This is a genomic window from Paenibacillus chondroitinus NBRC 15376, assembly GCF_004000765.1.
Lineage (GTDB): Bacteria > Bacillota > Bacilli > Paenibacillales > NBRC-103111 > Paenibacillus_E > Paenibacillus_E chondroitinus.
Map to the genome: position 1 here is coordinate 1 of NZ_BILW01000005.1, position 57671 is coordinate 57671.

The 57671-nt window shown below is 45.6% G+C and carries 60 protein-coding genes, 1 other RNA gene and 1 pseudogene (1 of these 62 running past the window's edge); 54 read left to right on the forward strand and 8 right to left on the reverse strand.

Translation table 11 applies throughout. The annotated features are described in order from the left end of the window. From PCH02S_RS08045 to PCH02S_RS08055, 3 genes are all read left to right on the forward strand, one after another. Nucleotides 1-501: SbcC/MukB-like Walker B domain-containing protein (locus tag PCH02S_RS08045; RefSeq protein WP_281282257.1), on the forward strand; the 501-nt coding region annotated here is incomplete at its 5' end. A 123-nt stretch (nucleotides 502-624) separates the two neighbouring features. Continuing rightward, on the forward strand, nucleotides 625-1722 hold the full coding sequence (locus PCH02S_RS08050) for a chymotrypsin family serine protease (protein ID WP_127451843.1): 1098 nt from the start codon (nucleotides 625-627) through the stop codon (nucleotides 1720-1722). A gap of 129 nt (nucleotides 1723-1851) precedes the next feature. Continuing rightward, entirely contained in the window at nucleotides 1852-3798 is a 1947-nt protein-coding gene (locus tag PCH02S_RS08055) for a stalk domain-containing protein (protein WP_164819478.1), read from the forward strand. 61 nt (nucleotides 3799-3859) lie between these two features. On the opposite strand, the gene PCH02S_RS08060 is transcribed toward PCH02S_RS08055, so the two are convergent. Beyond that, on the reverse strand, nucleotides 3860-5782 hold the full coding sequence (locus PCH02S_RS08060) for an FAD-dependent oxidoreductase (protein ID WP_127451847.1): 1923 nt from the start codon (nucleotides 5780-5782) through the stop codon (nucleotides 3860-3862). A 191-nt stretch (nucleotides 5783-5973) separates the two neighbouring features. Here PCH02S_RS08060 and rsgA point away from each other — a divergent pair, with 191 nt between their 5' ends. The 26 genes and pseudogenes from rsgA (at nucleotide 5974) to rnpB (ending at nucleotide 27462) form a co-directional block, all read left to right on the forward strand. Further along, nucleotides 5974-7035 carry a ribosome small subunit-dependent GTPase A gene (gene rsgA / locus PCH02S_RS08065; protein WP_246068993.1) on the forward strand — a complete coding sequence of 354 codons (1062 nt, stop codon included), beginning with the start codon at nucleotides 5974-5976 and terminating at the stop codon, nucleotides 7033-7035. An 85-nt stretch (nucleotides 7036-7120) separates the two neighbouring features. Next, a complete protein-coding gene (locus PCH02S_RS08070; protein WP_127451849.1) occupies nucleotides 7121-7432 on the forward strand; it encodes a hypothetical protein in 312 nt (103 codons plus the stop codon). A gap of 162 nt (nucleotides 7433-7594) precedes the next feature. Beyond that, nucleotides 7595-7945 carry a histidine triad nucleotide-binding protein gene (locus tag PCH02S_RS08075; protein ID WP_127451851.1) on the forward strand — a complete coding sequence of 117 codons (351 nt, stop codon included), beginning with the start codon at nucleotides 7595-7597 and terminating at the stop codon, nucleotides 7943-7945. Between the two features lie 114 nt (nucleotides 7946-8059). Next, the gene (gene rpsU, locus PCH02S_RS08080; protein WP_029195880.1) at nucleotides 8060-8233 is read left to right on the forward strand and encodes a 30S ribosomal protein S21; all 174 of its coding nucleotides are present in this window, start codon (nucleotides 8060-8062) and stop codon (nucleotides 8231-8233) included. Between the two features lie 8 nt (nucleotides 8234-8241). Further along, complete coding sequence (locus PCH02S_RS08085; RefSeq protein ID WP_127451853.1) at nucleotides 8242-8685, forward strand: GatB/YqeY domain-containing protein; 444 nt, start codon at nucleotides 8242-8244, stop codon at nucleotides 8683-8685. A 138-nt stretch (nucleotides 8686-8823) separates the two neighbouring features. Further along, nucleotides 8824-9498, forward strand: coding sequence for an NfeD family protein (locus tag PCH02S_RS08090; RefSeq protein WP_127451855.1), 675 nt, complete (start codon nucleotides 8824-8826; stop codon nucleotides 9496-9498). 12 nt (nucleotides 9499-9510) lie between these two features. Next, on the forward strand, nucleotides 9511-10503 hold the full coding sequence (floA, locus tag PCH02S_RS08095) for a flotillin-like protein FloA (protein WP_127451857.1): 993 nt from the start codon (nucleotides 9511-9513) through the stop codon (nucleotides 10501-10503). Between the two features lie 15 nt (nucleotides 10504-10518). Then, nucleotides 10519-10977 carry a hypothetical protein gene (locus PCH02S_RS08100; protein ID WP_127451859.1) on the forward strand — a complete coding sequence of 153 codons (459 nt, stop codon included), beginning with the start codon at nucleotides 10519-10521 and terminating at the stop codon, nucleotides 10975-10977. Between the two features lie 159 nt (nucleotides 10978-11136). Further along, complete coding sequence (gene yqfC, locus PCH02S_RS08105) at nucleotides 11137-11415, forward strand: sporulation protein YqfC (protein ID WP_127451861.1); 279 nt, start codon at nucleotides 11137-11139, stop codon at nucleotides 11413-11415. Nucleotides 11416-11443: 28 nt separating this feature from the next. Continuing rightward, a complete protein-coding gene (yqfD, locus tag PCH02S_RS08110; RefSeq protein ID WP_127451863.1) occupies nucleotides 11444-12637 on the forward strand; it encodes a sporulation protein YqfD in 1194 nt (397 codons plus the stop codon). Between the two features lie 6 nt (nucleotides 12638-12643). Further along, entirely contained in the window at nucleotides 12644-13609 is a 966-nt protein-coding gene (locus PCH02S_RS08115; protein ID WP_127451865.1) for a PhoH family protein, read from the forward strand. Nucleotides 13610-13649: 40 nt separating this feature from the next. Beyond that, on the forward strand, nucleotides 13650-15878 hold the full coding sequence (locus PCH02S_RS08120; RefSeq protein ID WP_127452388.1) for an HD family phosphohydrolase: 2229 nt from the start codon (nucleotides 13650-13652) through the stop codon (nucleotides 15876-15878). A gap of 33 nt (nucleotides 15879-15911) precedes the next feature. Further along, the gene (gene ybeY, locus PCH02S_RS08125; protein WP_127452390.1) at nucleotides 15912-16439 is read left to right on the forward strand and encodes an rRNA maturation RNase YbeY; all 528 of its coding nucleotides are present in this window, start codon (nucleotides 15912-15914) and stop codon (nucleotides 16437-16439) included. Beyond that, nucleotides 16439-17143 (forward strand): diacylglycerol kinase family protein, encoded by a 705-nt coding sequence (locus PCH02S_RS08130; RefSeq protein ID WP_127451867.1) that lies wholly within the window; start codon nucleotides 16439-16441, stop codon nucleotides 17141-17143. The genes ybeY and PCH02S_RS08130 overlap by 1 nt, the downstream gene beginning before the upstream one ends. Nucleotides 17144-17159: 16 nt before the next feature. Continuing rightward, nucleotides 17160-17588: pseudogene (locus PCH02S_RS08135) on the forward strand (cytidine deaminase); the annotation flags it as partial. A 6-nt stretch (nucleotides 17589-17594) separates the two neighbouring features. Beyond that, nucleotides 17595-18494 (forward strand): GTPase Era, encoded by a 900-nt coding sequence (era, locus tag PCH02S_RS08140; RefSeq protein WP_127451871.1) that lies wholly within the window; start codon nucleotides 17595-17597, stop codon nucleotides 18492-18494. Between the two features lie 96 nt (nucleotides 18495-18590). Next, nucleotides 18591-18743, forward strand: a complete 153-nt coding sequence (locus tag PCH02S_RS08145) for a YqzL family protein (protein WP_127451872.1) — start codon at nucleotides 18591-18593, stop codon at nucleotides 18741-18743. 45 nt (nucleotides 18744-18788) lie between these two features. Then, nucleotides 18789-19538: a DNA repair protein RecO gene (recO, locus tag PCH02S_RS08150; protein ID WP_127451873.1), complete on the forward strand. Its 750-nt coding sequence runs from the start codon at nucleotides 18789-18791 to the stop codon at nucleotides 19536-19538. 183 nt (nucleotides 19539-19721) lie between these two features. Then, nucleotides 19722-20537, forward strand: coding sequence for a pyruvate, water dikinase regulatory protein (locus PCH02S_RS08155; protein ID WP_127451875.1), 816 nt, complete (start codon nucleotides 19722-19724; stop codon nucleotides 20535-20537). A 93-nt stretch (nucleotides 20538-20630) separates the two neighbouring features. Continuing rightward, nucleotides 20631-21095 carry a YaiI/YqxD family protein gene (locus PCH02S_RS08160; protein WP_127451877.1) on the forward strand — a complete coding sequence of 155 codons (465 nt, stop codon included), beginning with the start codon at nucleotides 20631-20633 and terminating at the stop codon, nucleotides 21093-21095. Nucleotides 21096-21144: 49 nt separating this feature from the next. Beyond that, a complete protein-coding gene (gene dnaG / locus PCH02S_RS08165) occupies nucleotides 21145-22992 on the forward strand; it encodes a DNA primase (RefSeq protein WP_127451879.1) in 1848 nt (615 codons plus the stop codon). A gap of 37 nt (nucleotides 22993-23029) precedes the next feature. Further along, entirely contained in the window at nucleotides 23030-24145 is a 1116-nt protein-coding gene (gene rpoD / locus PCH02S_RS08170; RefSeq protein ID WP_127451881.1) for an RNA polymerase sigma factor RpoD, read from the forward strand. Nucleotides 24146-24257: 112 nt separating this feature from the next. Beyond that, nucleotides 24258-25088: a hypothetical protein gene (locus tag PCH02S_RS08175; protein ID WP_127451883.1), complete on the forward strand. Its 831-nt coding sequence runs from the start codon at nucleotides 24258-24260 to the stop codon at nucleotides 25086-25088. Nucleotides 25089-25091: 3 nt separating this feature from the next. Then, complete coding sequence (locus tag PCH02S_RS08180) at nucleotides 25092-25856, forward strand: tRNA (adenine(22)-N(1))-methyltransferase (RefSeq protein ID WP_127451885.1); 765 nt, start codon at nucleotides 25092-25094, stop codon at nucleotides 25854-25856. Further along, complete coding sequence (locus PCH02S_RS08185) at nucleotides 25832-26941, forward strand: Nif3-like dinuclear metal center hexameric protein (protein WP_127451887.1); 1110 nt, start codon at nucleotides 25832-25834, stop codon at nucleotides 26939-26941. Before PCH02S_RS08180 ends, PCH02S_RS08185 begins: the two co-directional genes overlap by 25 nt. 103 nt (nucleotides 26942-27044) lie before the next feature. Continuing rightward, an RNA gene (gene rnpB, locus PCH02S_RS08190) (RNase P RNA component class A) lies at nucleotides 27045-27462 on the forward strand. Between the two features lie 109 nt (nucleotides 27463-27571). Here rnpB and PCH02S_RS08195 read toward each other — a convergent pair. After that, a complete protein-coding gene (locus PCH02S_RS08195) occupies nucleotides 27572-29512 on the reverse strand; it encodes a S8 family peptidase (protein WP_127451889.1) in 1941 nt (646 codons plus the stop codon). A 173-nt stretch (nucleotides 29513-29685) separates the two neighbouring features. On the opposite strand from PCH02S_RS08195, the gene PCH02S_RS08200 reads away from it, so the two are divergent. From PCH02S_RS08200 to PCH02S_RS08240, 9 genes are all read left to right on the forward strand, one after another. Beyond that, nucleotides 29686-30186 (forward strand): YpuI family protein, encoded by a 501-nt coding sequence (locus PCH02S_RS08200; protein WP_127451891.1) that lies wholly within the window; start codon nucleotides 29686-29688, stop codon nucleotides 30184-30186. Between the two features lie 78 nt (nucleotides 30187-30264). Continuing rightward, nucleotides 30265-31359: a glycoside hydrolase family 15 protein gene (locus PCH02S_RS08205; protein ID WP_127451893.1), complete on the forward strand. Its 1095-nt coding sequence runs from the start codon at nucleotides 30265-30267 to the stop codon at nucleotides 31357-31359. Between the two features lie 47 nt (nucleotides 31360-31406). Next, complete coding sequence (locus PCH02S_RS08210) at nucleotides 31407-31622, forward strand: DUF1540 domain-containing protein (RefSeq protein ID WP_127451895.1); 216 nt, start codon at nucleotides 31407-31409, stop codon at nucleotides 31620-31622. Nucleotides 31623-31624: 2 nt separating this feature from the next. After that, nucleotides 31625-32050, forward strand: coding sequence for a hypothetical protein (locus PCH02S_RS08215; protein ID WP_127451897.1), 426 nt, complete (start codon nucleotides 31625-31627; stop codon nucleotides 32048-32050). Between the two features lie 350 nt (nucleotides 32051-32400). Beyond that, nucleotides 32401-33693, forward strand: a complete 1293-nt coding sequence (locus tag PCH02S_RS08220; RefSeq protein WP_127452391.1) for a hemolysin family protein — start codon at nucleotides 32401-32403, stop codon at nucleotides 33691-33693. A 143-nt stretch (nucleotides 33694-33836) separates the two neighbouring features. Next, complete coding sequence (locus tag PCH02S_RS36680; protein WP_127451899.1) at nucleotides 33837-34535, forward strand: lytic transglycosylase domain-containing protein; 699 nt, start codon at nucleotides 33837-33839, stop codon at nucleotides 34533-34535. Nucleotides 34536-34698: 163 nt separating this feature from the next. Next, entirely contained in the window at nucleotides 34699-35877 is a 1179-nt protein-coding gene (locus tag PCH02S_RS08230; RefSeq protein ID WP_127451901.1) for a cysteine desulfurase family protein, read from the forward strand. Then, nucleotides 35874-37082 (forward strand): tRNA uracil 4-sulfurtransferase ThiI, encoded by a 1209-nt coding sequence (thiI, locus tag PCH02S_RS08235; protein WP_127451903.1) that lies wholly within the window; start codon nucleotides 35874-35876, stop codon nucleotides 37080-37082. The genes PCH02S_RS08230 and thiI overlap by 4 nt, the downstream gene beginning before the upstream one ends. Nucleotides 37083-37164: 82 nt before the next feature. Then, nucleotides 37165-37845: a TerC family protein gene (locus tag PCH02S_RS08240; protein WP_127451904.1), complete on the forward strand. Its 681-nt coding sequence runs from the start codon at nucleotides 37165-37167 to the stop codon at nucleotides 37843-37845. A gap of 94 nt (nucleotides 37846-37939) precedes the next feature. Here the strand turns inward: PCH02S_RS08240 and PCH02S_RS08245 are convergent, their stop codons facing one another. After that, nucleotides 37940-39148 carry an MFS transporter gene (locus tag PCH02S_RS08245; RefSeq protein ID WP_127451906.1) on the reverse strand — a complete coding sequence of 403 codons (1209 nt, stop codon included), beginning with the start codon at nucleotides 39146-39148 and terminating at the stop codon, nucleotides 37940-37942. A gap of 219 nt (nucleotides 39149-39367) precedes the next feature. On the opposite strand from PCH02S_RS08245, the gene PCH02S_RS08250 reads away from it, so the two are divergent. The 6 genes from PCH02S_RS08250 to PCH02S_RS35625 all read left to right on the forward strand — a co-directional run bounded on the left by PCH02S_RS08250 (nucleotide 39368) and on the right by PCH02S_RS35625 (nucleotide 43301). Further along, nucleotides 39368-39850 (forward strand): LiaI-LiaF-like domain-containing protein, encoded by a 483-nt coding sequence (locus tag PCH02S_RS08250; protein WP_127451908.1) that lies wholly within the window; start codon nucleotides 39368-39370, stop codon nucleotides 39848-39850. Between the two features lie 164 nt (nucleotides 39851-40014). Continuing rightward, nucleotides 40015-41856, forward strand: coding sequence for a translational GTPase TypA (gene typA / locus PCH02S_RS08255; RefSeq protein ID WP_127451909.1), 1842 nt, complete (start codon nucleotides 40015-40017; stop codon nucleotides 41854-41856). Between the two features lie 135 nt (nucleotides 41857-41991). After that, nucleotides 41992-42270 carry a YlaH-like family protein gene (locus PCH02S_RS08260; protein WP_127452393.1) on the forward strand — a complete coding sequence of 93 codons (279 nt, stop codon included), beginning with the start codon at nucleotides 41992-41994 and terminating at the stop codon, nucleotides 42268-42270. Beyond that, entirely contained in the window at nucleotides 42267-42695 is a 429-nt protein-coding gene (locus PCH02S_RS08265) for a hypothetical protein (RefSeq protein ID WP_127451911.1), read from the forward strand. The genes PCH02S_RS08260 and PCH02S_RS08265 overlap by 4 nt, the downstream gene beginning before the upstream one ends. Nucleotide 42696: 1 nt before the next feature. Then, nucleotides 42697-42978 (forward strand): hypothetical protein, encoded by a 282-nt coding sequence (locus tag PCH02S_RS08270; protein WP_127451913.1) that lies wholly within the window; start codon nucleotides 42697-42699, stop codon nucleotides 42976-42978. Between the two features lie 179 nt (nucleotides 42979-43157). Further along, nucleotides 43158-43301, forward strand: a complete 144-nt coding sequence (locus PCH02S_RS35625) for a hypothetical protein (protein WP_157321620.1) — start codon at nucleotides 43158-43160, stop codon at nucleotides 43299-43301. 42 nt (nucleotides 43302-43343) lie between these two features. Here PCH02S_RS35625 and PCH02S_RS08275 read toward each other — a convergent pair whose 3' ends face one another. Next, nucleotides 43344-43889 (reverse strand): YhcN/YlaJ family sporulation lipoprotein, encoded by a 546-nt coding sequence (locus PCH02S_RS08275; protein WP_127451914.1) that lies wholly within the window; start codon nucleotides 43887-43889, stop codon nucleotides 43344-43346. Between the two features lie 110 nt (nucleotides 43890-43999). On the opposite strand from PCH02S_RS08275, the gene PCH02S_RS08280 reads away from it, so the two are divergent. Then, the gene (locus PCH02S_RS08280) at nucleotides 44000-45331 is read left to right on the forward strand and encodes a PhoH family protein (protein ID WP_127451916.1); all 1332 of its coding nucleotides are present in this window, start codon (nucleotides 44000-44002) and stop codon (nucleotides 45329-45331) included. Nucleotides 45332-45385: 54 nt separating this feature from the next. Here the strand turns inward: PCH02S_RS08280 and PCH02S_RS08285 are convergent, their stop codons facing one another. From PCH02S_RS08285 to PCH02S_RS08295, 3 genes are all read right to left on the reverse strand, one after another. Next, nucleotides 45386-45874 carry a hypothetical protein gene (locus tag PCH02S_RS08285; RefSeq protein ID WP_127451918.1) on the reverse strand — a complete coding sequence of 163 codons (489 nt, stop codon included), beginning with the start codon at nucleotides 45872-45874 and terminating at the stop codon, nucleotides 45386-45388. Between the two features lie 37 nt (nucleotides 45875-45911). Continuing rightward, nucleotides 45912-47006, reverse strand: coding sequence for a coiled-coil domain-containing protein (locus PCH02S_RS08290; protein ID WP_127451919.1), 1095 nt, complete (start codon nucleotides 47004-47006; stop codon nucleotides 45912-45914). Nucleotides 47007-47109: 103 nt separating this feature from the next. Next, on the reverse strand, nucleotides 47110-48075 hold the full coding sequence (locus tag PCH02S_RS08295) for a hypothetical protein (RefSeq protein WP_127451921.1): 966 nt from the start codon (nucleotides 48073-48075) through the stop codon (nucleotides 47110-47112). A 90-nt stretch (nucleotides 48076-48165) separates the two neighbouring features. Between PCH02S_RS08295 and PCH02S_RS08300 the strand changes: the two genes are divergently transcribed. Further along, a complete protein-coding gene (locus PCH02S_RS08300; RefSeq protein WP_127451923.1) occupies nucleotides 48166-49287 on the forward strand; it encodes a class I SAM-dependent methyltransferase in 1122 nt (373 codons plus the stop codon). 59 nt (nucleotides 49288-49346) lie between these two features. Here the strand turns inward: PCH02S_RS08300 and PCH02S_RS08305 are convergent, their stop codons facing one another. Next, the gene (locus PCH02S_RS08305) at nucleotides 49347-49577 is read right to left on the reverse strand and encodes a DUF2626 domain-containing protein (protein WP_028558057.1); all 231 of its coding nucleotides are present in this window, start codon (nucleotides 49575-49577) and stop codon (nucleotides 49347-49349) included. Between the two features lie 367 nt (nucleotides 49578-49944). On the opposite strand from PCH02S_RS08305, the gene PCH02S_RS08310 reads away from it, so the two are divergent. From PCH02S_RS08310 to PCH02S_RS08345, 8 genes are all read left to right on the forward strand, one after another. Beyond that, the gene (locus PCH02S_RS08310; RefSeq protein WP_127451926.1) at nucleotides 49945-50598 is read left to right on the forward strand and encodes an RsfA family transcriptional regulator; all 654 of its coding nucleotides are present in this window, start codon (nucleotides 49945-49947) and stop codon (nucleotides 50596-50598) included. Nucleotides 50599-50708: 110 nt separating this feature from the next. Then, entirely contained in the window at nucleotides 50709-51668 is a 960-nt protein-coding gene (locus PCH02S_RS08315) for a ketopantoate reductase family protein (RefSeq protein ID WP_127451928.1), read from the forward strand. Between the two features lie 15 nt (nucleotides 51669-51683). Further along, the gene (locus PCH02S_RS08320) at nucleotides 51684-52085 is read left to right on the forward strand and encodes a DUF3397 domain-containing protein (RefSeq protein ID WP_246068995.1); all 402 of its coding nucleotides are present in this window, start codon (nucleotides 51684-51686) and stop codon (nucleotides 52083-52085) included. Nucleotides 52086-52486: 401 nt separating this feature from the next. Continuing rightward, nucleotides 52487-54169 carry a peptide ABC transporter substrate-binding protein gene (locus tag PCH02S_RS08325; protein ID WP_127451933.1) on the forward strand — a complete coding sequence of 561 codons (1683 nt, stop codon included), beginning with the start codon at nucleotides 52487-52489 and terminating at the stop codon, nucleotides 54167-54169. 104 nt (nucleotides 54170-54273) lie between these two features. Next, on the forward strand, nucleotides 54274-55206 hold the full coding sequence (locus tag PCH02S_RS08330) for an ABC transporter permease (RefSeq protein ID WP_127451936.1): 933 nt from the start codon (nucleotides 54274-54276) through the stop codon (nucleotides 55204-55206). Between the two features lie 3 nt (nucleotides 55207-55209). Continuing rightward, complete coding sequence (locus tag PCH02S_RS08335; protein WP_127451938.1) at nucleotides 55210-56142, forward strand: ABC transporter permease; 933 nt, start codon at nucleotides 55210-55212, stop codon at nucleotides 56140-56142. A 13-nt stretch (nucleotides 56143-56155) separates the two neighbouring features. Further along, nucleotides 56156-57193, forward strand: a complete 1038-nt coding sequence (locus tag PCH02S_RS08340) for an ABC transporter ATP-binding protein (RefSeq protein WP_127451941.1) — start codon at nucleotides 56156-56158, stop codon at nucleotides 57191-57193. After that, a protein-coding gene (locus PCH02S_RS08345; RefSeq protein ID WP_127451944.1) for an ABC transporter ATP-binding protein crosses the window boundary here: on the forward strand, nucleotides 57186-57671 show its 5' portion. The gene runs 477 nt beyond the window's last position; the window shows 486 of its 963 coding nt (coding positions 1-486); it begins with the start codon at nucleotides 57186-57188; its stop codon lies beyond the right edge, outside the window. The genes PCH02S_RS08340 and PCH02S_RS08345 overlap by 8 nt, the downstream gene beginning before the upstream one ends.

Consider the following 57671-nt stretch of genomic DNA (forward strand, 5'->3'; position numbering starts at 1 on the left):
CTGGGCAAGCTGCAAGCTGTGCTGAAGGCGAACGCCTTTGTCGAGTATTTGGCCGAAGAGCAGCTGATGCAGGTCAGCCGTGCTGCTTCCGAGCGGCTGGGTGAATTGACACGGCGACGGTATGCGATTGAAGTCGACTCCGGCGGCGGGTTTGTCATCCGTGATGATGCCAATGGAGGCGTCAAGCGCCCGGTTAGCACACTATCAGGCGGCGAAACCTTCCTGACTTCGTTAGCTCTGGCGCTCGCGCTCTCCGCGCAAATCCAGCTCAAGGGCGAATATCCGTTGGAATTTTTCTTCCTTGACGAAGGCTTCGGCACTTTGGATCAGGAATTGCTCGATATGGTGATTGGCGCTTTGGAAAAGCTTCATATGGACAGCTTGGCGGTTGGCGTCATTTCGCACGTACCAGAGCTGCGAGCTCGTCTAGCCCGCAAATTAATCGTTCAACCGGCGGAGCCCTCAGGGCGTGGAAGCCGTATTGTGCTCGAAGAGCAATAACGCGCACGAGCCTTCACGATATGCCTATTTTAGCCTCCATTCTATGCGGTAGGTAAAATCATCAAGCCGATTCGTACAAGTTGGCATACACTGCAACATCATTTACGAAGAGGAGAATGGTGAATGGCTACTTTTCATGAGGCTTTGAAACATAAGAATAGAATTTCACCAGTTTTGTTGAAGCGTGCGGAAGTTGTTGCGGTTGGTGTAGGTTATGTGGACCCAAACAAACCTGCGCTAGGTTCAGGTGTCGTCGTGTACACCCAGAAGAAAATCGTTCCGTCTAGTATGAACAGCCTCAAAGGTGCGCTTGCCAAAGCGGGTTCGTCAGTACCCATTCGTTTTGTTTCTGCTGGGGAATTCAAGCGGCATGCTGCTGCTCCAAAACCGAAAGCAGCGAAAACGGGCGGCTTTCAAGGCAAACATCGTCCTGTTCCCGGAGGTGTAAGCTTGGGGAAAGTAGATCCGGAATCCACAGGGACAGGCGGTCTTATCGTAACGAAAAACAATCAGCTGTATATTTTGAGTAATAACCATGTACTGGTCAAAAATAACACATCAGCGTCAGTCACAACCGTACAACCAGGCCCCGCTGACGGCGGTCAAGCGCCAGAAGATACGCTTGGAAGGCTCTTTGAGTTCACCAAGTTAATCCCTAATGGAGTCAATTTTCAGGATTCTGCGCTTGCTAAGCCAACTTCGAACAGCTTGCTGAATCCGAGATATTTAATCAGTGCATCGGGTCGGCTGATTACGGTGCCAGGTCATGTGAAAACTTACCCTGTCGGGTTGCAGTTGATGAAGTCAGGACGTACAAGCGGATTTGTCAGAGGAACGATTGAAGCTAATCATGCTGACGTTCGAGTGACTTATGGAGGATCACTTGGCGAACTGACGTTCCGTAATCAATTGGTCATTCGCGGTACTAGAGGGCCAGTTTCCCTTCCGGGCGATTCCGGATCGGTATGGCTTCGTTCGAGTGATAACTTTGCTGCGGGGCTAAATTTCGCCGGGAGTGATAATGGCATGCTTTCGATCAGTAATCCGATCGATGTCGTCATGTCCCGCTATGGGGTGCGGACCGCTGTTCCTGCGGCCAGAGGCACATTCAAAGCAGGCGTAATTAGAGCGCATGCGGCGCGAGGAAGCCGTCCTCTCGTGAAGCCTCTCTCTGTAGGACAAGGCAAACGTATTCGCGCCGTGCGCGTTATTTCGAAGTAAGACAGAGCTGGAAAGGATACAAGTCCTTTCCGGTTCTTTTTTTTGCTAGATAGTGCTACTTTCCGCTCATATGTACGTATGAAGTATAGGCATAGCACATACCTGAAGGCTGAAGGGAGTCATTTCTTTTTGAAAAAAATATATAAAAAAATCAGCATCATGTCGCTCGCTGTCGGCCTATTGGCTGCCAGTTTGGCTAGCTCGCCTGCGCCTGTGCATGCAGATATCGTATGGGATCACTGGCAGAAAGCAGAAGCGCTGGTTGCCGGCGGCAATGAGGCGGAGGCTGTCTCGCACTGGCAGTTTCTTGCGGAACACTACGGGAGCTCCGGTGAATGGGAGAATGCAGCGCTTTTTTACGGGAAATTAGCTGCGTATTTCGATGCCACCCGAGATTATGAACAAGCCATCCAGTATTACGAATTGGAAAATGAGTGCTGGGTCAAAGCGGGCCGGGATTGGGGAGCCGTTAAGCTGCAGCGTGCGGATCAAATTCGGACAACTGTTGAGCTGTATAGACAGGAGCGCGATCAGTCCGCTATTCGGGAGCAAACCGTGCCTCCAAACGGCAAATTAGCCAAGTTTGAACCAGCCTACGGTACATATCTGGGGATGTATTCGGAACAGGATCCCAAAGTGGGCAACACCTTTTCAAAGACGGAATCTGTGTATGGTAAAAAGCACGCAATCTATTTGGCCTATGCGCATTGGGGTCAGAGCTTTCCGGCTATGTACGCGAAAAGAGCCAAGGATGCAGGTGGCGCGCTGCAGATCGCTTGGGAGCCGGATGATGGGTTGGACCCGGTAGCGGATGGCGCTTATTTGCGGAAATGGGCGCAGGATGCGAAAGCCGCGGGTATCCCGATCTTTTTGCGTTTTGCGGGCGAAATGAATGGTGCCTGGGTTAAATGGCACGGGAACCCCGCTCAATATATAGCGAAATTCCGCATGCTGCATGATGTGTTTGCGGCTGAGGCGCTGAATGTAGCGATGGTATGGAGTCCTGGGGACGTTCCTGCGAATGATATCGATCCGTATTATCCGGGTGACGGCTATGTCGACTGGGTTGGCGTCAGTTTATATATAGAGCCTTATGAAAACGGGGACCCGTCGCTGCCTTCCATGTTAGCTACAAGCAATGTAGAGAGACTTACAAGGCTCTATAGTACGTACTCCGATCGCAAGCCGTTAATGCTCAGCGAAACGGGTGTTCCGCACTACCAGTATGCGGCTGGAGAAGATTTTACGGAATGGGCGAAGCTCAATTTGCAGCGGCTTTATGAAATTATGCCCTACAAATATCCTAGGTTAAAAGCAATTACTTACTTTAATGTGAATCAAGGAATGAATAATGCCAAAAACGATTATTCCCTGTCCAGCTCATCAGATATCCAAAATTACTACTCCAAACTGATTGCCAATCCCTATTTGCTCTCGAAAGTGAGCGATTCCATTCAGCCAGCGGATGGGGTTGGGTATGTACCGGTCAATGCGGATCATCAGTTTTTTACGAAAAAAACCAAATTTGTACCTTTTATAAAAATACCCGAGGTTTACATTGGTAAAGTCGAGTACATCCTCAACGGACGAGTCATTGCTGCTCAGACTGAACTGCCCTATGGATTGGAATTGCGTGCTGGAGAAGTTCCTGAAGGTTCTGTTCTTCAAATCCGTGTATTGAACAAAGCAGGCAAGCAAGTCTCCCTGCGTACTTTTGGCATCTCGTCTCAGGTTTCTGTCGAGATTGATGGAAAAGATCAGGTTTTCGAGCAGGCGCCTGCCATCGTTAATGGATCTACACTCACACCGCTTCGCGCCATCTTTGAAGCCATGGGAGCGAAAGTGGAGTATGAAGCAGCGACAAGAACAGTGAACGCCAAAAAAGGGAACACAACTGTACGCTTAACGCTGGATCAGAAAACGGTCTATGTGAACGGTAAAGCCGTTCAACTGGAAGAACCCGCGCGGCTCGTAAACGGCTATACGCTTGCTCCAGCCAGATTCGTGGGAGAAACATTTGGCGGCAAAGTGGCATGGGATGGCGGCAGCCGGACCGTCACCATTTCAACAAAATAACGCCAGGTATATAAAAGGCTCCAGCCTTGACTTAACGTCAGTGCTGGAGCCTTTTTCAATCTTAAATGCTTTGCAGAGCTTGCTCTACTTCTTGAACAACCGCCAAGGCAGCCGTGCGTGCGCTTGAGAATGCGCGTTCTGCGAGTTCTCCTTTGCCCGTACAACCGTCTCCGCAGAAGTAGAACGGCACATTTTCCACGCGAATAGGGAGGAGATGGTTCGTTGAAATATTTTTCACGCTCGATACCATCGCTTTCTTGGACACCCTTTTCACTGCGGTGAAATCGCGCCAGCCCGGATAATGCTTATCGAACAAAGCTTCCATCTGCGTATTTTTATTCTCGAGATAGGATTTGCGTTGTTCGTCGCTTTCGAATTGATCGCTCAAGTAGGCGATACCTTGCAGCAGCTGTCCGCCTTCCGGCACTAACGTGTGATCCGTTGCGGAAACATCACTGATAAAGAGCTTGTTGTCCATGTCGCTAATATAGCTGAACGGTCTTGCAACTACCTTGCTAAGTCCTACGTCGTATACCATAACTTCAGTCGCCGTGTTGGACTCATATGGCGCCAAGAATGGTTCCCAAGCGGTGCCTTTCAACAATTTGACGACTTGCTGTACCGGCATGGCAAAAATCACTTTATCAAAGGCTTCTTCCCGGTTTTTTGTTTGAAGAACGAATTTGCGGTCTGCATAACGCAAGCTTTCCACGCCTTCTTGAATGGCGATTTCCCATCTGCCTGATGTTGTGAGTTTTTGCTTAAGTTGGTTGGTGATGACGGCCCAGCTTCCAAGAATATAGTTAACCGGTTTTGAAGAAAGAAACAGGTTATGGTAGTACTCGCTAATCACCGCACCGGATACATTACGCGCATCTTCAGGTGTGATGAAGAAGTTGGAACAAACGAGATGTTCCCACAGTTCTTTCACATCTTCATCGGCATTGGACTCAGCCAGGTAATCAGCCAAAGTAGCATAATTTTTCAAATTATGAATGTTTGCAATAATGGCGGCAATTTCCCCGACGAATCGAACTTTCTGCGCTGTGCTAAGCAAATCGGTTTTGAGAAGGTTGATGGCATCTAGCGGAGCGGTAGTCAGTTGATTGTGCTTCGCATAAACGACTTTCCGTTTATCTACTTGCTTGGAGGAGAAAGACAATCCCAGTTCCCGCTCCATGTTCGTAATGGTATGGCGATCTATTCCGTAAATGGCATGTGCACCATAGTTAAGTGTGAACCCTGCTTTCTCATAAGTGAATGCACGGCCGCCAAGCTGCGGACTGCGCTCAAAAAGGATACCTTCAACATGCGGATTCTCCGATAAATAAGCGGCCGCGGTTAATCCGGCTAAGCCGCCACCAATAATAGCTACTTTCATTTTGTGTTCCTCCTTGGGGACTGGTTCTAGCTGCAGCGGTGCATTAGGCTCGCTTACACGAATGCCTACCCACATCCAAGCTAAGTTGTTTTTCATCATATCGACTAAATCAGAATGCTCCTGGTTGCACCAAGTGCGAATCGTGCCGTTATACATGCACACCAGCAATTCTACTTTTTTCGGTTCAGGCAGCCAATGCAGCAAGCTCTCAGAGAGTACATTCAGCTGACGCTGTTCCTCCGTTTTTACGGTTTCATTTTGTAAGGATAAGGCTTGTAAACTGCGGATTAGAAGTGGTGAAACGCGAATATTAGACGCCAAGTCTAAAAATAAGCGGTTGATATGCCCTTCAAGCGACTGCACCTTGGAAGGAGTCATTTTCACCCATTCCTGAATCAGTTGGATTTGTTTGCTGTAAAGGTCAGCGATGATGGCGTCTTTACTTTTAAAATAATGGTAAAAAGTTCCTTTGGACGTTCCGGTTGCTGCAATGATGTCGTCAACAGAGACGTTCTCGTAGCCTTTTTCCATAAACATCGATAAGGCGACGTCCATCATGACATCACGCTTTTTGCGGGTGGTTGCCCTCATGAATTGGCTCATCCGCTCACTCCATTCCAACTATCGATTTATTCCTATTATATGCAAAATTAGACCGATAGTCTATAAGCGAATTGACCGATGTATAAATTGTTTATCAGGAAAAAATAATCTAAATGATTGTTTACCGTGTGATGGTGATATCCGTAGTCTATACTTCTTGTTAGAACCACATGAGAGGATGAATTTTACACTTGACCAAAGAAGAATTAGGCTGGAATTTATTTTTTGAAAAAGCATTTGAACCTTATCTGAAAGAAGGATACCAAGCTGGACGTGTATCCTTGGAACATAAACATATGTACCGCGTTCAAACGGAATCCGGTGAAGCACTCGCAGAGGTTTCAGGGAAGATGCGCCATCTTGCCGTTCGTCGCGAAGACTACCCTGCTGTAGGAGATTGGGTTGTTGTCTCTGTGCGTGAAGAGGAACAACGAGCAACGATCCATGCTGTTCTGCCGCGCAAGAGTAAGTTTTCCCGGAAAGTTGCCGGTCAAGTCACGGAAGAGCAAATTGTCGCTACTAACGTAGATACTGTATTTCTGGTTACTGCGTTAAATCTGGATTTCAATGTTCGGCGTATAGAGCGTTATTTAGTGCTCGCTTGGGAAAGCGGGGCAAATCCCGTTATTGTCCTTAGCAAAGCGGACTTATGCGAAGATCCGGAAGCACTTGCGGCGGAGGTAGCGGCAGTTGCGGTAGGCGTACCTATCCATATCATCAGCTCTGCTGAAAACAGAGGACTTGAAGAATTGGCTGCTTATGTAACACCGGGGCAAACAGTCGCGCTGCTCGGATCTTCAGGTGTGGGCAAATCTACCTTAGTGAACCGTATTTATGGCAAAGAAATTTTAGAAACCGGAGATATTCGTGAAGGCGATGACAAAGGGAAGCATACGACGACTCACCGCGAAATGATTGCGCTGCCTGGAGGAGGTATCCTCATTGACACACCTGGCATGCGCGAGCTGCAGCTTTGGGATGCGTCCGAGGGTTTGAGCACGTCCTTCCAGGACATCGAAGAGCTGGCAGAGATGTGCTATTTTCAAGATTGCAAACATGAAAATGAACCGAAATGTGCTGTAAAAGGCGCATTGGAGGAAGGCACACTTCCGCAAGAACGATTTTCTAACTATGTAAAACTGCAGAAGGAGCTCGCTTATTTGGCGCGCAAAGAAGATAAAGGGCTTCAAGCTGCCGAGAAAGCGAAATGGAAGAAGATCCATCAATCTTTGAAAAGCCAGATCAATCGTTAAACTGTTTTTGCAAATCATTCATGTGTGCAAAGTAGCCTTTTGCCTAGAGCTGAATATGCTGTAGAAAAAAAGGAGGAATGAGCCCATGAAACATCCTGAAATTCATGAGATTTGCAAAAAACATATGTACCGCTATGTCAGTGTAACGATGACGAACGGCGCTGTTTATGACGGCATTGTCGAAAATGTGGATGACGACAATCTATACTTAGCTGTGCCAATTGGCAGTATGGATCATGAACAAATGAGAGCGTTCCTGCCCTACGGCGGTTATCCGTTTCCGTTTTATGGCTACCCGTACCCAGGATACGGATATGGATTTGGACGCCGGAGATTTGCAAGGCAAGTACTGCCATTAGCCGGTTTACTAGCTTTATCATTACTTCCTTATTATTAATAGAAATTCAATTTTTATCGGGAAATCTCGCCTTGCAGCAGCGGGGTTTCTTTTTTTTGCTATTGTTCCTTGTATTAGGACGGAATGGGTTGGATTTTTTCACGCGTTTCCGATAAAATTAAATCTATAGATTTTTAAGAAAGTGGAGGGAATAGCCCATTTATGAGTGATTGTATTTTTTGCAAAATTGTTGCGGGGGAACTGCCCTCGAAAAAGGTGTTTGAGAATGAGGAAATTCTAGCATTTCATGACATTCAACCTGCCGCCCCGATCCATGTGCTCATTATTCCTAAGAAACACATTGCCTCACTGGCGGACGCGCAAGCAGAAGACTGGTCTACTATTGGGCAAATGCAAGCGGCTGCTGCGCAAGTTGCTAGAGAACTAGACGTTGAAGAGTCAGGTTATCGTGTCATCACAAATGTGGGTGCAAATGCGGGGCAGATTGTTCACCATATCCATTATCATTTGATGGGCGGCGCGCGTTTAGCTCCTTTAGGCGTACATAATTAGGGCCAACTTTAGGGAAACCTAACTATTCGATTGACACCCTAATTACTATCACCTATAATGAGATTTGATGAACCGTTTGATCCTAGATGGTCTGTTCGGAGGGAGGGAAATCTGTTGTCAGAAACTCGAGTTCGTAAGAACGAAACTATAGATGCTGCACTTCGTCGCTTTAAGCGTTCCATCGCTAAGGATGGCATTCTAGCAGAAGTTAAGAAACGTAAACATTATGACAAGCCTAGCGTTAAGCGTAAGCTTAAATCTGAGGCTGCTCGCAAGAGAAAGTTCTAGGAGGCAATATGAGCTTAAGCGATCGATTGAACGAAGATATGAAGCAAGCGATGAAGAGTCAGGACAAGTTCAAACTCTCTGTAATTCGAATGGTTAGATCAACAATTAAGAATTCTGAGATTGATCTGAAAAGATCCTTAGATGACAATGAAGTGCTTGACGTACTAACTCGTGAAATCAAGCAGCGTAAGGATTCCCTCCAAGAATTTACGAAGGCCGGCAGAGATGATTTGGCCGAGAACCTGCAGGCAGAACTTGTCATTCTAGCTGAGTACATGCCGCAACAGCTTTCTGAGGAAGAAGTGAAAGCCATTGTACAGCAGACCATCCAGCAAATTGGTGCTTCTTCCAAAGCGGATATGGGCAAAGTGATGACGGCATTGATGCCACAGGTTAAAGGACGCGCTGATGGTAAGCTTATAAATCAGTTGGTCCAACAATTATTGGGATAATACTTAATTATGTTTGAATGACAAGACCGAGCGGATACAATATCCTCTCGGTCTTTTTATTTTCCTGCAAAACGAAACAGTTTATTGGGTAAAGACGTACATATTAATGATAAGGAACAATCAGGAAAGGAGTGGAAGATGATGTTTGCAGAAAACTTATCGGCCTTTCTGACCCATCCCATTACCGCGACCGTGTTATTGATGGTCGGAATTATTGGAATCGCTTTAGAGCTTCTTTTTTTCAGCAGCGGTTTACTTGCGTTAGCAGGGGTAGCTGGTTTTGCGCTTTATTTTCTCGGGTTTTACTTGGCGGGGTTTGCCGGGTTCGGCGACTTGGCCGTGTTTGGGATTGGCTTAGTGCTTCTTATCTTGGAACTGGTCGTTCCCAGTTTCGGGATTCTGAGTGTGCTGGGTGCCATATGCCTTTTTGGCGGGGTGCTGCTCGCTTCTTCGAACCCTATGGATGCCGCGGTCATGCTGGGAATCGCGTTATTGGTAGCCATCGTTGTCATTGCCTTTGCCATTAAAACTTTTAAACACCGCGGAGTGTGGAATCGTTTTATTTTGAAGGAGCAGCTGACAACGGACAAGGGCTTTACGTCCAGCCCGGACAGAACGCATTTAATAGGGCTTACAGGGCAATCGGTAACGCCATTGCGGCCGGCTGGCACAGCGATCATTCAAGGAGAACGTGTAGATGTCGTGACGAACGGGAGCTTTATTGCGAATGCCAAGGAAATTATCGTTGTAGACGTTGAAGGGGCTCGTGTTGTTGTGCGAGAGATTGAAACTAATCATGCAAATCATCTTTAGGAGGTAAAATGAATGAACATTGAACCAGGATTATATTTGGTACTACTTGCGGCTATCATCATTATTGCGCTCTCGATACTGCTCAGTGTTGTTCCGGTTATGTTGTGGATTTCAGCCCTAGCATCAGGTGTGAGGATTAGCATTATTACTTTAATTGCCATGAGACTGCGCCGTGTTACACCAAGCAGAATCGTGAATCCGATGATTAAAGCGACCAAAGCCGGTCTTGATTTAAGCATTAATCAGTTGGAGAGCCACTTCCTTGCCGGCGGTAATGTCGACAGAGTCGTGAACGCCCTGATTGCCGCCCACAGGGCCAAAATCCATTTGGAATTTGAACGTGCGGCAGCAATCGATTTGGCGGGCCGCGATGTGCTGCAAGCCGTACAGATGAGTGTCAATCCGCGTGTCATTGAAACTCCGAACGTTTCAGCCGTTGCCAAGAATGGAATTGAAGTCAAGGTTATTGCCAGAGTGACGGTGCGCGCGAATATCGAGCGTTTAGTCGGCGGCGCCGGGGAAGAAACCATCATTGCCCGCGTCGGCGAGGGGATTGTTACCACGGTTGGTTCCAGCGATTCACATAAAGATGTTCTTGAGAATCCGGATCTGATTTCCCGCACGGTACTTGGCAAAGGATTGGATGCCGGTACGGCTTTTGAAATTCTGTCTATCGATATTGCAGACGTTGATGTCGGGAAAAACATCGGTGCACATCTACAAACGGAACAAGCGGAAGCTGACAAGCGTATCGCCCAAGCGAAAGCCGAGGAAAGACGGGCTATGGCGGTTGCGGCTGAACAGGAGATGAAAGCTAAGGTCGTAGAGATGCGCGCGAAAGTAGTTGAATCGGAATCCCAGGTGCCTCTTGCGATGTCAGAAGCACTGCGCACCGGCAAACTAGGTGTCATGGACTATATGAATCTCAAAAATATTGATGCAGACACCCAAATGCGCTCAACGCTCGGTAAAATCAACGACGGGAAGAGCGAGAAAGACTCCTAGGCATGAGGTGATTGCATGGAACAGCTCATTGTATTTTTATTTAAACATTGGTATTTGGTTATTATTGCGATTACTTTTTTGTATCAACTTCAGAACAAAGGGCGCCGAGCGAGTCAAAAGGGGCAGAGAATGGGCATGCCGACATTTGGGGAGTCCCCAGGCCAAGCTCAGCGGCGTCCTGAGGCCAGGGAATTGGAGCGGAGGGGCAATGCTCCATCCGAGCCCTCGGGAGCCTTACGAGACGAACTCCGTCGTCCTAGCGCGTCTCAAGATGCAACGTCTAATCCAAAGACGAAAGTTTCTCCTTTCAGTTCCCCTAAGCAGGCGGAAATAGGCGGCTCGTCCGTTTATGCCGGCGATCTTACAGCACCAGCTCCATTTCCAGAGTCACCTAATCAAGATCAGCTTCTGCAGGGTGTTGTGTGGTCTGAAATTCTGGGCCCTCCACGGTCGAAAAAGCCTTATCGCAGATAGCAGCCAAAGCAGCAGGCACCTCTCTCGAGCAATCGGGAAAGGTGCTTTTTGTTTTCCAGTTTTTTCACATAAATCCCGGGCAAACCGCATAATTTGGTAGAAAGCTATGCGACTTTTCTGTCGTTATGATCATCCAGTCAGAGGGGGTAGTGCCCAGCTATGCGTCGCTTGAGCCGCAAATGGAACCAGTTCACGGCCAAAATTCTGGATCTTCCCCAGGATGTGGTGCAGGACTTGCCGCGAATCACGATGATCGGCAACGTGCAGCTTTATGTGGAGAATCACCGGGGCGTACTCCATTTTTCCAGTGAAAGCTTAAAGCTTGAGTTAACGAAAGGGACGCTAGAAGTGTTCGGTAAAAACTTGGTCATTCGAGCGATTCTCTCGGAGGAAGTTTTTATTGAAGGCTTGATCGATGATGTCAGATATATACCATAGATGAAAGATTGGGAAGGGGAGCTGGGTTATGAAACAATCGATGTTCATTGCCCGTTTGCGCGGGTATGTGCGCATTCAAATTCGGGGAACTGGATGTGAAAAGTTGATTAATCCCATGATGGAGAAGGCGTTCTCCATTTGGGATATTCAAGCTGCCGAGGACGGCAAGCTCGAACTTAATATTCTGATTAAAGATTTCTTCAAGCTTAAGCCGCTGCTCAAACGGACAGGCTGCCGGGTGCATGTCCTAGAGCGGTACGGGCTTCCTTTTTTTATGGAGAGATTGGGGCGCAGGAAGGTCTTTCTTGGCGGGATAGCCGCCTTTATTATCGGGTTATACGTATTGACCTCCCTCGTCTGGCAAATAACCGTCGAGGGCAATGACCGGATCTCGGAAGCGGAAATTTTGCAAGCGGCCTCCAAACAAGGCATACATATGTATCAGTGGAAATTCCGGCTGAAAAAGTCGGAGGATTTATCGCGAGAGATACAAGGGATGCTGCCTGGAACGGCATGGGTTGGCGTCGAAATACGCGGCACCCATATCACGATTAAAGTCGTTGAAGCGACGATACCGGATAAACCGGATCTTAAGAATCCGCGAAATCTCGTTGCAGCTAAAAACGCGCTTGTGACAGAGATTTTATCTGAGAAGGGCAAACCGATGGTAAAGCCCAATACGTATGTGAAAAAAGGGGACGTGCTCATTTCAGGCACGATCGGAGATGAGCAAAATAGCCAGGTGGTCGTGGCTAGCGGCAAAGTAAGAGGTGTCGTTTGGTATACCTCCCGAATTGAATCTCCGCTTACGAAAACCTATAAAGCTTATACAGGAGAGGCGACTAATCGCAATTATCTTGTTTTCGGTACGAGAGCTTTACAAGTTAGCGGTTATGGTAAACTGGAATATGAGCATTCTGAAACGATTCCGGAACGTAAAACTTTGGCCTGGCGTTCCTTTACATTGCCTATCGGTTGGTTGCATGAAAAGGTCATGGAGGTTGAAGTCGTAGAAGAGCCCATTGATCCCGCGATCGCGAAAAAGACAGGCCTGGAGCAGGCTAGAGCGAAGTTGCTCGGTGCTTCAGGGCCTGATGCTAGACTCGTAGGTGAAAAAATTTTGCATGAAAAATCAGAGAATGGTAAAATTTATATAGACGTGCATTTTGAAGTCGAAGAGAATATCGCCGAAGAGCAACCAATTGTCATACGAGGAGAATGAGACCTGTTGGTAGAAAACGCACAATCCGTAAAACTAACATTGAAAAACCCGAACGAAGGGCTGGCATTGTTTGGTCCCCAGGACAAGTTTCTGCATGTGATTGAGAGAGAGATTAACGCGCAAATTTTTACGCGTGAAGCCGAAATAACGATTCAAGGTCCGGCTGCGGAAGTGAATTCGCTTCAGCAGCTTTTTGAGGTTCTTCTACAGCTCATCCGCAATAACTACACGTTGACAGAGCGGGATGTGCTGTATGCCGTTGAGCTCGCCAAGCAGATGAAAGCGGATCAATTGCTGGATTTGTTCAAAGGTGAGATTACGACAACGCACCGCGGTAAACCGATTCGCGTCAAAACGATTGGACAGCGGAAATACGTAGAGACGATCAAGAAGAAGGATATCGTATTTGGAATTGGACCTGCCGGTACAGGCAAAACCTATCTGGCTGTCGTACTCGCCGTCACGCGCCTGAAAGAAGGCGCTGTCAAAAGAATCATTTTAACGCGGCCAGCGGTTGAAGCAGGGGAAAGCCTGGGCTTTTTGCCAGGCGATCTACAGGAAAAAGTTGACCCCTATTTGCGCCCATTGTATGATGCTCTTAATGATGTCTTGGGTCCTGATCAGGTAGCGAAATCTTTAGAGCGCGGTCTGATCGAAATTGCTCCTCTGGCGTATATGCGCGGGAGAACCCTGGACGATTCATTTATTATTCTAGATGAAGCCCAAAATACGACACCTGAACAAATGAAAATGTTTCTGACACGGCTCGGTTTCGGATCCAAAATGGTCATTACCGGTGACGTGACGCAAATCGATTTGCCTCGCGGCAAGTCATCAGGACTTGTAGAAGCTGCTCGAATTCTTGATGGGATTGAGGAGCTTGGCTTTATTTACTTCGATGAGCAGGACGTTGTGAGACATTCACTCGTTCAGAAGATCATTGTGGCCTACAATGCTGAGAAGGAAAAGTAACTGTGCTGGTTTGTCAGGTAGAGAGGAATGACCTTCCGTGATGAAAAATGAAGTGCAAATGAAAGGTAAATTTCATTACCAGCTGAACGGATGGAAATACAGTACGGGTATTCGGATACTGTTGTTTCTCTTGCTGGCTTTAGTTTTCTATATATCTCTTTATGCAAAGCTCGTTCCTCAGGTTTATGACATTGAGCTGGGAACAACCAGTGAAACAACGATTTATGCGCCAAGGCAAATTGAGAACGCGATAGCGACGGAACAAGCGAAAGAAGATGCGGCGAAGCGGGTTCAGCCTGTTTATCGCATCGTAAATCTCAAAAATGATACGATGATTGACGCCATTTATGATAAGTTATTACAAATTAATGCCGACGAAGAAGTAAAATTCGATGACAAAGTAAGCATTTTCCGTCGTGTCATTCCTCAGTTGATCAGTGATTTGGAGAATCAGTCGATTAAATCGCTCAGCACAAGCGCTCAGTACAATGAAACGTTGATTGAGCAGATCCAACAAGGTTTGGCTGAGCAGCAGTATCCGCTTCCTGAGGAGTCTTACTTCAAGCTTCCTCGCTTGACCAAGGACGACTTGACGGCCATGCGCCCTGTAACCAAGGACATCGTTACGAAGCTGATGAACGATCAAATCCTTGATGCTCAGACAGCAAGGGCGAAAGTTGCTGAGATGGTGAATACGTCGAACCTGGCGAAAAATACGATGCGTGAAATGGTTACAGAGATTGCCCGGGCTGTTATCACGCCGAATAAGTTCTTTGATCAGAAGGGTACCGATGATGCCAAAGGACAAGCTAGAGAGAATGTGAAACCGGTGTACATCAACAAAAATGATGTGCTCGTGAAAGTCGGAGATGTTATCACCGAAGAGATTTATGCAAGATTGGACAAACTGGAATTGCTCAAAAGCAAAGCGAATCACTTGCCTCAAATTGGTTTAGCGATGCTGTCCGCTTTATTGTCTTTTGTTGTTTCTATGTTCGTCCGGCAGAGCCAGCTTGCTATTAAATACAATAACTCTCAGCTTCTGATGCTGATTTTGATTTTTTCAATCAATATCACGTGTATGAAAATCATCTCACTTGTCCAAAACTTGGACTATCCGTTTATCGGCTACCTGGCACCTACTGCATTAGGAAGTATTTTGATTGCCATTTTATTGGATTCTCCGTTGGCTTTTATTTCATCGGTCTTATTCTCTTTAATGGCAAGTATTATTTTTAATACGGAGCATACGCTCCTTTTTGACTTCCGTTACGGGCTAGTGTCCTTGGTGATTTGTTTCAGTGCGGTATTTACGATTCAACGAGCCAGCCAGCGGGCTACGATCTTGAAAGCGGGCCTGATGATTGCCTTTTTCGCCATGCTTACGATTACATCCATGCTGCTTATGGAAGACCACTTCCAGCAGCGGGAAGCGATCATGTCGCTTTCCTTCGCCGCTGCCGGTGGATTATTAACCGTTGTTTTCGTTATTGGCTTGCTGCCGTTCTTCGAGGTTGCCTTCGGCATTCTTTCACCGCTTAAGCTGGTGGAGCTTTCGAATCCGAATCATCCCTTGCTGCGAAAGCTGCTTACGGAGACTCCTGGAACGTACCATCACAGTGTCATGGTCGGCAATTTATCTGAGGCGGCTGCTGAATCCATCGGTGCAGACGGACTTCTCTGCAGAGTCGGCTCCTATTATCACGATATCGGCAAGACGAAGAGACCAAGTTATTTTATCGAAAATCAGACCAATATTGAGAACCCGCATGACCGCATTGATCCGAATTTAAGCAAATCGATCATTATCGCCCATCCTCGTGATGGCGTTGAGATGCTGAAGGATTACAAAATGCCCAAAGCGATCAGAGATATTGCGGAACAGCATCACGGCACAACGCTGCTGCATTTTTTCTATCACAAAGCGGTGAAACAAGCCGAAGAAGAAGGCAGCGAGAAGGAGATCCGCGAAGAGGATTTCCGTTATGCGGGGCCTAAAGCACAGTCTAAGGAAGCCGCGATTGTGGGAATTGCTGACAGTGTTGAGGCAGCCGTTCGTTCATTGCGCAATCCAACATTGGAGCAAATTGATTCCATGGTGCACAAAATCATCAAATCCAGATTAGATGATGGTCAGTTCAATGAATGTGACATCACGCTCAAGGAACTGGATAAAATCGCCAAAACGTTGAACGAGACCTTGCTGGGCATTTTCCATGCGAGGATCGAGTATCCGAACGAACTGTCGCCTAAGAAAACAGGGACATAATGAATTGACAGGAGGGTGTCGCATATGGCAAGTATGGATTTAACGCTAGAGTGGAGCAGCGAGCAGGAAGTGAAAGAGATCACACCGGCTTTTATAGAGAAAATTGAGGAATTGCTTCGTTTGGCTGGTGAGCTTGAAGGCGTTACAGCCGGTGAAGTTGCCCTCACATTCGTAGATGATGAAGCGATCCAAGAGCTAAATAAGCAGTATCGTGATCTGGATAAACCTACCGATGTGCTGTCTTTTGCCATGAGCGAGTTCGGCGAAGATGAGATTCAGATTAACTATGAAGATAATGAGCAGGATAGCGGAGAAGGATCCGAAGATGATGAGACAGTGTCCGAAGCGTTCATTGAACCGTTAGGAGATATTATTATTTCGGTTCCGCGTGCAATTGCTCAAGCGGAAGACTATGGACATTCCGTAGAACGCGAACTCGGCTTCTTGTTCGTACACGGTTTCTTGCATTTGATCGGCTACGATCACCAAAGTGAAGAGGAAGAAAAGATTATGTTTGGCAAGCAGGAGGACATTTTGCAGAAAGCAGGTTTAACCCGCTAATGTCAGACGGCTTCCGTAAATGGCGCAGAAGCTTCCGATATGCCTATGAAGGAATCAAATATGCCTTAGATACGCAGCGCAATATGAAGTTCCATTTTTGCGTTGCTTTTCTTGTTTTGTTGGCTGCTTTGTTTGCACGATTGCCCAAAACGGATATTCTGTTTATCTTACTAGCCGTAACCTTAATGATAGTAACAGAATTGATTAATACGGCTGTGGAAAAGACGGTGGATCTGGCGATGCCGGATCGCCATCCATTAGCCAAGATCGCAAAGGACGTCGCCGCGGCGTCCGTCTTGGTGTCCGCCGGTTTTGCTGTCATCGTTGGAATGATTGTGTTCTATGAACCGATTGATCAGCTTCTGCGTGCATCCAGGACGCATGATACGCAGATATCCGCAGGGACAATTTGGGTACTCATCGCCTTGGTCATTCTGACCGTCATTGTCATCGAAACGCGGTTTTCGGACAAAGGGAAATTAGTCCGCCCAAGTTTATTAACGGCAATAGCTTTCTCGATCTCCACGGTTATTGTCATATTCGTCTCACAGACGATTGTTGCGCTGCTGGCGTATACGCTCGCTGCACTTATATTTATTATGCTGTACGACAAAAAGACACGTCCATTTCCTGCGCTTTTTCTAGGTGCGCTTATTGGTACGGTTGTCACAATTCTAGCTTTATCTTGCCTAAACATGTTATAACGTTACTAATACAGAAAGAAGGATGATGGCCATGAATCACCAAGAACTCATTCAACACGCGAAAGAAGCGATGAAGAGAGCTTATACGCCATATTCTCATTTTAACGTAGGCGCGGCTCTTCTGGATGCGGATGGTCATGTTCATTATGGCTGTAATGTAGAGAATGCCGCATACGGTCCTACGAACTGCGCTGAGCGAACTGCGCTTTTCCGCGCAATTGCAGACGGTCACAAAGCAGGCTCCTTTCGGGCCATTGCTGTCATGGGCGACACCGAAGATCCGATTTCGCCTTGTGGCGTATGCCGACAGGTACTCGTTGAGTTATGCGGGCCGGATATGCCCGTTTATCTTGGTAATCTCAAAGGCGATTTTGCTGAAACAACCGTTTCCGCTTTATTGCCGGGTGCTTTTACAACGAAAGATTTGCATTCAAATGGAGGATAATTAGAAGTGGCTAAAAAAGAATTTAAATCAGGCTTTGTCGCAATCATCGGACGTCCGAACGTTGGGAAATCAACGTTGATGAATCAAATCATCGGACAAAAAATCGCCATCATGTCAGACAAGCCTCAAACAACAAGAAATAAGATCCATGGTGTATATACGTCAGGAAATGGGCAGATTGTCTTTTTGGATACTCCGGGTATTCATAAGCCGACTTCCAAATTAGGCGATTATATGAGTAAAGTTGCTCATGGCACCCTTGGCGAAGTAGATGCTGTTCTTTTCCTTGTAGATGTCGTTGACGGCATTGGCGGTGGAGACAGATATATTATTGAACAGTTAAAGCATGTTGAAACACCGGTTATTTTGGTCTTAAACAAAATTGATCTTGTGCAACCGGAAGCATTGCTTGCCATCATCACACAGTACAAAGATCTATATAACTTTGCAGAAATTGTTCCTGTTTCCGCACTCAAAGGTAATAATGTAACGACGCTTTTAGAGCAAATTATCAAATATTTGCCGGAAGGGCCGCAATACTATCCAGCTGATCAGATCACTGACCATCCGGAGCAGTTCGTGTGCGCAGAGCTTGTTCGCGAGAAAATACTGCATTTGACCCGCGAAGAAATCCCGCATTCCATTGCTGTGCAAATCGAGGACATGCGTGTTGAATCCAACGGTGTTGTGCATATTTCCGCAGTTATCTTTGTTGAACGCGACTCCCAGAAAGGTATTGTTATCGGGAAACAAGGCAGCTTGCTCAAAGAAATCGGTCGGCAGGCCCGTAGAGATATCGAAACGCTGCTTGGCTCCAAAACCTTCTTAGAGCTTTGGGTAAAAGTCAAGAAAGACTGGAGAAATCAAGACAGGGTGCTGAAGGATCTCGGTTTCCGCCACGACTAATTATCGATTACCTATGAGTTCCAGTTATTTGTCCGCATAGAGAAGCTTACTCTGCACATCCTATGAACATCACGTTCGATGGGGAGGATGCTGAACATGAAAGATTTTTCGTGGACGTATTTTTCAAAGACCGGTGATGTAGATGCCTATCTTTTGTACAAACAAGTTACCGGGCAACCCGGCATGGACACGGATGTACAGGAAGAGGATCAAAGTAATGAAGAGCCGCTCGAAGGTCTGAATTTGTAAGCGAACGATTCGTAAACTCAGAGCGGCACACATGGGGGAAATCATTTGCTGCGAAGTGTACAGGGGATCGTACTCCGTAGTATGGACTATGGAGAGGGGAACAAGATCATTAGTCTGTTCACCCCCGAGCTGGGTAAGGTTGGAGTCATGGCTCGGGGTGCGAAGAAAGTGAAAAGTAGACATGCCGCCGTTACGCAGCTTTTTACGTACGGCGATTTTGTTTTTTTTAAAACGCGCGGCCAAATGGGATCTTTGAATTCTGCGGAAATCATTGAAGCGCATCACGCTTTGCGAGAGGATTTGCACATGTCCGCACATGCTTCTTATTTGGCTGAAATGACGGACCGCATGCTTGGCGATGAAGAAGGCAGTACGTATCTGTTTGAGCAGCTGAAAGCGGGCTTAATGGCGATCGAAGAGGGCAAGGATATGCAAATCGTTGTTCACCTCTATGAAATGAAAATGTTTGAGTTGGCCGGTTATTTGCCTGTCACTGACGCTTGTGTTTCTTGCGGTGAAACCTCAGACATCACGCACTTCAGCCCTTCCATGGGCGGCACACTATGCAATAGATGCCGTTATAAAGATACGGTCGCAATTCGTGTTGGAGAAGGCGCGCTCAAGCTGCTTAAATTATTCCCGCGCATGGATATGCGCAGACTTGGCGCCGTGCAGGTCAAGGACGAAACGAAGGCACAACTTAAGACATGCATGAGGACTTATATGGATATACATATTGGTGTGAAATGGAAATCAAGAGACTTTATCGAACAAATGGAAAAATACAATATATAAACTTGGTCTTATTTGACATGTGTTGTTCGCTTTGATATGATGTGGTGGAAAACACCTCGCCTTTGTGCTGTCCGCATATCGGTGAGTTTTTTTATGCTTACGTTCTGTTCGAATCTACTTCACATACAAATGCTAATGTAGGGCCTGGTCCCTGCTGATATGGTTGAAAGGGGCTATAGGAAAATGGATCATCCATTACCTACTCGGGTTTATGTCGTTTCTGACTCTGTCGGGGAAACAGGGGAGTCTGTTGTACGCGCAGCTGCCATGCAATTCCATCCCGTTCCTGTGGAGATTGTTAGGGCGCCGTTTATTCATGATATCGAAGGCATCGATAAAGTCATTAATGCGATTCGCATTCATGGCGGTATCGTTGTTTTTACCTTGGTCATACCGGAACTTCGTGACGATCTGATTGCCAAAGCCAAAGAACACGGCATCCCGCATATCGATCTTCTTGGACCCGTGGTAAACACCTTGGGGCAGGCCTTGCGCCAAGAGCCGCGTAGACAGCCAGGCATGATTCACCCGCTCGATGAAGATTATTTTAAGAAGGTTGAAGCGGTTGAGTTTGCGGTTAAATATGATGATGGCCGAGATTTTAGCGGTATTCAAAAAGCAGATATCATCCTTCTCGGTGTGTCGCGCACGTCCAAAACGCCTTTATCCATGTATTTAGCACACAAAAGATTTAAAGTGGCTAATGTACCCTTAGTGCCTGAAATGCAGCCTCCTGCTGCTATCTATACGGTTTCAAAGGATAAAATTATCGGCCTTCGGATTGATCCGGATAAGCTGAATGTTATTCGCCAGGAGCGGCTTCGCACACTTGGACTTGCAGAAAATGCAACCTACGCGAATGTAGAACGTATTAAGATAGAACTGGCTTTTGCTGACAAAATTATGAGCAAAATCGGTTGTGTTATTTTTGATGTCTCGAATCGCGCCGTAGAAGAAACGGCAAGTCTGGTTATGGATCATATTGAACATGTCCAGTAAGGTTTTATGTTTCTACTTGCAGGATTTTTTAGAAGTTCATCGTATATAATAGTACGGTGAGATTTCGTCAAAAAAGGGCGTGGGCTGAACCGTATGGGTGCGAGAAGTATAATCGTTGATGCCGATGCTTGTCCCGTGAAGTCCGAAATAGAAGAAGCAGGCAGGCAGTTCGGTGTACAAGTTGTTCTAGTTGCTTCGTTTGATCATCGGATGAAGACGAACCCTGGTGTTAGGGTCGTACAAGTGGATCGCTCCGATCAATCCGTTGATTTGTACATCGCCAATCAAATTAAGTCTGGTGATATTTTGGTGACGCAGGATTTCGGTCTCGCAGCGCTTGGTTTAGCAAAAGGCTCGTATTGTTTGACGAATCGGGGTCAGGAATATACGGACAGCTCGATTGATTTCTTATTGGATCGTCGTCATACTTCAGCAAAAATGCGAAGAGCGGGCAAGCATTCAAAAGGGCCAAAACCCTTTACGGATGAGGATCGTAAATATTTTCTACATGGTTTGACAAAACTTTTAAAAAAATTGCAGGAAATCGAAAAAGAGTAGCGAATAGTACTTAGTCGGAAAAGCGACCTGAATTGTGGGTGGAAATAACATGAGGTACGGACGCATACCTGAAGAGGTCATTGAGGCTGTACTGAAGCGCCATGACATCGTTGATGTGATTGGCAGGCACGTACATTTGAGCAAACAAGGGCATTATATGAAAGGGCTATGTCCTTTCCATTCAGAAAAAAGCCCTTCCTTCACGGTCACGCCGGAAAAACAAATTTATCGTTGTTTCGGGTGCAATGTTGGCGGGAATTTAATTCGTTTCGTTATGGAAATAGAAGGCCTTAGTTTTTCAGAAGCCGTTACAAAGCTGGCGGAAGAAGCGGATATCCCTATTACATGGGAGGAAGCGTCCGAGGAGCAGACCGAGCAGCAGCAAGAGAAAGCAGCCCTGCTGAAAGCATATGATTTTGCTGCTAAACTTTATCATTATATTTTAGGCAACACAGAGCAAGGCAAAGTGGCAAAAGGGTACTTGGCTTCAAGAGGTATTTCGGATAAGCTGATCGATACGTTTCAAATCGGTTATGCCCCTGCAATGTGGGATACGTTAGTCCAGCAGCTAGTGAAGCGTGAGTTCGACCTCTCCCTGATGGAGAAGGGCGGATTAATTTCGGCCAAACACGAAGGAACTGGCTACGTGGATAAATTCAGGGAGCGCATTATGTTCCCCATTTGCGATGCTGCCGGTAAGGTCATTGCGTTTGGCGGAAGGTCAATGGGCGATGCTCAGCCCAAGTATCTAAATAGTCCTGAGTCTGCTCTTTTTAATAAAAGCAGGACCATGTATAATCTTCACTTGGCTAGACCCAATATGCGAAAACTGCAGCAAGCGGTCCTTTTTGAAGGCTATGTAGATGTCATTAAAGCTTGGGAAGCAGGCATTAGCAATGGTGTCGCCACGATGGGAACTGCACTGACGAAAGAACACGCGGCGCTGCTGAACCGTAACGCCGATCAAATCGTCGTATGTTACGACGGGGATAACGCAGGACAATCGGCTGCTTTCAAAAGCATTCCGATCCTGGAAGAGACGGGAAGCCGAGTCACCGTAGCGATGATTCCGGATGGCAAGGACCCCGATGATTATGTAAAACAATATGGTTTTGACCGATTCGTACGGGAGATTATTGAACCTGCCGTACCGTCGATGAAATATAAGCTTTTGTACATCCGCAAAAATTTTAAGTTGCATGAGGACGGTGACCGACTTCGTTATCTGCAATCCGCTGTGAAGTTAATTAGTGAACTCCATTCTCCGATGGAAAGAGAACATTATTTGAAGCAGTTGGCTTCTGAATTCCCGGATTCTTCGTATGAGGCGATGAAGTTAGACCTTCACGAAATCTTGCTGCAATCGGAAAAAAACCGACCGGATGGGGATAATAAACCAATTCTGTGGAATAATGTTATGAATAATGGGAGAACAGCGGAACGAACACGCAAGAAAACGCCTTCGCTTTTGCCAGCTTATCACAATGCTGAACGATTGATTTTGGCTGTTATGATGCATGATCGTGACGTTTGCGCGCATGTGGAAGAACAGTTGGGAGATCAATTCAACGTTGAAGCTCACGCAGTCTTAGCTGCTTATTTATATGCTTACTACGCTCAGAATGCTGAGCCGGATGCAAGCCGATACATTGCCATGCTGCAAGACGAACAGCTGGAGAGCTTGGCCAGCTCCATCGTAATGATGGGAGCGGGTCATGGAATGAACGAACAAGTGATTGACGACTATATTCGCCAAATTCGTAAAGTTCCAATGCAAGAAGAAATTGAACGAAAGAAAGAAGAACGTGTTCGCGCTGAGCGCGAGGGCGACCATCTTCGAGCAGCACAAATTGCAATTGAAATTATCGCCCTAGAAAAACGATTGAAGTCAACGTAGAACTACTGAATTGACTAGGGAGGAGGGAGTCCGTACTATGGCGAATGATCAGCGTACAGAACTAGAGACAGAGTTGACCTTGGACCAGGTGAAAGACCAGCTTATCGAGCAAGGGAAAAAGCGGTCCTCACTTACTTACAAGGATATTATGGAAAAATTAGCTCCCTTCGATCAGGATCCTGAGCAAATCGATGAGTTTTTTGAGCAGCTATCGGAGCAAGGTATCGATGTTGGGAATGAATCGGATGACGATTCCATGAATCCTGAAGAAAACGATCGCGATGAATTTAACTTCGATGATGATCTGGCTTTGCCGCCAGGGATTAAGATTAATGATCCAGTTCGGATGTATTTGAAAGAAATTGGTCGTGTACCGCTTCTTTCTGCGGAAGATGAAGTGGGTTTAGCCAAACGGATTGAGAACGGGGACGAAGAGGCGAAGCGACGCCTGGCAGAAGCGAACCTAAGACTCGTTGTAAGTATCGCCAAAAGATATGTAGGCCGCGGCATGTTGTTCTTGGACTTGATCCAAGAAGGGAATATGGGGCTTATTAAAGCGGTTGAGAAGTTTGACCACACGAAAGGTTACAAGTTCTCTACGTATGCAACTTGGTGGATTCGTCAAGCCATCACCCGCGCAATTGCAGACCAAGCGAGAACGATTCGTATTCCTGTACATATGGTCGAAACCATCAACAAATTGATTCGTGTTTCCCGTCAATTGCTGCAAGAGCTGGGGCGCGAACCTACTCCTGAGGAAATTGCAAAAGAGATGGACCTAAGTACGGATAAAGTACGTGAAATCATGAAAATTGCACAAGAGCCTGTATCTTTGGAAACACCAATTGGTGAAGAAGATGACTCGCATTTGGGAGATTTCATTGAAGACCAAGAAGCGCTGGCGCCGGCAGATGCTGCTGCTTATGAACTTCTGAAAGAACAACTAGAGGACGTATTGGATACGTTGACTGAGAGAGAAGAGAATGTGCTTCGCTTACGTTTCGGTCTGGATGATGGTCGTACACGCACATTAGAAGAAGTAGGTAAAGTATTCGGTGTTACACGTGAACGGATTCGTCAAATTGAAGCAAAAGCCTTGCGTAAATTGAGACATCCTAGTCGTAGCAAACGCTTGAAGGATTTCTTGGAATAAATCGCTGTGAGAGGGCCCTGCCAGTTTCGGCGGGGTCTTTTTTTATTACAAAAGTACTACTAAAAGCTAAGCATGAAATCACCGATAAAGTAGTAGGAAGGTGAGCGATGATATGGATACAGAGAAAAGAAAAGTAATAGTTAAAGAAATCGATCACTGGCGGAGGAGCAAACTGCTTCCCGAACACTACTGTGATTTTCTGTTGAATTTGTACATGGATGAAACAACTCCGAAACCTGCATCCATCATGGGGGTTTCAGCGTCTTCAATTGCAAACAGTTCTTGGAAAATATGGTTAGGCATCATGGCGGTTATAGCCGCTCTGGCCTTATCTGCTCTTAATTTTAACTCTTTTGGAATGCCAATGCAAATTGGAATTTCCGCACTTTTTGTCATCGTTTGCTATGCGTTTGCGTATCGTCAATTTCCTAAATCCCCCGTGATTTCTTATCTGCTTTGTGGTGTTTCTTCAATTGCTTTGCTATTGTTAGGGCTATATTTAATGGATATGTATCAAGTGAATTCTCCTTATACGTATATTGGTTATTTAGCGTTTTGCAGTGTAGTGTGGTTAATTAACGGCGTAATAGGAAAAATGGGGATTTTCCAATTTTGCGGTTGGTTAGGGCTGGTTGGAACTTATGGTTGGTTGCTTTTGCAAAAGCTGAGCAATCCAGGTTGGTTCTCTCTTGAAATTAGTTGGATTCCGGTTAGTATTGTACTTATATGGATTGCTTGGCTTGCGCATCATACCAATAAGCAAGCAGCGAGCGTGCTTTTAGTTATCGGCGTGTTGGTTTGGTTTATCCCTGAAGCGATGACGTTTCTTACAGATGTTGATATGAGTTCCCGCGTCATTCAATTATCGTTTACAGGGAAGTTAGTTTCGGCGGGCGCGGCGTTTTTCTTGCTGCGTAAAAAATGGGTAGAGTGGGTCGTTTAAGAGATGGTAAAATTATCGAAGAGATTGCAAATGATCGCAGATCGTGTGCCAACAGGTTCTAAGGTGGCGGACATTGGATCCGACCATGCTTTGCTGCCGACCTATTTAGCGCAACAAGGTATAATTGTGTACGCCGTAGCAGGTGAAGTCAATCCGGGTCCTTTCGAGGCGGCGACACGACAAGTGCTTGAGAGCGGTTTGTCTAAAAAAATAAGTGTTAGATCCGGTGACGGTCTGGCGGTCATTGAACCAGGTGAAGTGAATGTCATCACGATTGCCGGTATGGGCGGCAGTTTAATGGCGAGTATTTTAGAAGCAGGCAAGCAGAAGCTCGAGGGTGTTACGCATCTGATTTTACAGCCCAATGTCGGGGAAGATCAGGTCCGCAAGTGGCTGCTTGCAGAGGGCTGGAACCTGGACGCGGAAGCGATCCTTGAAGAAGACGGGAAGATTTATGAGATTTTGACGGCTACAGCGGGAAGTGCTCAGGACAAGAACTCGCAGGAAGCTCTTTATGCCGAACGTACATTATCTGGAGGAATCGTTGTGAGCAAGGAGCGGCTGCTCCAAATGGGACCTTATTTATTAGAAGAAGCTCCCGAGGTATGGTTCAGCAAGTGGGATAGCGAATTGAAGAAATTGGCGATGATTGAAGGCCAGTTGAAACTGTCAACAGCGGAAGCATCAGCCCTGAAAGCAGAGCAAATCGCGCAAGAGATCAAAGAAATAAAGGAGGTACTCGCTTGTTTGCAAAAGGTCAAACCGTAATTCAGCTGTTTGAACAGCTGGCGCCCAAGCACTATGCGATGCCTGAGGATAAAATTGGCTTACAGCTGGGTTCTTTGCAAAAGGAGATTAAGAAGGTACTCGTTGCGCTGGATGTTAATGATGAAGTGGTGGACGAAGCGATTCGACTAGGCGCTGATCTTATTATTGCTCATCATGCGATCATTTTCAGGCCGCTTGCCCATCTTCAGACGGATACATCGGCAGGCAGACTCTATGAAAAATTAATCAAAAATGACATCGCTGTCTATATCGCACATACGAATTTGGATGTAGCCGAAGGCGGCGTCAATGACATGATGGCGGATAAACTCGGCCTCAAAGAGCTCACGCATCTTGAGGATGTGCACACAGAGAAGCTGCAAAAGCTGGTCGTCTTCGTGCCGGAGACGCACCACCAGGCTGTGCTGGATGCCCTCTTCACCGCGGGAGCGGGGTGGATCGGGCAGTACAGCCACTGCAGCTTCAACATCCCCGGAACGGGGACGTTCCTTCCGCAGGAAGGGACTCACCCGTATATCGGGGAAGCAGGCAAGCTTGAACGCGTACAGGAAGTACGCGTTGAGACGATCGTAACCGCCAGCGTCCAGCGCAAGGCGGTACAGGCAATGCTGAAGGCCCACCCCTATGAGGAGGTGGCCTATGACCTCTACCCGATGGACCTCAAGGGTAGAGTGTTCGGTCTCGGGCGCGTGGGCAAGCTGCCCGCGCCGATGACGCTTCGCGAGCTGACGGAGCTCGCGAAGACGGCGTTCGACGTGCCGATGGTGCGCGTCGTAGGCGATCTATCACGGCCCATCCGCAAGGTGGCCGTGCTGGGTGGTTCCGGCGGCCGCTATATGCGGCACGCCATGTTTGCCGGCGCCGATGTGCTGGTCACCGGCGACATTGACTACCATACCGCGCACGATGCGCTCGCGGCAGGGCTTACTTTGATCGACGTGGGGCATAACGTCGAGAAGATCATGAAACGCGGCGTAGCGGACTATCTCGCCGCGCAGTTAACCAAAACGGATACGCAAGTGCTGGCATCCGAGGTGAACACTGAACCGTTCCAGTTTCTGTAGGATACTCCTGTAGGATACTCCTGTAGGATTGTCGATGGCAGGCGAGGAAACGAACAACAGTTGTATTTCGGAGACATTCCTAGTATACTAGCAAATGCGTCGGAAAGTTTGACAGACAATCGCTGGCTGTGGGTAAGCCACAGCGAGAGGAAAGTCCGGGCTCCATAAGGCAGGGTGCTGGATAACGTCCAGTCAGCGCGAGTTGAAGGATAGGGCCACAGAAATGGACCGCCGATGGCTCATCTTCGGATGAGATCAGGCAAGGGTGGAACCGTGGTGTAAGAGACCACGAGGTTCTATGGTGACATAGATCCTGGTAAACCCCACTTGGAGCAAGACCTAGAGGAACGCTAGCTGTCTCCGAGGCAGCAGTCTTCGCCTGAGACGCGTTCGGGTTGGTCGCTTGAGCTGTGCAGCAATGTATGGCCTAGATAGATGATTGTCGCTTCAATGGTGGCAGGGGACAGACGCCCGTTATGACCACCGGAAGTACAGAACCCGGCTTACGGCAAACTTTCCATACTGTCGGTTACCCGCAAGGCTTCGGCTTTGCGGGTATTTCATTTTATGCAAGCAAAAAAGGCCACCCTGGGTATCGAATCCATCGAAACCAAAGGGCAGCCTTTTTAATTATTTGTGCAGGGCAACTCCTGCATATTTCTTGGACACAAGGTTCATCTGCCGAAACCAGCGGGAAGGCCAGTCGAAGCCGATATTCGGTTGTTCTTCCGCTTTTTGCACGGCTTTGACAACGTCGATCAAGCCATACCCGAAGTATTTATCATGACCCGGAGTGCCAATATCTTGCGCAGTGTCTCTCATGATTTGATAAACTTCCGTGTTTTTCAAATTAGGATTTGTTGAACGGATTAATGCTGCTAATGCAGTCACATGCGGGCTAGCCATGGATGTGCCCGACAATGCGGCATATTGATTATTTGGATACGTGCTGGCAATACTTACGCCTGGCGCCGTTACATCGATATAATCTCCGTAATTGGAAAAAGGTGCTTTGTTGTTCTCTGAATCGCTGGCTGCGACAGCGAACACCTCCGGATAAGCGGCAGGGTAGCCTGGCCGTTCCGTATTATCATTTCCGCTCGCCGCGATCAAGGCCACGTCTTTATCGTAAGCATATTTAATAGCATCATGCAGAAATCCGGAATCCGCATAGTTGCCTAGGCTTAAATTCATTACTTTGGCGCCATGATCAGCAGCCCAGATAATGCCTTGAGCCACGGAATAGGTGCTGCCTGCCCCGGTTTGATCCAAGACTTTAACCGGCAGTACTTTGTTATACCAGCTGATTCCAGCTACGCCTAAATTATTGTTAACGAGTGCTGCGATAACTCCGGTTACGTGAGTTCCGTGTCCAACATCATCCTGCGGTTGATCCCCCCCGCTGATCACATTATAGCCAGGCAGAAGCTTGTCTTTTAAATCCGGATGCTGCAAGTCCACGCCTGTATCTACAACAGCCACAACGACATCTTTGGTGCCTCGGTTCAACTGCCAACCTTGCTCGGTTTCAATCAGCGGCAGATTCCATTGATACCGGCTGTACAGATTGTCATTAGGCTTGAAGTTCGGAGCAATGCTCGTTGTTTCATCAGGACTAGTTGTGCTGTCAGTGCTATCGGCATAGTCGGTTGAATCTTTTTCATCGGCAGCTTCTTGATCATCGTAATAATCATTGGTCAAATACAAGAAATGAGGCTCCACATAAGCAACATCCCATTTTTTAAAATAGGCCATTAACGCTTTAGCTTCCATACCTTCCGTGCGGAAAACATAAGTGTAACCCAGCTTCTGCATCGAATTGGTTTTGATTTCTGACTTTATTTGAGACAATTGAGCTTCGGTAGGGTCGTTCTTGAACTTAACAACAACTTCGTTTTGATGATAGTGGCTTGTGCCTTGATTATCCTCTGGATGATCCACCACTTTGTCTTTTAAAGTATCGGTATCTACCGACTCGACTTTCCAGCGATTTTCGTTTGGATAAGGCTCTAGACGTAAATTTTTCATCTGATGGTCAGTCACATGGTGAAGAATGTCTTGATGAATAACGCCTATGAGGGAAGAATTACCATCTGTAGATGGCGTCCCCTGTACAAAAAACACCTGCTGCGCGGCCCCAAATTTCGGCGACTGATAATGCTTGCCTGATTCTGCAGCTGCTTTGGCCTCCGCTAAATACTTGCTTGCTTGCTCCTTATAAGTGGCAGGAATTTCTCCAACTTTTATTCCTTGATCCAAAGCTTGTTTGTTTTTTGACCAAATCAGAACATCCATTTTTTCATGCTGTGTTTTCATATCCCGAAGCACTTTGGCTGCGGACTCACCTGATTCAATTTGGGAGATCATCTTGGAGTAATCAATGGAGCACTGGGAGCGGCATAAATCATCAGTTAACTTTACATCTTGCTGCAGTAGGGAAAGCTTCTGTTCCGTCTCATACTTCGCGCTGTAAACCTCAGGACCGGGTGTATTCTCGTTATTCGAGTGGTGGGGAAATAGAACGAAACCTAATCCAAGAACTAGACTAATAGAAGATAGATAACGCCACATCGATAGTCCTCCTTCTTAACTCGTTTCTCCGCTTCTGTCAGCAAATACAGTGTCTTTAATTATAGTGAGGTTCGAGGGATTCTTTTATGCATGGAATCGGGAGTTTTACATATACCTTTTCAGGTTAATTTATGGTAGGATAGGAATAGCGCAATTAGAGGAGGTCTTCATAAATGGCTGTTTTTAATGTCAAAAATATTTGTGATTCAACACGTACGAAGTTAAAAGAAACAACCGCTAAAATGGAGCTGTTTCTGAATCAACATTCGCTTTCACAACTCAATGTAGAGAATGATCCCGCTATGGATGAATTTTATCGTGGTTATCTCCAAGATACACGTCATCTATTAGTTTTCTGTGAAGTGGCCTATGAGAAATTGGGCGTAAGTTTGAGACGACCAACTTTTAATGTTGATTTTTCGGAAAAAGTATTGTATGAGGTATATCATACTTGCGTGAATACATTTTTCTATCCTAAAAATGAGTGCTATTCCGAGGATGGGCGTTACGCTTATACCGGACAAGATGCTATTCGTTTCCGCAAAAAGCCTTCCCGTGATGTGAGAGATTTAACCATTGAATTGTCCAAAGTATTCGAAGAGCTTCGCGAGGATCTGGCTTATTATGAGACAGATTACATCACGCAGCGCCGTATGCAAGGTGAAAAAGTATAATTGTGATGCAAAATTACAAAAGATATAAGGGATGCGGCTAGCAGCGCATCTCTTTTCATTTAAAAGGGGACATGGTGCATGCAGCGTGAACAGTTAATCAACCACTCGATCTCGATTATAAAAGGCAATCAGCATCCTCGCGGAGGGTACATCGCATCTCCACTTTTCCCGCCTTATGCGTACAGTTGGCTGCGCGACGGTACATTTATAGCTCATGCAATGGATCGTACGGGGGAGACTGACAGCTCTGCGCTTTTCCATCGATGGGTTGCCGGAGTTCTGAGGAACAAACGTTCGCGTGTCGATGCGCTTATACATAAACATAATAACAAAGAGTGGATCGACCGTTCCGAGTTTTTGGGGACACGTTATCATCTGGATGGCCGAGACGATGTTTCGGAATGGGGCCACTTTCAATTGGATGGTTACGGGGCTTGGCTCTGGGGACTTACGGAGCATGTGAAAACAACCGGGAATAAAGAAATGCTGAATGAACTCCGGGAAAGTATTGAGATTACGGTTGATTATTTGATGACGTTCTGGCATTATCCGAACTTTGATTGTTGGGAAGAGTTTCCAGATTATGTGCATCCTGCAACGCTAGCCTGTGTGTATGGCGGTTTGAAGGCATTAGGAGAATTAGAGCAGCGTCCTCAGCTGTTGGAGAAGGCGTCTATGATTAAGCACTTCATCTTTAGCAATTGCGTCAACGAGGGCCGATTTGTGAAGTCTGTTCACTGTCTGGATGAAATATGGAAGCCGGCCTTAATGGGCGTAGATGCAAGTCTGCTGTGGCTTGCTGTTCCATTTGGTGTATGCGAAGCAGACGATCCAATTATGCGGAAAACGGTGCAAATAATTGAAAGTGAACTGAAACACGAAGGTATTCAGCGTTATGTAGAAGACCGTTACTACGGCGGCGGTGAATGGCTTCTGCTAACGGCTTGGTATGGATGGTATCAGAAAGAGCTCGGGAACCATGAAGAGGCGCAGCGTTGTCTGGAATGGATCATAAGCAAGGCTGATCACCTTGGGCGTCTTCCCGAACAAGTTCCCGATGAGCTTAGAGAGTCTTCCGCTTATTCAGAGTGGTTGGGCAAATGGGGGGAACCTGCACTGCCGCTCCTTTGGTCTCATGCGATGTTTTTGGTGCTATCTGACAGTCTGGCCTGAGCATAGCTCGCCCTGATAGCGGGCAAATTGTTAGTGGGGTGATGACTATGCCAGATGTCAAATGTTCAGTTGCCAACTGCGAATATTGGACGCAAGGAAACAACTGCAACGCAGGAACCATTATGATTGAAGTAGATCAGCATGCCAACGCCAATTACAATGAAGAATTTGCAGGGGAATCATTCGATACCGATCATCAAGATGCAGCGAGCAAAGCCGCGAACACTTGCTGCCACACCTTTCAAGCAAAGAAGAAGCAGTAATCATGCGCCAGCATGGAGGCAATTTGGATAAAACCACCAAGGAGCGGTTCCAGAGGGAGCAGCTTCGGACTGAAAGTGGTTTGAACAGCAAGGAAGAATATGCAGCCGAGATAACAGCGCCCTCGCGGAGAATTCATTATGCCGAGCCCTATCAAGCGAAACATGCAGAGGTTGAGAAGTCGGAAGTTTCCGATGAGGAAATCGATGATTTAGTTGAAGCTGTTACGCGAAATAAAGCGGTAGGATACATCGCTTTGTTCGTCGCATTGGCTTCCCTCTTTGTGTGGCCTGTACTGCTTGGCGTATCGGGCATTATTTTAGGGGTTATCGCATTCCTGATGGGCAACAAGGGAATCGGAACCTGGTCAGTCGTACTTGGATTTATAGCTGTTGCTGCCTATTTTTTACTGTTTCCTTTTTACTCTTAGTGTTGGATAAACATGATGGAAAAGCAAGCCGAGACATCGGCTTGTTTTTCTTTTTCAGAAGGAAAATCGGGTATATTCGTGTTTTAGGGGGATAATTAGCGGGTAAAGACTCATTATGGCATCATTTTAAACCCTATACTCCCGTTTGCTCGTACTATTTGGCTTCAAGAGTCATATTCGCACCTTTGAATGATTACAGTATTATTATATAATGAAAAGTGATAATTCAACTTTAAATTAAAATTAAGGGAGGTGTACCTACTCTCCTTGGTGCCTTTAACCGCGCTTGACAGGGGATAGGTAAGGTATTGGAAGATCCTTTGCCCGAAACGTTAATTAGCTTTTTATTAATGTTTGGACTGGTGTTACTGAATGGTTTTTTTGTCGCAGCTGAATTCGCGATGGTGAAAGTAAGAGGTAGTCGAATTGATTCTCTTGTAGATGAAGGTCGCCGTAATGCGAAATTTGCGCAAGGAATTATGAACAATCTCGATGCGTACTTAGGTGCTTGTCAGCTCGGGATTACACTTACTTCGTTGGGACTTGGTTATGTCGGGGAGCCGACCTTTGCAAAAATTTTGGAACCACTATTCGCTCCGCTGAATTTACCAGATTCGGTGTTCCACACGATTACCTTTATTATTGCCTTTTCATTGATGACTACTTTGCATATTACACTGGGCGAGCAATTCCCCAAAACCTATGCCATTCGTAAAGCTGAACAGATCACATTGCTTTCCTCGGGACCGATGGTCTTATTTTACAAAATCATGTATCCATTTATTTGGTTGCTGAACGGGATCTCCAATTGGATGCTTCGCCGCGCCGGCATTGAACCGACAACGGAACATGAATCAGCGCATACGGAGGATGAAATTCGCGTCCTCATGAAAGAAAGCCACAAAAATGGACTTATAGATAATACAGAGCTTACGCTTGTTGATAATATATTCGGATTCGCCGAGACAACAGCTAGAGAAATCATGATTCCAAGAACTGAGATGGAATGTTTGTATGCAGGACTGTCCTATTCGGAGAATCTAGCGATAGCGATTAAGGAAATGCGTACACGTTATCCGGTATGTGATCCGGACAAAGACAACATAATCGGCTTCGTTCACATCAAGGATTTGCTTAAGCCGGATGCTAACCTGAAAGGCATCAAGAAAATTATTCGTCCGATTACGACGGTACCGGATTCCATTCATATCAGTGACTTGCTGAAAATGATGCAAAAAAGAAAAAGCCAGATGGCCTTGCTTATTGATGAATACGGCGGAACTTCAGGGCTTGTCACACTGGAAGACATCATGGAAGAAATCGTTGGTGAAATTCAGGATGAGTTTGACGAGGAACGTCCAACGATCGAAATCAAAGACGAGAACACGTTTTCCATTGACGGTCTGCTTTTAATCGATGAAGTGAATGATTACTTCGGGCTTGATATCGAGTCCGACGATTATGATACAATTGGCGGCTGGATCTACTCCCAGACAGAGATTCCGCCTAGCAAGAATCAACAAGTGGCCTATAACGATGAATTTTTGTTCATCGTGGAAGAAACGGATCATTTGCGAATTTCGAGATTAATTGTTAGAAAAATGACGGAACAAGATGAGTTTCTACAACAGAACATATCTTGAACGGATAGAGGGACAGTCGAATGACTGTCCTTTTTTTATATTTCGGGGCTCGCAGGGAGGAAACGGAAATTTTAGGATAGTCGGGAGGGCACAAAACGTGTACAATAAAAACAACGAATGATATACGAAACGAGGTCTGACGGATGAACGGCACGAACAGTATTGATCCAAGAGTTCTGAAAGAGCTGCTGCAGCTTCAGGTGATGGGAAGAATTAATTTGTTATCCGGGGATACCGATACATCCAGCACGGATGATTCCAGTGACTTCAGCACGCTGCTGAATACGTTAATGGGACAAGCTTCCGGTTCTGATCTAGACGGTCAATCTAATCTCAATCCGCTGACGGCGAATAACATACCTAGCTCCTTGGGCGCTTTGAATAAAGCCTATAGCCCTCTCCAAAGTTGGAGTCGCACGACATCTACTTCACAGTTTGATGATTTAATCAAAGAGGCCAGCGCGAAATATGGCGTCGATGAATCCCTCGTGAAAGCGGTCATTCAACAGGAATCCGATTTCAATCATCAGGCGGTATCCCCGGCTGGCGCTAAAGGTCTAATGCAGCTTATGGACGGCACCGGACGCGGCTATGGCGTGACGAATCCATTTGATCCTAAACAGAACGTGGATGCCGGTACACATTTCTTGAGCAATCTGATTCAGAAGTACAATGGCAATGAAGGAGTTGCTCTTGCTGCGTACAATGCGGGTCCAGGCCGTGTGGATCGCTTAGGCATCAAGAATGACCAGGACCTATCTAATAAATTGCACCAATTACCGAAGGAAACGCAAGCTTATGTTTCTCAGGTATTAGGGCATAAGATGAAATTTTCACTGTAGGCGGCAATTTCAAGGAGCTGATTTTCGCATGAATCATGCGGAGATCGGCTTTTTGCATTCATCGGCATGCTTGAGTTATGAGCGGTTTTAAGTTTTAATGATGAAAGGAATTTATTTTAATTGCGCAACTGCAGGGCATGGAAAAAGGGGAATCAGCAAGAACATGCTATATTTGGATAACGCGGCAACCACACCGCCATATAACGAAGTCGTCGATACGATCGCAGATGTTATGAAAATGCACTATGGAAACCCATCATCCATCCATGGATTAGGTGTCCAAGCAGAGAAGCTGCTGCAAAGCGCTAAAGAAGTGATAGCGGGAGCTTTAGGCGTGATGCCGGCTGGTATTATCTGCACATCCGGAGGAACAGAGAGTAACAATCTAGCAATCCGGGGGGCTGCCTATCAATATCAGAATCGAGGCAAGCATCTAATCACAACACAAATTGAGCATCCTTCTGTGAAGGAAGTTTTCCTTCGTTTAGAGCGAGAGGGATTTCGCGTCACCTATTTGCCCGTTAACCGGAACGGTTGTCTGGAAGTAGAGACGCTTCGCGAAGCTCTTTGTGAAGATACGATATTGGTCAGCGTCATGTACGTCAATAACGAAGTAGGCACAATTCAGCCTATTCAGGCAATCGGGCAGTTACTTGCCAAGTACTCGAAAGTGATGTTTCATGTAGACGCCGTGCAAGGCATCGCAAAACTACCTTTATCGATGAAGGAATGGGGCATAGATTTATGCAGCGTTTCTGCGCACAAGTTTCGCGGGCCCAAAGGGGTGGGCTTTTTGTACCGCAGAGAAGGCGTACAGCTGAAGCCGCAGCTCGTTGGCGGGGGACAAGAAGACGGGCTTCGCTCAGGAACGGAGAACGTTCCGCTCATCGTTGGGATGGCCAAGGCGCTGCGTTTATCCATGCAGAACTTGCCAGCAAAGCTGGAGCATAAATACCGTCTAAGACGTCATCTTGCAGACGGTATTCTAACGATTCCGGAGCTTACCTTAATGGGCTCCGAACGTCATGAGGAGATGGCTCCGCACATTGTCCATTTTGCTTTTACCGGAATGAAAGCGGAAGTTGTCGTACATGCGTTAGAGCAACGACAAATCTATATTTCAACGAAATCAGCTTGTGCTTCGGATGCCACTGATCCTAGTGAAGTTATGCTGGCGTTAGGGTGTACGCGTGAGCAAGCGGTCAGCGGGCTTAGAGTGAGCTTTTCGGATGAGCATCAAATAGAGGATATGGAACAATTTTTGCTAGCACTTAGGGAAGTTGTGAACGAACTTTCCCCCATGTTAAGCAAATCAACAGCCAGAAAGGGGCAGCAAAAATGAAACCGGATTGTTTAATCTTGCGTTTTGGTGAATTAACACTGAAAGGCAGGAATCGTAAGCGTTTTGAGAACAGTGTCATCAAGCAAATTCGTAAAGTTTTAGGGGCATTTCCAGATTTGAGGTATATTCCGGAGTACGGGCGCGTATATGTGGAGCTAGGGGGAGCAGCGTATGAAGAGGCTTCGGAGGCATTGCAGCGCGTATTTGGACTGGCATCGTTCAGCCCGGCCTATCATGCTCCTATGGAGCCAGAGGCCATTAAAGAAGTGGCACTGAGCATAATGCAAAATCTGCCTAAACCTCCAAGTACCTTTAAGGTGAATGTCCGGAGGGTCAATAAAGCTTTTCCGTTAGACTCCCAGGAAATGAATTATCTCATCGGCGGCTACATTCTTGAAGCAATCCCTGGTTTGCAAGTGGACGTTCGTCATCCGGAAATCGAGCTTCGCGTGGAAATTCGTGAAGATCAAGTGCTTTTGTATGCAGAAGTGATTGAGGGAGCGGGAGGATTCCCGGCAGGCACGAGCGGCAAGGCGCTGCTGATGCTTTCCGGAGGGATTGACAGTCCTGTAGCAGGATGGTTAGGGATGCGAAAAGGGCTGACTCTCGAAGCGATACACTTTCACAGTTATCCGTATACAAGTGAGCGGGCAAAGGATAAAGTGATAGATCTGGCTCACCAGCTTTCAGGGTACACAGATTCTATCAGGCTGCACCTCGTGCCATTTACGGATGTGCAGACGTCCATACACCGTGAATATAAGGATAACTTATTAGTCACGCTGATCCGAAGAGCTATGTATCGCATTGCGGAGCAAATTGCCGATCGTGAAGGTCTAAGTGCTCTGGTGACTGGAGAAAGCTTGGGTCAGGTGGCCAGTCAAACGCTGCCAAGCTTGAATGTGATCGGCCGCGTCGTCACCTTGCCGATTTTGCAGCCGCTGATGATGATGGACAAGCAAGAAATTATTCGAATTGCTGAAAGCATCGGCACGTTCCCGATTTCTATTTTACCTTATGAAGATTGCTGCTCCTTATTTCTTCCTCCTTCTCCGAGCACCAATCCGAATCTGCAAATGGTTGAGCGAATCGAGAACGGCATGAGTTTTTTGCCTGAATTAATTCAGCAAGCCATAGATCAAACCGAAACAATCGAAATCGTACATGGTCAAATGAAGAAGGTGCCTGATCAGCATTTCTTCTAAGTGCTTTTCTGGCGCCGAACAGTAGGTGACTTCATCGCCGCTCTTCACCAGCTCACCATGTATCCCGGGAGGAAGATAAAGCATGATTGATGCGCTCATTTTGTTTTTACAAATTATGTTGATCAATATTGTGCTTAGCGGCGATAATGCAGTTGTTATTGCGCTGGCGAGCAAAAATCTTCCCGTCGAACAGCGTAAGCTGGCCGTGTGGTGGGGGGCTTTCGGAGCCATAGCGTTGCGGCTTGTGCTGACGTTAGTCGCTGTAAGCCTGCTCGATATTCCCTATATTCAAGCGGGTGGTTCGATCTTATTGTTCTGGATTGCCATCAAATTATTGACCGATGATGACAGTCATGCAAATGTGAAAGAGGCTTCAACGTTGGGCAAAGCGATCTGGACCATTATCGTCGCGGATTTCGTGATGAGTCTTGACAACGTGCTGGCGATTGCAGCCAAAGGCAACGGCAATAATACGGTAATCATACTGGGGATTGGACTTAGTATTCCGATCATTATTTGGGGAAGCACACTTGTTATGAATTTGCTGCACAAGTATCCGGTTCTTGTTCTTTTAGGGGCAGGCATTCTTGGTTATACAGCAGGTGAAATGTTCGTAAAAGACGAGAAAATGATCGATTGGTTCCTGCACGATTACGAGTTTCTGCATGTCTGGATCCCGATTGTAGCCTCCGCGCTTGTCATCGTCATTGGAGTTTCCGTGAAGTGGTTGAGATTGCTGCAATTAAAAACAAGAAACGAATAGGGAAGATGAAAACCGCCAAGCTGGTCTTATCCAGCGAAGCGGTTTTCTTGTTGTTGGGAGAAACTCTGGGCAGTGGCTCACCACGTTATATTCCTTATCGTTGCGGAAGCTGTACGCTTCGCCAAACGTGCCAGAAGCTCCATCCATATATAAGCAGAAACACAATGATGAGTACGCTTGAGAAGCGGTACATGAGCGCATAGCTGCCGCTTAAGTTCGCTAAGGCGCCAAGCACCATGGCACCAAGTCCGATGCCTAAGTCGTTGGCGGAGAAGAACGTGCCGTTCGCTGCGCCGCGACGATCAGGGGCTGCGCGAGCAATCGTCCATGCCTGCAAGGCAGGCTGGATGGAACCAAAGCCGATTCCATAACATAGCGCCGCAATCGCCAAGCTGAATTCTGTGCGCGCGTATGAAAGCAGAAGCAGTCCGGTTATCGTGAAAAGTGCTCCAGGCAGCAGCACCCATTCAGGACCTTTTCGATCAAAAAGCACGCCTGTTATAGGCCGTACAATAAGCACCATAGAAGCATTGCACAGAAAAAACCAGCCTACATTTGAAATGCCGGCTTCAAGGCCGAACAAAGTAATGAAAGTCACGATCCCTCCATAACAAATGGCCGTACACAGCAGTAAAACCGAGGGGAGCAAAGCCGTACGTTCCCATAAGCGATCAATAAGCTTAGTCTTTTGAATCGACTTTTCGACAGGTACAGGTTTGGCGTAGGAAATAAAAAGTGAACTAAATAAGGAGAGCACAGCCAGCAGTGAAGAAATTAAGAGAACGCGATGAAAACTGTACGTTTGCATGATCCATAATCCGGTAAGCGGAGCAAGCGCCATGGCAAAGGTATTGGATAATCCGTAATATCCCATACCTTCCCCGCGGCGTTCAGGCGGAATGATATCAGCGATTACCGTCCCTAAGGACGTCGTAGATATGCCCCAACCAATTCCATGAACGAACCGTGCGGCAAGGATGAGTGCAATGACAGCCATATACGAATAGCCGGCAATCGTAAGCGCACAGATCGTTAATCCAACAAGCAGCACGTGCTTTCTACCTAACAGGTCGAGCGCCCTGCCGGCAAATGGACGAGTTAGAAGCGATGAAATTGTAAAAATACCGATAACGAGTCCGACTTGAAAGTCATTCCCCCCTAACTGCGATATATGTGTAGGGATGGTTGGGATCAGCATTTGAAAACTGAAAAAAAGCAGTAAATTGGACAATGAGGTGACGAGAAAAACTTTGGTCCAGAGCGGTTTTCGTTTTTTCTGTTCATTTTCAGATAAAGATATCATGTGGCCTCCCGTGTTGAACGTATGCCAACCTGCTAGATAGAGGGAAATCAGGCAGTACGCCTTTAAGAAGTATGCCCCAAGGAAGGGAAATGAACGCAAAAAACGGCGTGCCCGCAAATAGGTTGCAGGCTAGCAATTTTGAGCAAGGTACGATAAACTACTTGTTGAATGGTGTCGAAAGTGACATCGAATTGACAAGTGAAATAGGAGGGAATTGTAATGGCTAGAAATAGCTACTCCATCGGTATCCTGTTAATTGGCCTGGCCGTATTATTGCTTCTTGGGAAATTAGGCGTTATCCACTTTATTTTTTCCTTCTTCTGGCCTCTTGTTTTGCTTGCACCTGGATTGCTTTTTCACATTTTGTTCTTTAACCGCACTTGGCCGGCAGGCGTACTCGTCCCTGGAGGTATTTTGACGACGTACGGCTTGATGTTCTTTTTCTGCAATATATTTGGTTGGGGTTCAATGAGCTATCTCTGGCCTGGATTCATACTCGGTGTAGCCGTCGGATTATATGAGTTGCATCTGTTCGATCGCGGAAGTGACCGTGGGGTGTGGATAGGCGCACTAGTGCTTGGTATCGTTTCAGCCGTGCTTTTTGGAATTACGCTGCTTGTCAAATTAGGGATATATGTAATCGCTTTGATCCTTGTTGCAGCTGGGCTTCTTATGATTTTTCGGAGGAAAAATGTGTGGTAAACCGAATGTGTTTTATGTAAAAGTTTTATGTTGCTCGTCAATTATCTTGCATAATGTCGAGAAACTGCGTATAATAAACATAAATGTCAAGCGTCGGCGCTTTTGTCCGACGCTTGTTTTATGAACAGAGACGAAAATTATAGGGTAGAGAGGGTTTGACATTCATGCAAGCAAGAGAAAAGATCCGCAATATTGCAATTATCGCTCACGTTGACCACGGCAAAACAACACTCGTTGATAAGTTACTTCAACAATCCGGTACATTCCGTGACAATGAAGCTGTCCAAGAAAGAGCGATGGACTCAAACGATCTCGAAAGAGAACGCGGTATTACCATTCTTGCAAAAAATACAGCGATTAATTATAAAGATTACCTTATTAATATCGTAGATACACCTGGACACGCCGACTTTGGCGGTGAAGTAGAACGTATCATGAAGATGGTTGACGGCGTTTTGCTCGTTGTTGATGCCTTCGAAGGTACAATGCCGCAAACAAAGTTCGTTCTTCGTAAAGCCCTTGAAAGCAACCTGAAGCCAGTTGTTGTCGTTAATAAGATTGACCGTCCGAATGCTCGTCCAGCTGAAGTTGTGGACGAAGTTCTTGACTTGTTCATCGAGCTTGGTGCGACAGATGAGCAGCTTGATTTCCACGTAGTATATGCTTCCGCGTTGCAAGGTACTTCCAGTCTTGACCCTGATAAACAAGATCAGAACATGGAAGCTATTTATGAAACGATCGTTACGCACATTCCTTCTCCGACAGAAGATGTGGATCAACCGTTGCAATTCTTAGTTACACTGATGGATTACAACGAATACCTTGGTCGTATCGGTGTAGGCCGTGTAAACCGTGGTAAAATTCGTCAAGGCCAAACCGTTGCGGTAATGACTCGTGAAGGCGGACAAAAGCAAGCGAGAATCGAGAAGCTATTCGGCTTCAATGGTTTGAAACGTATTGAGATTGAAGAAGCGGCTGCAGGGGACATCATTGCCATTGCCGGTATCAAAGATATCAACATTGGCGAAACAGTAGCAGATCCAGCGAACCCTGAAGCTTTGCCGGTATTGAAAATCGATGAGCCTACACTGCAAATGACATTTGTCGTGAACAATTCGCCATTCGCAGGTCGTGAAGGTAAATGGGTTACTTCCCGTAAAATTCGTGAGCGTCTGTACAAAGAGCTTGAAACAGATGTAAGTTTACGCGTTGAAGATACAGACAGCCCGGATGCTTTCATCGTATCTGGCCGCGGTGAGCTTCACTTGGGTATTTTGATCGAAAACATGCGTCGTGAAGGTTTTGAATTGCAAGTTTCCAAACCGGAAGTTATCATTCGTCAAGTTGAAGGTCAAAAAATGGAGCCGATCGAGCGTTTGATCATCGACGTTCCAGAAGACAGCATGGGTTCCGTTATGGAGAGCTTAGGTTCACGCAAAGCGGAAATGGTTAACATGATCAACAACGGCAGCGGCAACGTTCGCCTTGAGTTCCTGATTCCAGCGCGTGGTTTGATCGGCTACAGAACGAATTTCCTAACATTGACTCGTGGTTATGGAATTATGAACCACGCTTTCGACAGCTACGGTCCATACCAAGGAGCCAACGTTGGCGGACGTCATGAAGGCGTACTTGTATCCAGTGAAACAGGCGTTTCCACGCTGTACGGTATTCTTTCCGTAGAAGATCGCGGTATCCTGTTCGTTCACCCGCAAACGGAAGTTTACGAAGGCATGATCGTTGGTGAGCACACACGCGACAACGACATCATCGTGAATATTTGTAAAGAAAAAGCGGTAAACAACATCCGTTCCGCGAACAAAGAAGAAACGGTGAAAATGAAAACTCCTCGCGTATACTCTTTGGAGCAAGCTCTTGAGTATTTGAACGATGATGAGTACTGCGAAATTACGCCAAAATCCGTTCGTATCCGTAAAAAGATCTTGAACAAAAGCGAACGTGAACGTGCTGAGAAACAACGTAAAGTGGCTGAAGCTAACGTCTAGTTCACAATGTGTTCTTAATAGGGGAAATGTCAGCCTTCCGGCGGCATTTCCCTTTATTTATTTGCGCAATTGAGCGATAATACAATAAGTTGACTTTACTTTTTAAGCGAAATGGAGTGTATGGTATTGACAGCGTTGAATGAATGGTTCGGAAATCACATTTACATCACTTATTTGTTAATCTTCATATTTATGTCTTACGTGTATAACAAAGTTTTTCGGACTCGCAAATTACCGGTTCTTAAGACAGCCGTTGTTTACTTGCTTATGGCGATCGGGTCCATCATGTTACTCGGTTTTCAGCTGGTAGGACTGCCAATTGTACTTTGCTTGACTGTTGCGATTTCTCTCATGTTTCTAGTTCGGATACGTTATTTTATCGAAAAAAGAAGCGGGAGCAGCAGCCCGGAATGACGAGATACTGGCTAACTCCAATTGTGAATGATTCACCTTTAGTTCTTGGGGCAGACCGTATCCATTGTACGCCGCTGAAAGCGTTGGAGTCGCTCCGAGAATTGGCAAATGGGAAGCATCCCAGATTGCTTGCGATGTTTAAATCCAGTCTGCTCTTAAGCGACGACGAGGAGCTGTGCGGCTCAGAATTTGTAGAGCTGGATCTCGGGCAGTTTGAGGCGATCAGCTTTGATGGTAAGCCCTTTCATCTCTCGCATTGTGCAGAAGCTTTTCTTGACCGTTTGCTTACGCGTAAAGAGGCTCTGGAGCTTGTCTCTTCCTTGAAGTGTGATGTGGATTCTGTACATAGCAATTGGATCAATCAATGGCTTCGTTGGTTGGAGTCGGGTTATGATGTCATTTTACTCAGAGAGGATGGGCATTAAGATGAATCTTCAAGATACTTTTTTCAATTGGCTGCAGATGCAGGTCGTCAGTGAAGCCAGACCAAACGACGAGGCCGCCAAAGAAACATTGGATTTTTTCGCAATGATACTTCATGAGGATCATGGAGTCAGCGAAATTGAACTCGTTGACGTAACGGATCCAATGAAGATTCACATTTCCTATGAACGCGAAGGAGTCAAGAGCAGACAGAGCTTTGATCGTGAATCCGCTGAGAAGCTATTGGATGATATTAATGCCAATCCTATTTACAATAATCAATAGACAGGAATTTTGGCGACATAACTTTTTTAATCCAACGTACAATAAGGTATATCTGGGTTAAAAAGGAGTGTTCGCATGACCTGAAAATAGATACATAATGGTGGAACGCTTGCCACCAGCTATGCTATACTGTTAGTGTAAGCAGCGTTTTCAACCACCTAGTAGGAGGCGCAAGCGATATGGCTGAACACATCACAGCTTTACCGGAGCAATTAATTGATCGCGCCCCAATGATGACAACAGTTGAATATGAGAAAACTTTTGCGTGCCGAGTATCTGTCAAGCCACCCGGCCAAGTTTTTGATGCGATAAAAAAAGCCTAGATCTGCTATGTGCAGTCAGGCTTTTTGTTATCTTTCCGCGAATTATGGATTTGGATTCCCGGCCTGGTTCGCGTCATTAGGTCCTGTATTGTCTTGGGGATTGCGTATATCACGCGGCAGTTGCGGCATAGCCCGGCCCATGATATCCGCCATTTGCTCAGCGAACCCGGTAATCGGCCTTCCTGCTCTTACGTTATCCCGAATGTTGCGCAGCCGTTGATCTAGATCAAGATCTGCTGTTACGATGGCATTCACACCATAGGGATCTTTTTTGAGAGCTTCCGCTACCGAATATTTGACGGTGCCCACTCTCGAACGATCCATATCTTTTCTGAGGTTGATGCCAACGACAGCGGTATTGCCGAATACAACACAATGCGCACTTTCAACCTGCGGGATACTGGTGGCTAGGCTTTCCAATCGTTCCGCAACAGCTTTAGAATCTTTGATCTCCAGCTTTTGTGGAGCAATTTGTTGTACCTTTACCTGTCTTTGATTTGTATCTTGAGAGGGGGCACCGCTTTTCGGCGCTTGACTACAGCCAACCGCGAGGGTCAGTACCAACGATAATACGCACAATAGTCTCACTTGAATCGATCCTTTCCTTGAATCTCGCGTTTAGTTTGTCCTGCACAGCTAGGTTGTATGTATGAAATATAACCAATGATCTGACGCCAAATCTGGGAGGGGACACACCAATGAAAAAAATTTACGTGTTAGATACCAATGTACTGCTTCAGGACCCTAATGCATTATTCGCGTTCGAAGATAATGAAGTAGTCATACCCGCCGTGGTGTTGGAGGAAATCGATTCTAAGAAACGAAATGCGGATGAAATAGGCCGAAATGCGAGACATGTCTCCCGATTACTCGATGGATTAAGGACAAAGGGTACCTTATCTGACGGTATTAGCCTTGAACGAGGCGGAAGCATTAAAGTGGAGCTTAACCATCGAAGTTTTGCGAAATTGCAGGATACTTTCTCCGAATTAACGAATGATAACCGCATACTTGCCGTGGCCCTCAATTATCATCTGGAAGAGCAGGCGAATGATATTCCGAGACCCGTTATCATCGTTAGTAAAGATACGCTGGTGCGGATCAAAGCTGATGTGCTGGGCATTCCTGCACAAGACTATTTAACCGATCGCATCGTAGCTCAAACAGATATGTACACCGGCTGCATCACCTTATATGTTCATCCGTCTGTGATTGACGAATTTTACTCATATCGCTTCTTAACCGTGACATCATTGAATTTGGGTTATATGCTTCACCCGCATGAATTTGTTATCTTACGGGATGAGCTGGGTTCTTCGAAATCCGCTCTGCTGAAAGTGACGACAGATGCCAAAAAACTTGAGCCGCTCTTTATGAGTAACGATCCCATCTGGGGAATTGCCGCGCGAAACGCGCAGCAGCGCATGGCTCTTGAGCTTTTGCTCAATGACGATATCCCGCTCGTCACCCTGACTGGGAAAGCGGGAACTGGTAAGACGCTATTGACGCTTGCTGCGGGTCTCATGAAAATTGAAGATGACCGCAAATACAAAAAGCTGCTTATTGCTCGACCAGTTGTTCCTATGGGCAAGGATATTGGTTATCTGCCTGGTGAAAAAGAAGAGAAGCTGCGGCCATGGATGCAGCCGATCTATGATAATTTGGAGTATTTGTTTGATACGAAGAAACCCGGAGATATTGAGAAGGTACTGGCTGGTCTCGGCAGCATTCAAGTCGAAGCGCTCACTTACATTCGTGGGCGTTCCATCCCGGGACAGTTCATCATTATCGATGAGGCGCAAAACTTATCCAAACACGAGATCAAAACAATCGTGTCCCGTGTGGGTGAAGGCAGTAAAATCGTTCTATTAGGAGATCCGGATCAAATTGATCATCCTTATTTGGATGCTTCCAGCAACGGATTAACTTATGTGGTCGAACGATTCAAGCAAGAAGGCATCAGCGGTCATATTACGCTGGAGCGAGGCGAACGTTCGCATCTAGCGCAGTTAGCGGCTGATTTACTCTAACACAAATAAACCCCTCCTCCCAGGTGATCTGGGAAAGAGGGGTTTATTTGTGTGTTAAGCAAGCATTTCGATGCGGCATCGATAAGCTTTGGCGATACCTTGCATCAGCTCTTCGAGCTGACGATCGACAACGTAAATATCACGCCCATGATCCTTGTAAAGCGCAAGGAGATGTTCTTCGATTTGCAACGAGGCTTGATCAACATCTGCTTCCTTGCTGTCTTCTGTAAATCGGAAGGAGACGACCAGCTTCTCGTACAAGTAGTTGTTTTCCCCTTCGCTAGTAAATCCATAATCGCTGAAAAGATCCGTTAATTCAGCATCTGATGGCAGCAGCAGCAATTTCATTTGATCCGTATTAACGTTGAGTCCCGCCATCACCTCGATAACGGCGAATTTCTCGGCCTCCGAGCTGACAATGATCATTTCGTTGTCTTGATCGAAGATATTTGCTTTGCCTGCCAGAGCTTTTTCAATTTGCGTATAGAAATCAACCAGCTTGCCATCAGGTACATCCATTAAAAGTCCAATTTTTGCTTCCATGCTACATCCTCGCTTTATTTAATTATCCATAGCTAGTTTACAGGGATAATTTGAGTTTCACAACTGCGGTGCCGTTTTTCGTTTCTACACTGACGACATCCAGGTAACTGACGATTTTTTTGGGGATGAAGCCAAGTTGGAATTCCTTCGAAAAATCTTCAATTGTCGTATCAGGCAGCTGAAAGCCGTTGAATTCAAGCTTATCCACAACAAACCGTACTTCATTCATGTCGGGATTTTCCTTCAACAAGAACCGGCCTTCGATGGTCATCTGAATTTGACCCTTCTGGCCTTTGGCAATAATAGAACCGTCGGTAAATTGAAAATTCAAATTTTGCAGCGACTCATTTTTGCCGTGCAGATAGGCGTTGAAATCCGTATCGCTGATCGTAATGACTGGATTTTTGATGGAAGATAAGTCCATAAATTTACTTTCTTTCGTTACATATTGCGGAAGCTCCCGAAACGCCGCGGACAGATTTTTCAAATACTCGCGGAACAAAGGGATGCCTTCTGATTTCCATTGATCGTTTAAACTCTTTATTTGTTCCTGGATGACCCCCGCTTGAGCGCTGACAGCAAGTTGTTTGTCCAATTCATCTTGGAGTTTGACGAGCCTTTCCCGCTGTTCAAGATAGGTATCTTTCGTCTTTTGCAGGTCGGTACGGGATGTTTCCAGATCTTTTTGTAAGCTTTTCAATTTATTGAACGAATCTGTAAAGGCGGCTAATGCACGGTGATCATTGGATATGATCATTTGTAAATACTCGAACATCCGCAAGGCATCGGCGAAAGAATGAACGGAAAAGAGCAGCATCCAAATCGAATCTCGATCTCCAGTGTAATAAGCCCTCATCACATTGCCGGCGTGTTTGCGTGTGCTGTCAACATGACTGTTTTGCTTCGTGATATCTTGTTCATTTTGCTTGATTTGCAGGACGATTTTGGCGTCTTGTTCATTAAGCCGGTTTACTTCTTTATCGATTTCAAAAATGGTAAGTCCTTTCTGGACGAGTTCCTTGGCTTCGTCGACTGCTGTCTTATTTTCTTTGGCAAATGCAGGATGGAGCGGAAGCGTAAGCTGCATCATCAGCAGGATGGACATCATGATTGATAGGCATTTATATCTCATTGAACGCATTCTCCCCCTATGAACAGATTATCATATTTCTATTAATTGAAGCACAAAAAAATACTTACCTCAGGGGACGAAGTAAGTATTTCCTATAGGATTCTTATTTCTTAACAGGTGCTATTAGCTTCAGAATCTCATCAAAACTTTTGACATTCTTCGGTACATCCTTCGTTAAAGCAGTTGCTTGGTTGATCGCGTCGTACGTTTGGTGAACGACGATATGGTTCTCTTGGGGCTTGCCGTCCACAGTCATTTGAAACACAACATCGATGGATTGGTCCCGGATAAAACCGCTGTCGTCAATCGCGACGACCATTTTGCTTGGAGCTTTCAGCTGGATGGCACCAGACTGTGATTTCTTTAACTGTTCCGCTTTGTCGGCCGGAATAAAGCCGTTATTTTGAAGTGTCCCGATAAACTCAGGCAGTTTAGTTTGAAATACGGTATTAATGTCTTTTTCATTTTTGCTGGTGAGCTCAACAGTGATAGACTTGGCCGACGATCCGTCCTTTAACTTGACAGGCTCCTTGGCTTCTTTGTACCATTTTGGATCAATGCCGCTAAATACTAGATTGCTTAATGAAGTGGAGAGCTGAGAAGTGTTCTTCAGCGTATCCAACGTTAAAGGACTCTTGCTGTTTTGACTCATTTGCTGCAAATCAATCGCATAATACTCGTCAGCCGTCTTATTTAATGCTGGCATATTAAAATACATTTTGCTATCTTTAATGAGAATTGGTATCTCGAAAGGTGACGTAGAGCCCTTAGGGGTAATTTTCAAATCCGTTTGAAATTGGAGAGGTTCTACATTGCTGATTCCTTTCCAATCTATCGTGCTGTCTTTGACCAAAGATAAAAGGCTATTCGTCAAAGGGTTGGATGTTTTCAATAAAGCATCACTGATGGCGAGTGTTGTGCTTCCTTCAAAGGTGTAAGACTTCATTTCCTTTTGTTTATTGAGAGATTGTTCCAATGCTTCTTTTACTTTTGTATTGTCTGTACAAGCTGTCAACGATAGCAAGCTGATGGCTGTTACCGCTGTAAGGGTTATCCACTTCTTTGACATGCGTGTTTTGTCTCTCCTTCCATGATCCTTATTCATTATAATGGTTTCCTGCTGCTTTGTCTTTAAGTAAAGAAATGGAGGTGGCTTCAATTGGATCTTAAGCTCGGACATCCGGAATTGGTTTCAACGATCATTCACGCCATACATTCCTCAGAAAACCAGGCGATTTCGTTCCAAGACTATATGGAGCTATGCCTCTATAGCGAACCTTACGGGTATTATCGAAATGAGAGCCTCAAAATCGGAAAAGAAGGCGATTTTTATACCAGTTCTTCCATCGGATCTGTGATGGGGGAAATGATAGCCTCTTTTATTGGAGATGAGCTTCAAAGACGGGAACTTCTCGATTCGGTACCGCTGCATGTCGTTGAGTGGGGCGGGGGAAACGGTCGCATGGCCCTGCATCTCTTGGATGAATTAAAAAGAAGTGCGCCGTCAGTTTACGAACGCGTAACTTATACAATCATTGAAACTAGTGCTTTTCACCGTGGACTTCAGCGCACTGCTCTGAATATGCACGCACAGCTTCTTCGGTTCACAAGTGAGCAGGAATGGTTGGACGAGGAACCTCAAGCGAATATGTTTATTTTGGCAAATGAACTGTTGGATGCTTTTCCGGTCCATCGAATCCGACATGCAGACGGAACTTATGAAGAATCTTATGTCACGTGGCAGGAGCTGGATCGGACTTTTAGTGAAATTTGGCTGCCTATTAAGTCCAAGCCTCTATTAGACACCATAGACCGCCTAAAGGTTCATTGGTTAGATGGCCAAATCGGTGAGCTTAATCTTGAGAGCGAAGCATGGATATCACGAATTTCCAAACGGATGACTAGCGGCAGTTGTCTTATTATTGACTATGGCGACACCGAAGAAGAGTTGTTCGCGGCTCACAGGCACTTGGGCACCTTAATGTGTTACCGGAAGCATCAAGCGCACGAGAATCCGTGGATCTACCAAGGCGAACAGGATCTAACTTCCCATGTAAACTTTAGTGCAGTGGAAGCGGCCGCCCGACAGAACGGTTTTGCCAATTGCCGACTTCTGACGCAGAGAGATTTTCTGGTGGAGCGTGGTATTTTGGAAAAATTGCAAAATCATTACGATCCCAATCCCTTTAGTGAAGTTTCTAAGCGCAACAGGGCTATAAGGCAATTGCTCCTAAGTGATCAAATGAGCGAACTGTTCAAGGTGTTAATTGCCGCGAAATGAAAAAAGGTGAACCGATGGACAACCATCGGCTCACCTTTTTGTTTGTTGTTGTCCTTGTACTAGATGGACATTTTGAAAAATGACCAGTACGTAAACCCACTGAAGGAAATAATCATATATCCCCAGAACAACAATATGTAAGTTCGTTCTGACAAGCGCATATAGCCTAGAATGACGAATACAGCTGTTTGGAAAAAGAAAATCAGAGACATAGGTATCATATCGCCTGCTAAACTCATCAGTGCGATAACAAGTGTCCAAAAACCTAGAACCCGAAACATGCGATCCATTCTCGTTACATCCCCCTCTCGTACCACGTTGCACTTTAACTACAACACATTATACCTTTTGAACTGAACAGTGTAAACCGTCAAACGGTGACGAAATTGCAAACATTTCATCATATAGATGTAGTATGTCTTTTTATCCGAATCCCATGTATGAGTGTCAAAAAATTTGGCAATACCATTTAGTATCAAATAGATTCTATGAACTCTAGTACGGGCATAGAAATAGTAATAATGGCACGAATCAATTTATACACGGGTACTCACGAATTGATTCTTTTTTATTCATACTGAAAGATGGCCCGCTGAATCATGGGTTCACCTCTTTCGGTTCGTTGCATCTGTACATTATGTTAGGAGGTTTAACCTTATGTCGGCTATAAGACAAGATGCTTGGAGCGATGAAGACGATTTGATCTTAGCGGAAGTGACTTTGCGTCACATTAGAGAGGGAAGTACGCAATTATCTGCGTTTGAAGAAGTTGGGGAGCGAATTGGACGTACGGCGGCAGCATGCGGATTTCGATGGAACAGCTTTGTAAGAAAAAAATACGAGGCAGCCATCCAAATTGCGAAAGCTCAACGTCAAAAAAGGACGCAGCTTAAGAAACATGCGGCTGTAACCATTTCTGGATCATCTTCCATTGGATTATTGGATGCTCCGGAACTGTCATCGGGCAAAACGGAAGCTTTTACAGAAGAAACGTTATCTATTGATGCCGTGATCAGGTTCTTGAGACAATGGAGAAATACGTATCAAGATATGAATCGTCATATTAAAAACTTGGAAAAAGAACTGCAGGACAAGGAAGACGAACTAGATAGACTGGGCAGAGAAAATAATAAGCTCAATAAACAAGTGAACGAAGTCGAAACAGATTATCGGGTTGTCAATGATGATTACAAGGCGCTGATTCAAATTATGGACCGTGCGCGGAAGATGGCCTTTTTGGTGGAAGAAGAGGAAGAAGAGAAGCCGCGTTTCAAAATGGATGCGAACGGCAATTTAGAGAGAGTAGAGTAAACCAGTCTGCTGCTCCAGTTGAAAGTAAAGCTTCAGATCAAGGTGAATCCTTGGACTGAGGCTTTTTTGTTGTATAATGATGACGAATGCGATGAGTGGAGGAAACTAGAATGCGAATTATGATAATTGGAGCAGGCTCGTTAGGTCTTTTATTTGCTGCCAAGCTGTCGGCTTTGTGTGATCATTTGACCGTAATTGCACGAACGAAAGAACAAGCTGATCAGCTTGCTCAAGAAGGCATAATGCTAGGCGGAACGACCGAGCGCCATAGGACAACTCGCGGCGGTTTCATAGAATTTAGTCATTACGAAGTAGACAAGGAGTCTGTGGCTAATGCTACCGTTCCTGTGCACCCATATGATTATATATTTCTCATGGTCAAGCAGCCTGCAATTACGAAAGAACTCGCGCAATATATATATTCTCGGCGCTCAGAGATTACGTATCTAGTTAGTTTCCAGAACGGAATTGGACATGAGGCTGATCTGAGTGAAGACGACGGAGAAAATAAGCTGCTGCTTGCTGTGACGACAGAGGGAGCTAGGCGCGAAAGTCCAACTGAAGTCTCTCACACAGGTCATGGCATAACCTACATAGGTGCGTCTAATTGCACGGATCCTGATCATAAAAAATCTACGCACTTTTTGTTAGTGAACTTGCTTCAAGAGGCAGGATTTCGGGCAGAGATGTCGAAGAACATGGAAGTAAGAATTTGGAGTAAATTGATTATTAATGCTGTGATTAATCCTCTTACAGCTATTTTGCATGTGAAAAATGGGGAGTTATTGGATTCAACTTGGACAAAGGAATTGATGTTTGACCTTTACCGAGAGGCTTGTTTCGTGGCTGAGGCCAAAGAAATCAAACTGCCTGATGCGTTGTGGCAAACCATTATATCTGTTTGTGAGGCTACAAGTAGGAACCATTCATCTATGCTACAGGACATCGAGCAGTCCAGGCCCACAGAAATAGACCGAATAAACGGAAGTTTATTGCAGATGGCTGATGAACTGAAACTCGAACTTCCTACACATCGTACGGTGTACCGATTAGTGAAAGCACTAGAATAAAATAGGTGGTTGAAGATGATGGATGTATTGATGAATTGGATTTCCACACTTTATGCAGTCCTGGCTGTTGCACCGTTTATTACTTTTGTTTTATTATGGTTTCTAGTGTTTTACTTCCTTCGTGATAAGAAAATGACGACTAGACTGGCCATGGATGTTACGACCTTTTTTCTCCTCGGTTCGGTTTCGTTAATGTGGAATCGATTGTTTCATACAAATTTTGGCTTCTGGATGATCGCGCTTGTTCTGCTGATTGCTTTTGGCATTATTGGCGGTTATCAAACGCATTTGAAAGGGAAAACAGACTTGCTTAAAGTAAGCAGAGTGGTTTGGAGGCTTAGCTTTTTAGGGCTTTCGATGCTTTACATTTTGCTTTTTTTCGTCCATATTGGCAAAAATTACATTTTTTCGACATAAAACAAAGTCTCTTTTGTTGAAATTGCACGAAAAAAGAGACTTTTCTGCTTTTCTTTGTAATATTTATTTGAGATTTGTAGAAAATAACAATGAAAATCGTGTAGATTTTATTGACCGATGGTTGTATAATTAGAAACCGGAAGACACTATAAATTCCAATGTTTCTAACATTTATTCTTACTAAGGTAAATTAAGTCTGGACAAAGCGTGGTTATATGTTATAATTACTTGCGTAGAGTCTAGTAAATTTTTTTACCAGAGATTCACGTAATATATTATGACATGTCTGAAGCGGTTTCACTTATTTTCGGGTCTGAGGTGTGAGGTTGATGTTAATAAAACTATCAAATGCACCTAACCATAGATATTCTAGACATACATAATTTTAGAGGAGGCGTTTTATGAAAGCGACAAAGTGGGTTACAACAGCAGTAGCATTAACACTTATGGGCAGCGTAGCGATTGGTTGCGCGAAGAATGAGGGAACTCCTTCCGCATCCCCGTCCGGAGATACGAAAGGTACTGCAGCACCAGCTTCCAACAAACCGCAAGAAATTAAAATTAACTTCACAGCTGAGCCGCCAATTATGGATAGCTCCAAGGCAACTGCAAATGGCGCTTTTACATTTATCAGCGCATTTAACGAAGGTCTTTACCGTACTGACAAAGACGGCAAAGCCGTTGCTGGTCTTGCTAAAGATTTCCCGAAAATCTCTCCTGACGGCTTGACTTACACAATCGACATTCGTGACAACGCGAACTGGTCGGATGGTCAACCGGTTAAAGCACAAGATTTCGTTTATTCCTTCAAACGTACATTAGATCCTGCTACAAAAGGGCAATATAGTTTCGTAGTAGCTTGGATTAAAGGTGGAGAAGCTGTTACTAAAGCTAAAACGCCTGAAGAAGTTAAAAAAGCTCAAGATGCTCTTGGTGTAAAAGCGATCAGCGACAAACAACTAGAAATCACGCTTGAGAAACCAGTTACTTTCTTTACACAAATGCTTGCGTTCGGAACTTTCTTGCCACAACGTGAAGATTTCGTAACAAAAGCTGGCGATAAATACGGCGCAGAAGCTGATAAGGTTATCGGCGCAGGTCCATTCATCCTTAGCAAATGGGATCATGGCCAAACACTTGAACTTGTTAAAAACGAGAAGTACTGGGATGCTGCTAACGTAAAAATTACAAAAGCAACAATTAACATTGTAAAAGATTCCAACACTGGTCTTAACCTGTATGAAACTGACGCAGCTGATTTGACTGAAATCAACCGCGATCAATTGAAACTTTACGCTGGTAAGCCGGACAACCTGCCTAAACCAGAGTTGACTAACTCCTACTTGATGTACCAAACCAAAAAAGTGCCAGCCTTGGCTAACAAAAAGATCCGTCAAGCGTTAGGAATGGCAATCGACCGTCAAGCTTACGTTGATACAGTACTTGCTAACGGTTCCGTACCTTCAACAGGTCTTGTACCTGGTGGTACTTCCGACGGTGCAGGCGGCGACTTCCGTAAATCTGCTGGCGACACACAACCGAAGTTCGATGCAGCTAAAGCAAAACAATTGCTTGCTGAAGGTTTGAAAGAAGCTGGTTTAACAGCTCTTCCAAAAATGAAAGTGAATGCAGATGATACTGAAACTGCTAAAAAATCACTTGAGTTCATCCTTGCACAATGGAAACAAAACCTTGGATACGAAGCAGAAGCGAACCCTGTTCCACACGCACTGCGTATCGAATTGTCTTCCAAACATGACTTCGACATCGTTCTATCCCTATGGGGCGCTGACTACAACGATCCAATGACATTCTTGGATATGTGGGTAACTGGCGGAGAGTTTGACGAAGGTGATTACAGCAACCCTGAGTATGACAAACTAGTTAAAGCAGCTCAAGCAGAAGTGGATCCGTCCAAACGTGCTAAAAACCTAATCGATGCTGAGAAAATCCTTATGGACGATCAAGGTGTAGCACCACTTTACTTCCGTACTCGCGCTTACTTGAAAAAAACGAATATCGATGGTTTGATTCTTCCATCCTTCGGTCAAGAGTGGGAATTGAAATGGGCTTCTGTTAAGTAATAATTGAAATATAAGATTTGTATCAAAAGGAAGGGGCCGTTCGCACCTCGTGGGAGCGGCCTCTTCTAAATTTCTTAGCTGTAAATTATTTAAGGAGGAGCAATATGGTCAAGTTCATTCTTCGCCGTTTCTTATATGCGCTTATCACGTTATGGCTGATCGCATCATTTACATTCGTATTGATGAAAAACTTGCCAGGGAATCCACTAGGAGAAGGCGCTGAAAAGATTCCTAAAGCTACGAGAGATATGCTGCTGAAGCAATACGGACTAGATAAGCCGTTATGGGAACAGTATTTGACTTTCTTGAACAATATCATCCATGGCGATCTAGGAGCTTCCTTTCAATTCCCTGCACACAAAGTTACAGATATTATCAAACAAGCGTTCCCATCTTCATTGGAACTTGGTTTGATCTCAATCGCTATTGCGATTATTGTTGGTCTTACACTAGGGATTATTGCGGCGCTTAAGCATAACAAAGCAGGCGATTACACAGCTATGTTTATCGCGATTCTTGGTGTTTCTATCCCATCCTTTGTTCTAGGTCCTCTGCTTTCATATTATGTCGGTGTTAAGTGGGGAATTCTTCCAGCGGGTTTGTGGAAAGGGCCTAGCTATCGTGTTTTGCCGGCGATCGCACTCTCATTCGGAACTATTGCCATTCTGGCTCGTTTGATGCGTACTTCGATGTTAGACGTTCTTAACCAAGATTACATTAAAACAGCTAAATCCAAAGGTTTATCCAACTTTACGGTTGTTGTAAGGCATACAATTCGAAATGCGATATTACCGGTTATCACGATTATCGGCCCAATATTTGTAAACGTTATTACAGGTACCCTTGTTGTTGAGCAAATTTTCTCAGTACCAGGTTTGGGTAAACACTTCGTTTCTTCGGTTTATTCCAACGATTACACCATGATTTCTGGGTTAACGATTTTCTATTCAGCTATCCTTATTTTGGTTATCTTTATCACCGACATTGTGTATGGTTTTGTAGACCCTAGAATTCGTCTTGGGAAAGGCGGGAAATAATACATGCAAACTCCGAATAATGCAACAGAGACTAGCTACAAGTTTGCTCCCGTTGCAAAAGAAACATTAACTGGCGAAAGAATCGTAAGACCTTCGCTTAATTATTGGCAGGACGCTTGGAGACGACTTAAGAAAAATAGACTGGCCATGGCTGGCTTAATTATATTGGTTGCTTTAATCGTATTGGCGATTATCGTTCCATTTGTTTCAAGCTACGATTATCAGACGCAAGATCTTAAAATAAAAAATCTCGGGCCAAACGCCCAACATTGGTTCGGTACAGACGACTTTGGCCGTGATGTATGGACTCGTGTATGGTGGGGAACTCGAATCTCGTTATTCATCGGGATTGTGGCCGCGTTGATTGACTTAGTTGTCGGTGTTATCTATGGTGGTATTTCCGCTTATTACGGCGGAAAAGTGGATGAAGTGATGCAGCGTGCGATTGAAATCGTATATGCGATTCCATTCTTGTTGATTGCGATCCTGCTTATCATGGTAATTGGTTCAGGTATTCCATCTATTATTTTGGCGATGGCGATAACTGGCTGGGTTCCAATGGCTCGTCTGGTACGCGGTCAAATGCTGACGCTCAAAGAACAAGAATTCGTACTTGCTTCTCGCACACTTGGCGCATCGCCAATGAGAATCATTTTGCGCAGCTTGATTCCGAATGCGCTTGGGATCATCATCGTACAAATTACATTCGTTGTTCCATCAGCGATTTTTACGGAAGCATTCTTAAGCTTTATCGGTCTTGGCGTGAAGCCGCCGCTGGCATCGCTGGGTAACTTGTTGTCTGACGGCGCCAACTATATTCGGTTATATCCGCATCGCCTCATTTTCCCGACAATCATTTTCAGCTTGATTTTGTTAAGCTTCAATTTGCTCGGCGATGGGCTTCGTGATGCGCTGGATCCAAAAATGCGCAAGTAAGAAGGGGTGAATAATGATGAGCACCAAAGACAATTTGCTTGAAGTGAAAGATTTGCGAGTTTCTTTCCGTACGTATGCGGGGGAAGTTCAAGCTGTTCGCGGCGTATCTTTTTCTTTGAAAAAAGGTGAAGTGTTGGCGATTGTAGGTGAATCCGGTTGCGGTAAATCCGTTACGGCACAAACGCTCATGCGTTTAATTCCTACTCCGCCTAGTTATATAAAAAGCGGCTCTATCATGTTTGACGGAAAAACGGATATTACCAAACTTTCCAACAAACAAATGGAAAAAATTCGCGGATCCGAAATCGGTATGATTTTCCAAGATCCGATGACCTCCCTGAATCCGACGATGAAAATCGGCGATCAAATTACAGAAGGTCTTATCAAGCATGAAGGATTAAGCAAGAAGGCGGCAACCGAGAAAGCCATTGAGATTCTAAAGCTTGTCGGAATCAACTCGCCGGAAGGCCGTATTCATCAATATCCGCATGAGCTCTCCGGTGGTATGCGTCAACGTGTCATGATCGCGATTGCGCTTGCTTGTTCACCTAAGCTTCTAATTGCGGATGAGCCAACAACGGCTCTGGATGTTACGATTCAAGCTCAAATCATCGATTTGATGAAAACAATTTCCGTGAAGACGGACTCATCTATTATTCTAATTACGCATGACCTCGGTGTTGTAGCCGACATGGCGCAGCGTGTCGTGGTTATGTACGCAGGCAAAATTATCGAGCAAGGTACTGTGGACGAGATTTTCTACAATCCGCAGCATCCGTATACATGGGGTTTGCTTCGTTCCGTACCGCGTTTGGATACAAATGCGAATGAAGAACTTGTACCGATTCCTGGTACGCCGCCAGATTTATTTGCACCTCCAAAAGGTTGTGCATTTGCGGCTAGATGTCCGTATGCAATGAATCAATGCTTGGAAGTAGATCCGGAACACACTACACTTTCCGAGACGCATAGTTCTGCTTGCTGGCTGTTGCATCCTGATGCGCCGAAAGTTGAACGTCCTGTTGGAGTAGGAGGTCATCAACATGTCTAATGCCAATAAACCAATTCTGCAAATTCGCAATATGAAGAAGCATTTTAATCTTGGCAACGGGAAAGTGTTGAAAGCCGTTGACAATTTTTCCATCGAAATCAACCGCGGTGAAACTTTCGGTCTCGTAGGGGAATCCGGATGTGGTAAATCCACGGCAGGTAGAACGATTATTAAGCTTTATGATGCGACAGAAGGCGAAGTTATTTTCGACGGCGAAGATGTCCATAAGCTGAAAGGCAAAAAGCTGAAAGAATTTAACCGGAATATGCAAATGGTATTCCAGGATCCTTACGCATCTTTGAACCCACGTATGACCGTTGGGAATATCATTGCCGAAGGTATTGATATTCATGGATTGTACAGCGGTGCGAAACGCAAAGAACGCGTTTTGGAGCTGCTTCGCGCAGTTGGTCTGAATGATGAGCATGCGAACCGTTTCCCGCATGAGTTCTCCGGTGGTCAACGTCAACGTATCGGG

Coding starts and splice junctions, on each gene's coding strand:
- PCH02S_RS08050 (WP_127451843.1), top strand. CDS start 625: ATGGCTACTTTTCATGAGGCTTTGAAACATAAGAATAGAATTTCACCA.
- PCH02S_RS08060 (WP_127451847.1), bottom strand. CDS start 5,782: ATGAGCCAATTCATGAGGGCAACCACCCGCAAAAAGCGTGATGTCATG.
- PCH02S_RS08070 (WP_127451849.1), top strand. CDS start 7,121: ATGAAACATCCTGAAATTCATGAGATTTGCAAAAAACATATGTACCGC.
- PCH02S_RS08075 (WP_127451851.1), top strand. CDS start 7,595: ATGAGTGATTGTATTTTTTGCAAAATTGTTGCGGGGGAACTGCCCTCG.
- PCH02S_RS08085 (WP_127451853.1), top strand. CDS start 8,242: ATGAGCTTAAGCGATCGATTGAACGAAGATATGAAGCAAGCGATGAAG.
- PCH02S_RS08090 (WP_127451855.1), top strand. CDS start 8,824: ATGATGTTTGCAGAAAACTTATCGGCCTTTCTGACCCATCCCATTACC.
- floA (WP_127451857.1), top strand. CDS start 9,511: ATGAACATTGAACCAGGATTATATTTGGTACTACTTGCGGCTATCATC.
- PCH02S_RS08100 (WP_127451859.1), top strand. CDS start 10,519: ATGGAACAGCTCATTGTATTTTTATTTAAACATTGGTATTTGGTTATT.
- yqfC (WP_127451861.1), top strand. CDS start 11,137: ATGCGTCGCTTGAGCCGCAAATGGAACCAGTTCACGGCCAAAATTCTG.
- yqfD (WP_127451863.1), top strand. CDS start 11,444: ATGAAACAATCGATGTTCATTGCCCGTTTGCGCGGGTATGTGCGCATT.
- PCH02S_RS08120 (WP_127452388.1), top strand. CDS start 13,650: ATGAAAAATGAAGTGCAAATGAAAGGTAAATTTCATTACCAGCTGAAC.
- ybeY (WP_127452390.1), top strand. CDS start 15,912: ATGGATTTAACGCTAGAGTGGAGCAGCGAGCAGGAAGTGAAAGAGATC.
- PCH02S_RS08130 (WP_127451867.1), top strand. CDS start 16,439: ATGTCAGACGGCTTCCGTAAATGGCGCAGAAGCTTCCGATATGCCTAT.
- PCH02S_RS08145 (WP_127451872.1), top strand. CDS start 18,591: ATGAAAGATTTTTCGTGGACGTATTTTTCAAAGACCGGTGATGTAGAT.
- PCH02S_RS08155 (WP_127451875.1), top strand. CDS start 19,722: ATGGATCATCCATTACCTACTCGGGTTTATGTCGTTTCTGACTCTGTC.
- PCH02S_RS08160 (WP_127451877.1), top strand. CDS start 20,631: ATGGGTGCGAGAAGTATAATCGTTGATGCCGATGCTTGTCCCGTGAAG.
- dnaG (WP_127451879.1), top strand. CDS start 21,145: ATGAGGTACGGACGCATACCTGAAGAGGTCATTGAGGCTGTACTGAAG.
- rpoD (WP_127451881.1), top strand. CDS start 23,030: ATGGCGAATGATCAGCGTACAGAACTAGAGACAGAGTTGACCTTGGAC.
- PCH02S_RS08175 (WP_127451883.1), top strand. CDS start 24,258: ATGGATACAGAGAAAAGAAAAGTAATAGTTAAAGAAATCGATCACTGG.
- PCH02S_RS08180 (WP_127451885.1), top strand. CDS start 25,092: ATGGTAAAATTATCGAAGAGATTGCAAATGATCGCAGATCGTGTGCCA.
- PCH02S_RS08195 (WP_127451889.1), bottom strand. CDS start 29,512: ATGTGGCGTTATCTATCTTCTATTAGTCTAGTTCTTGGATTAGGTTTC.
- PCH02S_RS08200 (WP_127451891.1), top strand. CDS start 29,686: ATGGCTGTTTTTAATGTCAAAAATATTTGTGATTCAACACGTACGAAG.
- PCH02S_RS08205 (WP_127451893.1), top strand. CDS start 30,265: ATGCAGCGTGAACAGTTAATCAACCACTCGATCTCGATTATAAAAGGC.
- PCH02S_RS08210 (WP_127451895.1), top strand. CDS start 31,407: ATGCCAGATGTCAAATGTTCAGTTGCCAACTGCGAATATTGGACGCAA.
- PCH02S_RS08215 (WP_127451897.1), top strand. CDS start 31,625: ATGCGCCAGCATGGAGGCAATTTGGATAAAACCACCAAGGAGCGGTTC.
- PCH02S_RS08220 (WP_127452391.1), top strand. CDS start 32,401: ATGTTTGGACTGGTGTTACTGAATGGTTTTTTTGTCGCAGCTGAATTC.
- PCH02S_RS36680 (WP_127451899.1), top strand. CDS start 33,837: ATGAACGGCACGAACAGTATTGATCCAAGAGTTCTGAAAGAGCTGCTG.
- PCH02S_RS08230 (WP_127451901.1), top strand. CDS start 34,699: ATGCTATATTTGGATAACGCGGCAACCACACCGCCATATAACGAAGTC.
- thiI (WP_127451903.1), top strand. CDS start 35,874: ATGAAACCGGATTGTTTAATCTTGCGTTTTGGTGAATTAACACTGAAA.
- PCH02S_RS08240 (WP_127451904.1), top strand. CDS start 37,165: ATGATTGATGCGCTCATTTTGTTTTTACAAATTATGTTGATCAATATT.
- PCH02S_RS08245 (WP_127451906.1), bottom strand. CDS start 39,148: ATGATATCTTTATCTGAAAATGAACAGAAAAAACGAAAACCGCTCTGG.
- PCH02S_RS08250 (WP_127451908.1), top strand. CDS start 39,368: ATGGCTAGAAATAGCTACTCCATCGGTATCCTGTTAATTGGCCTGGCC.
- typA (WP_127451909.1), top strand. CDS start 40,015: ATGCAAGCAAGAGAAAAGATCCGCAATATTGCAATTATCGCTCACGTT.
- PCH02S_RS08265 (WP_127451911.1), top strand. CDS start 42,267: ATGACGAGATACTGGCTAACTCCAATTGTGAATGATTCACCTTTAGTT.
- PCH02S_RS08270 (WP_127451913.1), top strand. CDS start 42,697: ATGAATCTTCAAGATACTTTTTTCAATTGGCTGCAGATGCAGGTCGTC.
- PCH02S_RS35625 (WP_157321620.1), top strand. CDS start 43,158: ATGGCTGAACACATCACAGCTTTACCGGAGCAATTAATTGATCGCGCC.
- PCH02S_RS08280 (WP_127451916.1), top strand. CDS start 44,000: ATGAAAAAAATTTACGTGTTAGATACCAATGTACTGCTTCAGGACCCT.
- PCH02S_RS08285 (WP_127451918.1), bottom strand. CDS start 45,874: ATGGAAGCAAAAATTGGACTTTTAATGGATGTACCTGATGGCAAGCTG.
- PCH02S_RS08290 (WP_127451919.1), bottom strand. CDS start 47,006: ATGAGATATAAATGCCTATCAATCATGATGTCCATCCTGCTGATGATG.
- PCH02S_RS08295 (WP_127451921.1), bottom strand. CDS start 48,075: ATGTCAAAGAAGTGGATAACCCTTACAGCGGTAACAGCCATCAGCTTG.
- PCH02S_RS08305 (WP_028558057.1), bottom strand. CDS start 49,577: ATGGATCGCATGTTTCGGGTTCTAGGTTTTTGGACACTTGTTATCGCA.
- PCH02S_RS08310 (WP_127451926.1), top strand. CDS start 49,945: ATGTCGGCTATAAGACAAGATGCTTGGAGCGATGAAGACGATTTGATC.
- PCH02S_RS08315 (WP_127451928.1), top strand. CDS start 50,709: ATGCGAATTATGATAATTGGAGCAGGCTCGTTAGGTCTTTTATTTGCT.
- PCH02S_RS08320 (WP_246068995.1), top strand. CDS start 51,684: ATGATGGATGTATTGATGAATTGGATTTCCACACTTTATGCAGTCCTG.
- PCH02S_RS08325 (WP_127451933.1), top strand. CDS start 52,487: ATGAAAGCGACAAAGTGGGTTACAACAGCAGTAGCATTAACACTTATG.
- PCH02S_RS08330 (WP_127451936.1), top strand. CDS start 54,274: ATGGTCAAGTTCATTCTTCGCCGTTTCTTATATGCGCTTATCACGTTA.
- PCH02S_RS08335 (WP_127451938.1), top strand. CDS start 55,210: ATGCAAACTCCGAATAATGCAACAGAGACTAGCTACAAGTTTGCTCCC.
- PCH02S_RS08340 (WP_127451941.1), top strand. CDS start 56,156: ATGATGAGCACCAAAGACAATTTGCTTGAAGTGAAAGATTTGCGAGTT.